Raw genomic sequence first — 57,671 nt, 5'->3', positions numbered from 1 at the left:
CGACCGTCGCGTCGTACTCCAGGCCCTTGGCCTCCAGGCTGCCGAGGGCCACCACCCGGTCGCCGAGTCCGGAGAGCCAGCGGGTGGCCTCCTCGCGGCGCTGCATGGCGACGACGACCCCGACGGTGCCGTCGACCCGGTCGAGCAGCCGGGCGGCCTCCTCGCGGACGGTCCGGCCGAGCGACTCGCGCACGACGGCGAACCGCGGCTCGACCCCCGTCGAGCGGACGGCGGACGGCGACTCGGAGCCGGGCATGGCGAGCGCCAGCACCTTCGCCGCCAGCTCGGCGATCTCCGCGGGGTTGCGGTAGTTCACGGTGAGCCGGAAGCGGCGGCGCGGACGGCTGCCGAGGGCCTCGTCGCGGGCCTCGGCGGCCTCGTCCGGGTCGGACCAGGAGGACTGGGCCGGGTCCCCGACGACCGTCCAGGTGGCGTGCCGGCCGCGGCGGCCGACCATGCGCCACTGCATCGGGGTGAGGTCCTGGGCCTCGTCGACGATGACATGGGCGTACTCGACGCGCTCCTGCGCGAGGCGCTCGGCGCGTTCGCGCTGGGTCTCCTCGCGGACCGGCATCAGCTCCTCCAGCCCGGTGAGCTGGTCGAGCGGGTCCAGTTCGCGCCGCTTCCTGGGGCGGGCCGGGGTGCCGAGGATCGCCTGCAGCTCGTCGAGCAGGGCGATGTCGTGCACGGACCAGCCGTCCCGGCGCAGGGAGCGGGCGACCCGGCGGATCTCGCCCGGGTTGAGGACGCGCCGGGCCCAGCGGCCGAGGCGCTTCTCGTCGGCCATCGCCTCGAGCACGGCCCTCGGGGTCAGCTCGGGCCACCAGGCGTCGAGGAACTCGATGAAGGAGTCCTCGCCGGTCACGTCCTCGTCGAAGGAGGAGCGCAGCTCGGCCGCGAGCTCGGGGTCGGTGTGCCGGCCGGCGCTCCCGGAGCGCGACCACAGGGCGTCCAGCAGGAGCTTGCGGGCGCGCGGGCGCAGCAGGTTCACCGGCGCGGTGCCGCTGAGGGCGGTGCGGCGGATCTCGGCCAGTTCCCCGGCTTCCAGCTCGATGCGGCGGCCGAAGGCGACCACGCGGAGCCGGTCCGGAGAATCGTTCAGCTCCAGCGCTCCGCGCGCGGCCTTCCGCACCACCTTGAGCATGCGGTACGAGCCCTTGGCGCGGGCCGTGGCCGGGGAGTCGTACAGCGTGGCCTCGGCGCCGTCGACCAGCGAGCCGATCGACCGGATCGCGACCTGGCCCTCCTCGCCCAGCGAGGGGAGCACACCCTCGGTGTACGCCACCAGCAGCGGGGTCGGCGAGACGATCAGGATGCCGCCCGCGTACCGGCGCCGGTCCTGGTAGAGCAGGTAGGCGGCGCGGTGCAGGGCGACGGCCGTCTTCCCGGTCCCCGGGCCGCCCTCGACGTAGGTGACGGAGGCGGCGGGGGCGCGGATGACCAGGTCCTGCTCGGCCTGGATGGAGGCGACGATGTCCCGCATGGTGTGGGTGCGGGCCTGTCCGAGGGCGGCCATCAGGGCGCCGTCGCCGATCACGGGCAGTGCGTCGCCGCCCAGGAACGCCGTGAGCTCGGGTCTCATCAGGTCGTCCTCGACGCCGAGGACCCGGCGGCCCTTGGAGCGGATGACCCGGCGCCTGACGACCCGGCCGGGGTCGACCGGCGTGGAGCGGTAGAAGGGGGCGGCGGCGGGCGCCCGCCAGTCGATGACCAGCGGGGCGTAGTCGGTGTCGAGGACCCCGATCCGCCCGATGTGCAGGGTCTCGGCGATGTCGGCGGTGTTGTCGGAGCGCACCGCGCCGTCGGCGGGCTCCACGGCGGTGTAGGCGCCGTCCGGGCCCTTCTTGCCGTCCTTGCCGAGCAGCAGGTCGATCCGGCCGAAGAGGAAGTCCTCGTACTCGTTGTTCAGCCGGTTGAGGTGGACGCCCGCCCGGAAGACCTGGGCGTCCCGCTCGGCGAGCGCTCCGGGGGTGCCGACCTGGCCGCGCCTGGCCGCGTCGTGCATGAGGAACTCGGCCTCATGGATCTTTTCCTCGAGGCGCCGGTACACCCGGTCCAGGTGTTCCTGTTCAACGCTGATCTCGCGGTCCCGGACCGAATCCGGGACCGCACCGACCGCGGTTTCCTGCTGAGCCTGTGCGGCCACCGGGCCCCCTTCTGACGTGCTGGGCAGCCGTCAACCGTACGCGAAGGGGGGCCCTGGAAGCTATGCGTCCGCCCGGAGCGGCCTCACGCGTCCACCTCGACCAGCCGCTTGCCGTCGAAGGTCAGCACCTCGAAGCGCTCGATCTCCTCGGGCGTGAAGGCCGCCCCGCCGTGCACGTACAGCGGCTGGCGGGCCTGCTCGGTGCGGGCGTTCGGGATGCCGTAGCCCCACTTCGGGACGGACCAGGAGGTGATCGTCTCGCGTTCGCCGTTCTTTCCCACGGCGATCAGGGAGCACTTCTCCGGACCGGTGACGTTCTTCAGCTCCAGCACGGCGTGGGTGCCCCAGGCCTTCGTCTCCATGGCGACGGTCGCGGAGACCTTGGTGGAGGCGTCCCGGCCGGAGACCCGGTCCGGCATGACGTCGAAGGCGGCCTTGGCGGGGCTGGTGGCGTGCGCCTCGGTGGACGTGCCGCCCTCGTCGCCGGTGGTGGCGATGGCGGCGACCGGGCCGCCGACGATCAGCGCGGCCGCGGCGGCCACCATGTAGAAGCTGCGGCGGCGGGTCAGCGCGCGGCGCTCGGCGACCTCGTCGACCAGGTTGTGCACCAGGCGCGGGCTGGGCTTGGCCGACAGCGACTCGCCGATGGCGGGTGTGCCGGCGCCGGGCAGATCCGCGAGCGCGGCCAGCATCGGCTCCATCCCGGCGAGCTCGTCGAGCTGCTGGGCGCACCACTCGCAGGTCGCGAGGTGCATCTCGAAAGCGGTTGCCTCGGCGTCGTCGAGGATCCCGAGGGCGTAGGCGCCGACGGTCTCGTGCTCGTTCGCGCCCGAAGATCCCTGCATGGGGCCAGTCATACCCGGACCCCCTGCTCCGTATCCCCCGTAGGTGTTCATCACGCCGTCACCCCCCGCTCCTCCAGTGCCAGCTTCATCGACCGCAGGGCGTAGAACACCCGGGAACGGACGGTGCCGCTGGGTATGCCGAGCGTCTCGGCCGCCTCGTTCACGGTACGTCCCTTGAAGTACGTCTCGACGAGCACCTCCCGGTGGGCGGGGGTCAGGTCGTCGAGCGCGTCCGACAGCGTCATCAACCACAGCGCCTTGTCGATCTCGTCCTCCGCGGGGATGACCTCCAGCGGCGACGGATCGACCTCCTGCGGCCGGGCCTGCCGGCTGCGGTGGCCGTCGATGACGATGCGCCGGGCGACCGTCACCAGCCAGGGGCGTACCGATCCGGTCGCTCGATTGAGCTGGCCGGCGTTCTTCCAGGCACGGATGAGCGTCTCCTGCACGACGTCCTCGGCGCGCTGCCGGTCGCCGGCGACCAGCCGGAGCACATACGCGAGCAGGGGTCCGGCGTGCTCTCTGTACAGAGCACGCATCAGCTCCTCGTCAGGTTCAACCGAGGGCTGGGACATGCGATGTCGGGCCCTCGATCCACGTTCTTTGGCCACGGCCGCATCCTTGCGCACGCCCACCTCCGGTGTCCCCGATTCATCTGGGCTCCCCCAGTCAGTCGCTCCACCACCGGTACGCAGCGAGGACGTTGGGTGTTCAAAGTGGGGTGACAGTTTTCTGCGGGGTGACATGACGGAGAGGACACCGGGGCACATTCCCCCCTCGATGTCTTCACCTTTCCGCCATCGGCGGACGGGGAGTCGCCGTCGCATGGCCCCGGCGAAGGCAAAAGATATGTAATCGACATCACTTCGACAGCCGCGTCACAGAAGGGACATAACACTTCGTCAGGCGCGGGCGAGCGCCGCCCGCCGCCGGTGCCGGGCGACCCGCTCCCGGTTCCCGCACACCTCGCTGCTGCACCAGCGCCTGCGCCGCCCGCGCGAGGTGTCGAGGTAGACGATCGGGCAGTTGTCCCCCTCGCACTGCCGCAGCCCCGCCCGCGCGAGCGGATCCGTCAGCAGCTCCACGGCATCCCGCGCCACCGCGGCGAGCAGCGCGTCCCGCTCCGGCGGCCCCTCCAACTCCCGTACCAGCGTGCCGTCCTGGGCACGGATCGCGCGCGGGGCGGGGGGCGGGGTGCGGGCGGTGTCGTTGACGCGGACGAGGGCATGGCCGTACGACGACCAGGACCTGGCCTCGGCGGACAGGGCTCCGCGCACCAACTGGTCGACTCCGTTGCGCAGTTCGCGGAAGTCGGCGAGCCAGGCGGGGTCGGCGTGCCCGAGCGGGGTGCCGGCCGGGACGAGCCCGGCCCCGGTGATCCACGCGCACAGCACCGGGACGGAGTCGAGCCGTTCCACCGGGTGGGTCGTGGCGAGGAGATCGAGGCAGATCCGTCCCGCGTCGAAGCGCAGCTCGTACGGGACCGTGGCCGTACCCAGTGCCATGTGCCTGTCACCGCCTAGGGGTCATCCCGGGTCCGGCCCCGGACGAACCGTTCCCTCTAACAGTGCCTTCCCGCTTCCGCGGCTGGAACCCCTAGTGGACGCGCGCTTATGCGGCCGGGCGTCGGGGCCATGTTCCGGGCGGCGAGCGGTGACTTGACTGAGGACATGACGACAAGGACAGCCACCCTCACGGCGGCCACGCTCACCACGGGACTGCTCGCCGGCACGTTCTACGCCTTCGGCTGCGCGGTGCTGCCGGGGCTGGCCCGAAGCGAGGACGAGGTGTACGTCGAGGTGATGCGGAACATCAACGAGGTGATCCAGAACCCGGTGTTCCTGCTGACCTTCTTCGGCGCACCGGCCCTGACGGGCTGGGCGGCATGGCACCTGCGGGGCGCCCCGGGCCACCGCTGGGTCTGGGCGGCCCTGGCCGCGAACGTGCTCGCGCTGGCGGTGACGGTCACGGCGAACATCCCCCTGAACGACGCCCTGGCGAGGCCGGGCGATCCGACGGCGCTACGGGCCGAGTTCGAGGACCGGTGGGCGGCCTGGAACGCGATACGAGCCGCACTACTGACAGCAGGCACAGCCTGCCTGACCACAGCCCTGGGGCGACGGAGCCCCAAATAGGGGGCGGCGGAGCCGCCTTCAGGGGCGCGGGGAACTGCGCGATCAGCCCCCACCGCGCCGCAGACGACCGACGACCGACGACCAACCCACCTACACGTCCGCGTACTTCGAATCCGCCGCCGGATCCAGCGCCAGCCGATACCCCCGCTTCACCACCGTCTGGATCAACTTCGGCGTGCCGAGAGCCGACCGGAGCCGAGCCATCGCCGTCTCCACGGCATGCTCATCCCGCCCCGTACCCGGCAGCGCCCGCAGCAGTTCCGCCCGCGCCACCACCCACCCCGGCCGCCGGGCCAGCGCCCGCAGCAGCGACATCCCGGCCGGCGGCACCGGCCGAAGCGCCCCGTCCACCAGCACCGCATGCCCCCGGATCTCCACGCGGTGACCCGCCACCGGCAACGCCCGCGCCCGGGAGGGCAGTTCCTGGCACAGCAGCTGGACCAGCGGCCCGAGCCGGAACCGCTCGGGCTGCACCGTGTCGATACCCCGGGCCTGCAACGGCAGCGCGGTCACCGGCCCCACGCACGCGGGCAGCACATCATGGTTCAACGCCGCCAGCACCTCCGCCAGCAGCCCCCGCTCCTCCGCCCGGGTCAGCAGCGACGCCGCCGCCGGCGCACTGGTGAAGGTCAGCGCGTCGACCCCGCGGGACACCGTGGCATCCAGCAACCGGTCCACCGGAGAGAGGTCCTCCGGCGGCATCCACCGGTACACCGGCACCCCGACCACCTCCCCGCCCGCGGCCCGCAGCGACTCGACGAACCCGGGCAACGGCTCCCCGTGCAGCTGTACGGCGATCCGCCGCCCGTCGACGCCCTCCTCCAGCAGCCGGTCGAGCACCTCCGCCATGGACTCGGACGACGGCGACCAGTCCTCGGTCAGCCCGGCGGCCCGGATCGCGCCCTTCACCTTTGGCCCGCGCGCCAGCAGTTCCACCCCCCGCAGCCGGTCCAGCAGGTCCTCGCCGAGCCCCCAGCCGTCGGCCGCCTCGACCCACCCCCGGAATCCGATCGCGGTCGTGGCGACGACGACATCCGGCGCCTGGTCCACGATCTCCTTGGTGGCGGCGAGGAGTTCACCGTCGTCGGAGAGCGGCACGATGCGCAGGGCAGGGGCGTGCAGGACGGCGGCGCCGCGGCGCTGGAGCAGCGCCCCGAGCTCGTCGGCCCGGCGCGCGGCGGTCACACCGACGGTGAACCCCGCGAGGGGCCCGTGTTGCCCGTGACCGGGCTTGTGCTGTTCGTCGTACATAACTCTCGTCCCGCACTCGAGTCGTCACATATCGGGTACACCCGCATGCCGATCGAGCCTGTCAATGGTGCGTGACAGGCTCGGTTCGGCTTGATGTCCACGGTGTTACGTCACACCCGTCTCACACCTCGGCATAGCTGAGCTGCGGCTTCGACTCGGATGCGGCGGTCGTGGCCCGCTCCTGCGCCGCCGGGCGGCGAAGGTATACGGCCCAGGTGACCACGAAGCACGCGCCGTAGAAGGCGAGGAAGGCGACGAAGGCGCCGGTGCCGGAGCCCACCGAGAGGAAGGACTGGCGGAAGGCGAGGTTGATGCCGAGTCCGCCGAGCGCGCCGACCGCACCGATCAGGCCCATGGAGGCGCCGGACAGGCGGCGGCCGTAGGCGGCGGCCTCCTCACCGGTGAGCCCCTTGGCGAGGGCCTTCGTGTGGAAGATGCCCGGGATCATCTTGAAGGTCGAGCCGTTGCCGAGGCCGCTCAGCACGAACAGGGCGATGAACGCGGTGGTGAACAGCGGCAGCGACTCCCGCATCGAGGCCACGATGATCACGGAGGTGGCGGCCGCCATGGCGACGTAGTTCCACAGCGTGATCTTCGCCCCGCCGAACCGGTCGGCCAGGGCGCCGCCGACGGGCCGGATCAGCGAGCCGAGCAGCGGGCCGATGAAGGTGACGTAGGCGGCCTGGAGCGGCGTACGGCCGAACTGCGTCTGCAGGACGAGGCCGAAGGCGAAGCTGTAGCCGATGAACGAGCCGAACGTCCCGATGTAGAGGAAGGCCATGATCCAGGTGTGCCCCTCCTTGACCGCGTCCTTGGCGGCGCCGGTGTCGTTCTTCACGGACGAGATGCTGTCCATGTAGAGCGCGGCGAGGACCGCGGCCACGACGATCAGCGGGATGTAGATACCGAGCAGCAGGCGCGGCCCGCCGCCGGCGCCGATCACCGCGAGGCCGACGAGCTGCACGACGGGCACGCCGATGTTGCCGCCGCCGGCGTTCAGGCCGAGCGCCCAGCCCTTCTTGCGCAGGGGGAAGAAGGCGTTGATGTTGGTCATGCTGGAGGCGAAGTTGCCACCGCCGACGCCGGCGAGCATCGCGCACACCAGGAACGTGGTGAAGGACGTCCCCGGCTCCATCACGCTGAACGCGGCGACCGTCGGCAGCAGCAGCAGGCCGGCCGAGATGATCGTCCAGTTCCGCCCGCCGAAGATCGCCACGGCGAAGGTGTACGGCACCCGGACGACGGCTCCGACCAGTGTCGCCATGGACACGATGGTGAACTTGTCCGCCGGAGTCAGCCCGTACTCCGGGCCCATGAAGAGGACCATGACGGACCACAGGGTCCAGATCGAGAAGCCGATGTGCTCGGAGAGGACGGAGAAGTACAGGTTCCGGCGGGCGATCTTCTCGCCCTTCTCGTTCCAGAAGGTCTCGTCCTCCGGATCCCAGTGATCGATCCAGCGGCCTCCCCTGCTCGCGGCGGGGGCAGTACTCGGGGCTGTCATGACGCCTCCACGGGGCTCCGGGCTCAGGTCGTACTCCAGTGGCTGATCCCGAAGGTAGGGAGGGCGCGTTTCCTGCCTGTGCCACCGGGTGACCGGAAAGGAACGTTGCTCTCACCTTTGACGGAGGTGGGATGAGAGGTTCCCGTGACGCCACCGGCCACCCAGGCGCCGCTATCCTCTAGCGGACCCCACAGGAAGGGGAGAGTCCATGTCCGCTGAGTCGCGGTCCTCGGGTGCGCGGGAACAGCGCGCAGGGCGCTCACTGGTCGGGAACATCGTGTTCGGAGCGGGGCTCGTCCTCGTCTTCGCAGCGATGGTCCTCGGAGGCTTCGCTGGTGTTGCGCTTCTCCTCGCGCTGGCCGACACCTCGCTGCTGTCCGCTGTCGTGCCCGATGACGGGCGTAGTGCCGTGGTGGTCGGGGGCATCGCCTTCGGCGCCATCACGGGAGCTTTCGTGCCCGCGCTGTTGATCGGCATGGCGCATGGCACCGAGGAGAAGCCGCGAGTCCGGCCCGACGCGGCAGCACGGAATGTGCTCGCCCTCGTGATCTTCGACGTGTTCGTGGTGCTGCTGGCCTTCGTCCTGTCCCAGCTGGGGTGGATCCTCCCGGAGCGCGCCGTCTCACTCGTCAGCGTCCTCGTCATCGGTCTGAGCTGGATTCCGCTGGCCCTGGCGCCCTGGGAGCGGCTGGGGCTTGGCAATGTGTTCGGGGGCCGTCTGTCACGCCAGTCGGACTGAGGCCGCCAACTCGTCAGCGATTTTGCACAGTTCCTCGCCGAGCCCCAGGGATGTCCACAGGAGGCGACATTCCAGCACTGTCAGGGATCGGCGCGGGAGAACATAGTGGGCCACTCCTTCCACGATCACACCGCTGTCGGAGTCGGGTGCCGTTGGCTCCTGGCGGTGGACCCGGAGCGCCGAGCCCAGAGGGAGCTCGACCTCCGAAAGCTTCGGGTTTCCGAAGAACGGCCCTTCCGCCTGGGCGGCCTCGGCCCGAAGGGCGGCCACGCTCAAGGACGCTGGGGGAATCCGCAGCTCTCGAACGGTGTAACTGGCGATGATCGCGCTATCGGCCGGTGCCAGCAATGCCGCACAGAGGGCTCGCTGCCTGGCCGCTGCCAGCCAGTACCACAGCAGGTCTTCGGCAAAGGCATCACGCCGCTCCCGCCCAGAGCCGGGGGCGAGGTGCTGCTCTGCAACCGCGTGCGCCCAGCCCTGCGGGTCCTGACTCCCCAGATCCAGGACCAACCAGTTCTCAGGAGTGGGCAGGGAGACCCGGCATTCGTGCCAGTCGTCCGTCGTCGGCGTCACGATGGGCCTCACCTTCCGGCCAGAGAGGCGTCGGCACCCGTGACATCGATCTCCGGATCGCCGCCGAACAGACCCGTGAGGCTGTTGGTGTCGGACAGGCCGCCAGTGGCCGTGCCGCTCAGTGCCCAGGAGTTGTAGGCCAGAGCCTGCTTGAAGGCGTCCGGCGTACCGATGAAGTTCAGATCCGTCGGGTCGATGTTCTTGATCCGGCCGAGTTCGTCGACCATGCCCGGACCAACGAACATGCTCGCCAAGCCTCGTGGACCGGCCGCATTCCACGCGTCCCGGACAGCATCGACGTTGTCCCGGGCCTTGAAGACATCCTTCCAATTGCTTCGGATGGTGCCCAGATCATCCACGAAGGAGCGCGGCAGTCCCCTGAAGACTGCCCCCAAAGACACATCGGGCACCGCACGACCGAGAGCTCCGGCGCGCGGGCCGACCATCTCCACCACGAGCGCTCGCCGCGCGGCCGAGTTCAGTCCCGGGTGCCAGCCACGAACGTACTGGGCCGCCGCGGTCCACACCCGGCTGCGCCCGGCGTTGGCTGCGAGTTTGGCTCCCGCGCCGAAGACCCGCCCGATACCGAAGGTGGCAAGCCCCAGGACGTCGATCGCGACATCGCCCCAGGAGCCGTCGCCGTTGACGGCGAGCAGGACATGGCAGACGAGGGAGGTCGCCGTCGCGATGAGGGCGATGGTGCCCAGCACCCCCGCCAGGGCCTGGCCGATGACGGGGATCCAGCCGACGCACAGCGCGAGCAGCCCGCACACCGCCGCGATGGCCCCCGTAATATCGCTGACGAGCTTCAACGTGTCCCGGAGGTCGTCCAGCCAGGAGTCGTTGAGTCCGTCGCCCTCGGTGGTGTCGTGGATCTTCTTGGCGGCCTTGTCGCCCGCCTCCTTGTGCCGGGTCTTCAGCCCGGCGAGCTGCTCGCGCAGGCCGTCCAGGTCGCCCTGGAGGTCGGCGGCCTTCTTGTCGAGCTTGTCCTGGCCGGCCTTGTCGGTGCCCTTGGGCGGGTTCGCGGCGGTGGACTTGGCGGTGGACAGATCACCGGCCTTGGTCTCCGCCTGCGTGAGCAGCTTGTCGGCGTCGCCCTGCACGCTCTCCAGCTCGGTGCAGTACTCCTTGAGCGCGGAAGCCGCGTCGGCGTACCGGTCGTGGGCCTTGCTCACCGTCTTCGCGGTCTCGTTGGCCTTCTCGGCGAAGGCGCGGCCCGCCTCCGAGTCCCAGCTCTCCAGGTTCCCGATCCGGCGCAGGGCGGCGGCGGTGTCGGTGATGGTCTTGGCGGTGGCCGCGAACCGCCGCGAGAGTGCCTTCATGTCGTGGAGGTCGCCGGGCACCGGGTCACCGGTCTCCCCGAGCACCTCCCACCGGTGGTCAGCAGGACGGGTCACTTCTTCTTCCCCTTGCCCACGAGGGCGTCGTAGAGCGCGGTGTCCAGCGCGGTGTACGCCTTGCCCGCCTCGTGGGCGAGCGTGCCGAGGCCCTTGATCTCCTCGATCATCTTCTTGCGGTTGTCGTCCCAGCCGTCGGAGAACTCCTGGAGCCGCTCGTGGAGGGTCTGGTGCCCGACGGTCCGGCGGTCGTAGGCGTCCATGAGCTTGTCGAGCCCTTCGAGCTCGGTCGCCACGGTCCGCAGGCCGGTACCGGCGGTGCGCAGGTCGTCGGTGGAGACCTTGAGTTTCTTGCTCACTCCGCCATCCCCTCTGTCCCCTCGGTGCCCTCTGCCTGATGCCAGCGCAGGGTTCCTGCCACGGCGTCGAAGAGCCCGACCATGGCCTCGGCGATCGGCTCCAGCGGCGTGCTGAAGGTCAGCAGCAGCACCTCGTCACGCTCGGGAACCGGCACGAAGTACTCCACGATCGTGTCCTCGAACTCGGTTCCCAGCTTCCGCGACTGCTTGGGCCGCTCACGGCGGAGCAGCCGGGCGGCGGGCCCCGCGGCGGGGAGCTCGACCGGCTCGACCTCCCCGGACCCGGCGAGCGCGACCACGGCATCGAGGCTGTCGAACTTCTCGAAGATCCGGCAGACGAGGAGGGAGGCGGACAGCGGGATGCCCCCCGCCTGAAGGAACGACAGGTAGAGCACCACCCCGCCCTGCTCGATCCCCGCGTCGGCGGCCCCGAGCAACTGCTCCTCGGCCTTCCGCCGCAGCACGGGCTGATCGTCGACCCCGGCGAACTGCCGCTTGACGAGGGCGGCCACGGACGCCTCCATCCGCTCCCGCGGCCGCAGCGGAATCCGGTACCAGTCCTCAGGCGTGACCAACCCGAACACGGGCGCACGCATGTCGTTCATGGAGGCTCCTGCTGACGCGAAATGATCGTCGTACGGCGTGGTTACGGTAGCGGCTGCCCGGCCGCCGAGAAAGCGGTCCGCCCCCACACCCGACGGTCATCCCGCGGCGGAGCGCCTGCGGGATCCCCCGCGGCGCACACCGTTCGGCCACAGCCGCGGCCGCCGCTTCGCGGCGATGTCCTCGATCCAGCCCACCGCCGCGATCGTCAGCCCGATCAGCGGCCAGACCAGGAAGAACATCCAGATCAGATACGTCGAGTCCAGGGCCGCCACCGCCCGCTCCCCCTGCATGAAGGGCAGGTCGTAGAGGTGGTCCAGGATCGGGACGGTGGCCATGATCAGCATGTTGTGCCAGAGGTAGATCGTGACCGCGCGGTTGTTGGAGAGGGTGACCAGCCTGTCCCACTTCGCCAGGCGTCCGGGCAACTCCTGCCAGGACGGGGAGTAGATCAGCAGGATCACCACGAAGCCGAAGGACCAGGTCGCCTGGGCGAGCGGGATGTCGTTCAGGTCCCAGCCGTCGGCGCCCAGGTGGCCCGAGGCCCACCACAGGCCGAAGGCCATCAGCAGCGAGGACCCGGACACGGCCACATAGCGCGGGATCTTCTTCAGCAGGCCCTCGTGATGGGCGAAACCCAGCACCCAGCAGCCGCCGTAGACCGCGAAGTCGGTGACCGCGTTGCCGGTCTCGCCGGGGATCGTCACCACTCCGGTGCCGACCACCGCCGTCAGTGCCAGCGGGGCCAGCAGCGTCGGCCAGGGGGCGCGACGGAAGGCCCACAGCAGCAGCGGGGAGGCGACGACGAACCACAGGTAGGCGCGCAGGTACCACAGCGGGCCCGCCGCCTGCACCGCCCAGGTGTCCTCCAGCAGGCCCGTCTTGGAGCCGATGTGCCAGGGGAACGGCGGGGCGCCGATCGGCACGATGTAGTTGATCAGCTCCAGGAGAGCCCAGGTGGGGCTGTCCTCCGTGTTCTTCGTCGGGTTCCAGCCGCCCGCGAACATCAGCGCCAGCACCACCGCGCTGAACGCCCACAGCGGGGGCAGCAGCCGGCGCACCCTGCCCTTGATCACACCCCACGCGGGGCGGTTCAGCGACCGTGCCATCAGCGAGCCCGCCAGCGCGAACATCACGCCCATGGAGGGGAACAGCACGGTCAGCCAGGCCCAGCCGAAGAGGTGGTACACCACGACCCGGACCAGCGCGATCGAGCGCAGCAGGTCCAGGTAACGGTCCCGGCCCGGCTTCTCCGGCACAGGCGCGGGTGCGGGTACGGGCTCGTGCTCGGGAGCGGCAGGCGCCTGCTGCTCCGGGATGCCGTACGGCTCGTAGCCGTACGACTGCTGCGGTATGCCCTGTGTCATCCGACCGGCCTCCGATCGCTCGCGTCGGCCGCCCGCCGACGCGGGACCGGGCCTCCCGGCGCCTCCACCACGCCCGTGCGGCGCAGCTTCTGCCAGCGCAGCCGGCCGCCGGTGAGGGCGGTGATCCAGGACTGGAGGAGGACCACGTACATGAGCTGGCGGTAGAGGATCTGTTGCAGGGGCAGCGAGATGAGGTGGGTCATGCGTTCCCGGTCGAGACGGAAGGCGTACGCGGCGCAGACGGCCTGGATGGCGAGGACGCCCAGCCAGGCGATGATCGTCTTCTGGGTGGGGCCGAAGATCAGGCCGTAGAGGAGGAAGACGTCGATCAGGGGGGCCAGCAGCGGGGCCAGCACCATGAACAGGGAGACCAGCGGCAGTCCGACGCGGCCGAAGCGGCCCGAGGGACCGCTCTCCACCAGCGCCCTGCGGTGCTTCCAGATCGCCTGCATGGTGCCGTAGGACCAGCGGTAGCGCTGGGACCACAGCTGCTGGACCGTCTCCGGTGCCTCGGTCCAGGCGCGGGCCTTCTCGGCGTAGACGACCCGCCAGCCGTCCCGGTGCATCGCCATGGTGATGTCGGTGTCCTCGGCGAGCGTGTCCTCGCTCATGCCGCCGACCCGTTCGAGCGCCGTCCGGCGGAAGGCTCCCACCGCGCCGGGGATCGTCGGCATGCAGCGCAGCATGTCGTACATCCGGCGGTCCAGGTTGAAGCCCATCACGTACTCGATGTGCTGCCAGGCGCCGATGAGGGAGTCCCGGTTGCCGACCTTGGCGTTGCCCGCGACGGCGCCGACGCGCGGGTCGCCGAAGGGCTGCACCAGTTCACGGACCGTGGCCGGTTCGAAGACGGTGTCGCCGTCCATCATCACGACGATGTCGTACCGGGCGTTGGCCAGCCCCCGGTTGAGCGCGGCGGGCTTGCCCGCGTTGAGCTGGCGGACCACCCGCACGTTCGGCAGGCCCATCGCCTCCACGATCCGCGCGGTGCCGTCGGTCGAGCCGTCGTCGATGACGAGGATCTCGATGGGATGCTCGCTCGCCATCAGGGACCGGACGGTGTTCTCGATGCACTTGGCCTCGTTGTACGCGGGCACCAGCACCGACACCGGTTCGGTCACCGGCGGGCCCCAGCTGAAGCCCTTCTTGCGCACTCGGCGGGCGTGGGCGGCGGACAGCACGAGCATCAGCACGAACCGGCTGATGACGAGGAACCCGATGATCGCGAGCCCGACCACCAGGACGGCGGTGATGTTGTCGGAGGCCTGGACCAGGAAGACCCACGCCTTGCCCTTCCACAGGTCGACGCCGGTGACCCGGCTGTGCGCGCTGGGGGCGTCGAGGGCCTCGGTGAGGTTGTCGAACTCGTAGCCCCGCTCCTGCATCTGCGGCAGGAAGCGGTCCAGCGCCTCGACGGTCTGGTGCCGGTCGCCGCCGGAGTCGTGCATCAGGACGATCGCACCCTCGCGGCCCTTGGGCGTGGCCTTGCGGATGATCTCCTCGACGCCGGGCTTGCGCCAGTCCTCGCTGTCGTTGTTGTTGACGACCGTGATGTAGCCGCGGGAGCCGATGTACTCGGTCACCGGCCAGGACTCGTTGTCCATGGCGGCGGCGAAGGAGGAGTACGGCGGGCGGAAGAGGGAGGTGCGGATGCCGGCGGCGCCGGAGATCGCCAGCTGGTTCTGCGACAGCTCCCAGTCGATGCGCTTCTTCGACTGGTAGGACAGGTCGGGGTGGTTGAAGGTGTGCAGGCCGACCTCGTGGCCCTCCTCGACCATGCGCCGGACCAGGTCCGGGTGGCGCGAGGTCATGGTGCCGGTGACGAAGAAGACGGCGTGCGCGTCGTACTTCTTCAGTACGTCCAGAACCTTGGGCGTCCACTCGGGGTCGGGGCCGTCGTCGAAGGTGAGGACGAGCCGCCGGTCCGGCAGGCCCAGGCTCTGGGTACGGCCGCTGCGGGCGTCGATGACCGGCCCGCCCTTGAGGATCTGCTCCGGGACCTGGTCGGAGGCGGCGGCGGGGCGGACGCGGTGGTCGGCCAGGATCTCGCTGTGCACGTACCCGCGCAGCATCAGCATCGCCATCAGCGCGGCGAGGACGAGCGTGGGAAGGAGCAGGCGCATGGGCAGGCGGCGGCGCCGGGGACCGTCGGGGGCCTGGGGCACGGCGCCCCGACGGTTGGTGCGGGAAGCCATCAGAGGGTGTACTCCGGGGACGGGTCGTGCGGGCTTGCGGGAGCGGCCGGTGCCGCGACGGGCCCCTGGGTGACCGGGCCGAGGTCGGCCGGCGGAGCGGCGACCGTGTCGGTTCCGGTGCCGGCGGTGTCGCCGGGGTCCTCGGTCGGAGTCGGGTCGGGCGTGGGTTCGCCGGTGTCCGTCTCGGTGGGCTCGGGGTCGGGCGTGGGAGCCGTGTCGGTGGGGTCCGGGTCCGGCGTCGGGTCGGCGCCCGGGCGCGTCGTCGGCTTGGTCGCCGTCGGCTCGGGATCGGTGCTGGCGCCCGGCTCCTCGGTGCTGCCGACGTCGTCCGGGGCGGTGGCGTCGGCGCCCGGGGAGGGCGTGACGCCGTCGCTGACGGAGGGGGAGGCGCCCGGGGTGACGCCTTCGGTGTCGGCGGGCGGCGCCGACTCGGCGGGCACCGGCGAGGTGTCGACCTGGCCGGCCGGGGTGTCCTTCTTCGGGTCCTGGACCGGCAGCCAGGGGGCGTTGGAGTTGCCGGACAGCACGGTGGCGACGATGACGACCGCGTAGACCGCGCAGGCGATGGCGACCAGCATGCCCAGGCGCCGGAAGCGGCGGCTGCGACGGCCGGATTCGTCGACGAAGACCGGGCCGTCGGAGCTCTCGGCACCGCCACCGCGGGGGGCGGCCTTGGCCGCGCGCAGCGAGCCGTCGAGCTGGAGGCCGATGCCGTCGAGCTGGATGGTGACCTCGTGCGGGTCATGGGTGTGGCCGGATTGCACCGGTTCGTCCCACGGGTCGTGCAGGGCACCGCCTCGCGGAGCCCCGGGAGTCGGGGCCGGAGCCGGTACCGACCCGGAGGCCTGCTGCGGAATCGAAGGGGAGGCCGAGGCCTGCTGCGGAATCGAAGCCGGAGCCTGTGCCGGAATCGAAGGGGAGGCCGACGCCTGCTGCGGAATCGAGCCCGAGGCCACCGGAGTCTCGCGGACCCCGCCGACCGCGCCGCCGACCGGCGGGAACGGATCCCGAGGCGCGGCGCCCGCGGCAGGCGTACGCACGCCCCCGCGCGGGGTGAACACCTCGCCCCCGCTCCGCGCCCGGCGCGGCGTCTCTGTCGCGCCGCCCGCTCCCGGAGCGGCATCCGGCCGGTCGAACCGGTCGAACGCCGAGAGCAGCTCGGTCAGATCCGCGCGGCCCTCCGCGCCGGAGCCGTCGGCGGGCGCGGCCTGCGGCAGCACCGTCGTCTCGTCGGCGCCCGTCGGGGCCACCCGCTGAGCGGCGGTCTCCGCGAACGCCTGGGTGTCACCGCCGGCAGCCGGAGTCGCTTTGGTCGCGGACGCCACCTCCGGCCACTCCGGTTGGGCGTCTTCTCGCCAGTTCTTCACGCGCACACATCCCCCCAGGGACAGTTCCGGGTGCGCGCACGACACCGAGCACTCGTCGATCGAAACCAGGCCCCCACCTGGTTCGAGCGCCCCCTTTATCACACTGTGCTCAGGCGAAGAATGTAGCGCACGAGTGACTCCGGTGTTTGCGCTGTCTCAGTTGTGGAGCCGCATCGTGACTTTGTCACTGGCCGGAATCCATCCATCGGGGGGTGACCGAAGCCACTCCTCCCGCCCCGCCAGCTCGGCCGCGGCCCGCCGCAGCGCGTCCAGTCCGGGGTGCACCAGCCCCCTGCGCCACACCAGCGACACCGGTGACAGGGGCACGGGATGGATCAAAGGGCGCAGCACCGAGCCGGGCATGGCGGGAAAGTCCACCACGACGAGCACCGGCGTCCGCGTCTTGCTCATGATCCGCTGGAACTCCTCGTGCCCGACAGCGAGCGGCGCGGGCGCGGCGACCTCGATGCCACGTCCCTCGAACAGCTGGTGCGCGAGGTCGGTCCACTCCGGTGTGCGCGGATTGCCCGCACCCGCGTACACGGTCTCTCCCGCCAGCGCGGCGAGGGGCACCTGATGCAGACCGGTCAGCGGATGGTCCTCGGGCAGCAGGACCGCCATCGGCTCCAACCGCACGGGCTGCTGCTCCAGACCCGCCCGCAGCGCCGGGTCGAGACCGGTGAACCGTCCGAAGGAGGCGTCGAGCCGCCCGGCGAGCAGCTCGGCCGCCGCTCCGGTCAGCCCGCTCTCGTAGCGGGCCATCAGCTCATGGTCGGGGGCGAGTTCGCGGGCCCGCCCCAGCACTCGCCGCCCGGTGCCGAGCCCGGGTGAGTTCACATCGACCAGCAGGGGCCTGGCCTGCCCGAACGCGGCGAGCAGGTCGTCCTGCGCGGCCAGCGCCCGCCGGGCGTGGGGCACCAGCCGCTCGCCGTCCGCGGTCAGCGTCACCTGCCGGGTGGTCCGTACGAACAGTTCGGCGCCCAGCTCCCGCTCCAGCCGCCGTACGTCCCGGCTGAGCGCCTGCTGGGCGACGTAGAGCCGGGCGGCGGCGCGGGTGAAGTGCAGTTCCTCGGCGACGGCGAGGAAGGCACGCAACAGACGGGGGTCGGGCATGACGGGAACTTACAACGCGGGTGCGTGAATCGGTACGGAGAAGGTGTTGGACCCCTTGATCGACTCCGGGCGAGGGTTGCCCCATGCCGCAACCGACCTCCGGATACCGCAGCCTGTTCGTCATACCCGGCGCCCGCGCCTTCACCGCCGGGAACCTCCTGGCCCGCCTCCCCATGGGCATGTTCAGCGTGAGCACGGTGATCATGATCGCCGGGACGCGGGACTCGTACGCCCTGGCCGGTGCCGTGGTCGCGACCGGCCTGGCCGCCACCGCGCTGGTCGCCCCCTGGATCGCGCGGCTGATCGACCGGTACGGCCAGGCCCGGGTCGCCCTGCCCGCCACCCTCGTCGCGGCCCTCGGAGGGCTCGCGCTGGTGCTGTGCGTCCGCACCGGCGCCCCCGACTGGACCCTCTTCGCCGCGTACGCCGCCACCGCGACCACTCCCAACACCGGCGGTATGGCACGGGCGCGCTGGGCGTATCTGCTCAAGGGCGACCAGGCGGCGCTGCACCGCGCGAACTCCTTCGAGCAGGCGGCGGACGAGCTCTGCTTCATGCTGGGTCCGGTCCTCGCGGCCGTCCTGTGCGGGAGTCTCTTCCGGGAGGCGGGCACCCTGGTGGGGGTGCTGCTCCTGGTGGCGGGCATGGCGCTGTTCACCGCCCAGCGCTCGACCGAACCGCCGGTCCGGCCTCCGGCGACCGCCACGCAACCGCCGTTCCGCGCCCCGGGCATGCCCTCCCTGCTCGCCGTCTGCCTGGCGATGGGGGCCGTGTTCGGCGCCCTGGAGGTCGTCACGATCGCCTTCGCGGACGAACAGGGACACGGCACGGCGGCCGGGGTGATCCTCGCGCTCCAGGCGGGCGGCTCGTGTGCGGCGGGACTGCTGTACGGGGCGTTGAAGCCGGGCGGTTCCGCCGAGCGCCGCTATCCGTGGTGCCTCGCCGCGATGGCGGCCCTGCTGACGCTGCCCCTGCTCGCCGCGTCCCTCACCGGCTCCCTCGTGGTCCTGGCGGGCGCCCTGCTGGTGTCCGGGATGGCCACCGCCCCCACGATGATCACCAACATGACGCTGGTCCAGCGGCGCACCCCCGAGGACCGCCTCAACGAGGGCATGACCCTCGCCGTGACCGGCCTGCTCGGCGGCATCGCCCTCGGCAGCGCGGCCGGCGGCTGGACCACGGAACACGTCTCGCCGACGGCGGGGTACGGCGTGCCGGTGGCGGCAGCCGTGCTGGCGCTGACGCTCGCGGTCTCCCGAGGGGCGGGAGCCGGAGCGGACGGGCGGGGGGTCGGCCGGGTGAACCCCGACCTCCAATCCCGTCCCACCCATTGACCCACCCGCGCCCCTCGCCTACCTTCCCCCGTCGAAGCGCTTCGACGTGTCGTCACGTGAGGGTGCCCGATGGTGAAGATCACTGATGTGGCCCGGCGCGCCGGGGTGTCCCCCAGTACGGTCAGCTACGCCCTCAGCGGCAAGCGCCCGATCTCCGTGGAGACCCGGCAACGCGTCGCCCGCGCCATCCGCGAACTCGGCTACCGCCCGCACGCCGGCGCCCGCGCCCTGGCGAGCGCCCGCTCGAAGGTCCTGGCGCTGGTGGTGCCCCTGCGGCCCGGCATGCACGTCCCGGTGGTGATGCAGTGCGCGGCGTCGGTGGTGACGGCGGCGCGACGGTACGACCATGACGTGCTGCTGCTGACCCAGGAGGAGGGCGTGCAGGGCCTGCGCCGCGTCGCCGACACAGCCCTGGCGGACGCGCTGATCGTGATGGACGTACAGCTGCACGACCCCCGCCTGCCGCTGCTCCGGGCCCTGGACCTGCCGTCGGTGATGATCGGCCTGCCCGCCGCCGCCCCGGGTCTGACCTGCATAGACCTGGACTTCCGGGCGGCGGGCGAGGCCTGCGTGGACCATCTGGCCGGGCGCGGCCACCGGGTGGTGGCCCTGATCGGCTCCCCGCCGGAGGTGTACGCGCGCGGGACGGCGTTCGCCGAGCGGGTGGCGGAGGGCTTCACCACCGCGGCGGACCGCTCCGGCCTCACCTCCTCGATCCACCCCTGCGAGCCGACCCCCGCGGCGGCCGGAGCGCTGGCGGAACGGCTGCTGCGGGAGCAGCCGGCCCTGACGGCCGTGGTGGTCCACAACGAACCCGTGCTGAATCCGCTGCTGGCGGCCTTCGAGCACCTCGGGCTGCGCGTCCCGGCCGACCTCTCGGTCACGGCCATCTGTCCGGCCGAAACGGCCACCGCGCTCCGGGTACCGATCACCTCCGTCGCCCTTCCCACCGCCGAACTGGGCGAGCGCGCGGTGCAGTTGCTGATGCGGAAGCTGACGGGCGCTGCCGTACCCGGGGCGACCCTGCTGCCGCCCCGGCTGACGGAACGGCAGAGCGTGGCGCCGCGCGGCTAACCGCCGAGCCCCCAGGTCTGCCCGAGCCGGTGCGCGGCACACAGGTCGACGTCGAGGAAGTAGGCACCGGCCGTCCCGCACTGCGTGCTCCCGGTGCCGGGGTCGACGGGCTGGCCGTGGCCCATGCCGGTGATGCTGTGGGTCTCGACGACGGGGTTGCCCGCGGGGCCCCGGAAGACCTGGTGGGGGTAGCCGGCGACGGTGTCCTGGACGTCGGCCGACTGGTCGGCGCCGTGCACGTCGGTCCACTGCTCCACCAGGTCGGTCATATTGACGGGCTTCACCGTGTAGTCGGCGGTGCCATGGAGGACGGTGAGGGTGGGCCAGGGCCCGGCGTACCCCGGCCGGGCGGCCCGCACCCGGTCGCCCCACTGGCGCGGGGTCTGGGTGGCACCGACGTACATGCACACGTACGGCGACCCGGCGGCCTGGGCGCACCCGTGCGGCAGCCCGGCGACGACACCGCCGGCCCGGAACTTCTCCGGGTACGCCGCCATCATCACGGCCGTCATCCCGCCCCCGGCGGACAGCCCCGTGACGTACACCCGGGAGGCGTCCCCGCCGACGTCGGCGAGCTGCCGGTCCACCATCTGCGCGAGGGAGGCGGCCTCGCCCTGGCCGCGCTGGATGTCGCCGCTCTGGAACCAGTTGAAGCAGCCGGAGGCGTTGTTGACGCTCTGCTGCTGCGGCAGGACGACGGAGAAGCCCCAGCGGTCGGCGAGCCGGAGCCAGCCGGTGCCGGTGGCGTACCCGGAGGCGTTCTGGGTGCATCCGTGGACCGCGAGGACCACGGGCCGCCCGGCGGGGAGGCCGTCGGGGACGTACCGGAACATCCGCAGGGCTCCGGGGTTGCTCCCGAACCCGGTGACCTCCTGGAGGGAGGCGGCGGACGCGGGCGCCGGGGTGATCAGGACGGCGAGGAGGGCCGTCAGGACGGTGAGAAGGGTCACGGCTCTGGTCTGCGTCATGGGGAGGGACCGTAGAACCGTGAACAACCCGCCGGTATGGCGCCGGACAACACAACGAGGGCCCGGCGGGTGTGTGGCCGCCAGGCCCTCGTGTACATGGGAATTGTGGAGATGGCGGGAATCGAACCCGCGTCCAACGGTGCAGAATCAGGGCTTCTCCGTGTGCAGTCTGGTACGAGTTTCTCAGCCCTCCGGATCACCCAGACAAGTCCGGAACGGGCTCAGTCACTGTTAGATTTCCCTCTTCACCCCGTGACCGGGATCAAGGTTTAGTTCCCTAGCTGATGCCAGGATCCGGGTCGGGAACAGCCCCGGGCTGACACTTCGCAAGTCGCTACTTAGGCAGCGAGGGCGAAGGAATCGCGCTTGGTGTTGGCGATTATTGTTTGCGACATATGGTTTACGAGATCATTGCCGCTTCCTCGACACGCTTCCCCTGCTTCGACATCCGCTGTCGAAACCGATCATCCCCATGTTGATTTTTCAAACCGCGCACCCTCGGTGAGGTGCAGGTGCCATCGTACGTGACCAACGCACCGGCGTGCCACCGTATTCCTACTGGCCCCGCTCCCTCCGCTTCGCCGCCGCGATCGCCCGGTCCGACTCCCGCCGGTCCTGCTTCTCCCGCAGGGTCTGGCGCTTGTCGTACTCCTTCTTGCCCCGCGCGAGCGCGATCTCGGCCTTCGCCCGGCCGTCCTTGAAGTACAGCGCGAGCGGCACGATCGTGTGGCCCGTCTCGTCGGCCTTGACCGCCAGCTTGTCGATCTCCTCGCGGTGCAGCAGCAGCTTGCGCTTGCGGCGCGCGGAGTGGTTGGTCCAGGTGCCCTGGGCGTACTCCGGGATGTGGGCGTTGTGCAGCCACGCCTCACCGCCGTCGATGTGGACGAACCCGTCGACCAGCGACGCCCGGCCCTGGCGCAGCGACTTCACCTCGGTACCGCTGAGCACCAGCCCGGCCTCGTAGGTGTCGATGATCGCGTAGTCGTGCCGGGCCTTCTTGTTCTGCGCGACGATCTTGCGCTTGCCGCCCTTCTCGCCGTCCCTGGCCTTGGCGGCCGCCCCGCCCTGCTTGGGCTGGGCCTCCTTCGGTACGTACATTCCCTTGCTCATAGTGCCGCCATTTTCGCACTAGAGAGGGGGCCCGGTACCAGTGCTTATCCGCGCGGGGCGCGGACTACCGGTCGCCGAGCCCGCCGAGCACGGTCCGCGCCTGCTCCAGGGCCTGATCCTCGGTCTCCAGGTCGGGCGTGATGCCCCGCCCGTCGACCTCCCGCCCGGACGGCGTCCGGTAATGCCCCACGGTCAGCTCGGCGACCGACCCGTCCGGCAGCCGGCTGGGCATCTGCACCGAGCCCTTGCCGAAGGTGCGGGAGCCCACCACGACCGCCCTGCCGCGGTCCTGGAGGGCGCCGGTGAGCAGCTCGGCCGCGCTCATCGTGCCGCCGTCGACCAGCGTGACCAGGGGGCGGGTGGTGTCGCCGCCGGGCTCGGCGTGCAGGGCGCGCTGCTCGCCGTCCACGTCGTAGGTGGCGACCAGGCCGCCGTCGAGGAAGGCGGAGGCGGCGGTGACGGCCTCGGTGACCAGGCCGCCGGAGTTCCCGCGCAGGTCGAGGATGATCCCGCCGCCGCCCGGGGCCTGCCGTGCCGCGGTGCGCACCGCGCTGCCGGAGCCCTTGGTGAAGGAGTCGATGCGGATGACCGTGACGCCGCCGGCGATCCGGCGGGCGGTGACGGAGTCCGTGGACAGCTCCGCGCGGCGCACGGTGAGGGTCCACGCGCGCGTGCCGCGCTCCATGCCGAGCCGGACCGTCGTACCGGCGGAGGCGTCGGTGGCGTCGCCGCGCAGTAAGGAGACGACCTCGGTGACGGGCCGCCCGTCGACCTTCTCGCCGTCGACACTGCGCAGCCGGTCACCGGCCCGGATCCCGGCGGTGGCGGCGGGCGACCCGGCGCGCACCTTGGTCACTTCGATACGGCCGTCCCGCTCGCGCCGCGCCCGCAGCCCGACACCGGTGTAGCGGCCGTCGAGGGCTTCCTCGAACTCCTCGTACTCGCCCGGGGAGTACACGGCGGCCCAGCGGTCCCCGCTGCGGCTGACGGCGCGCTCGGCGGCCTCCATGGGCGACTTGCCGTCGGCCATGGCCTCGGCGGCGGCCTCGGCGACCTGCTCGTGGCGGGCCGCGGTGGTCGAACGGACCGCTCCGGGGGCCGACTTCCGGTCGGGTCCGGGCAGCGATCCGGTGGCCGCTCCGGCGACCAGCACACTGGTGAACACCAATGTCAGGGCGGCCCCGCGGCGCATGCGGCGGGGCTGACAGAACAGGTCACGGCCTGACATGCCGGTGAGTCTAGGACAACGCAAGGGGCCGTACGGCCGGTTGACCGGACGGCCCCTCTTGGCAAGAGTCACACCTTCAGGTACTTGCGCAGCGCGAAGAACGCGGCCAACGCCGGCATCACGAAGCTCGTCGCGAGGATGAGCGGCAGGTACTTCAGCACCGCGTCCCAGCCGATGAAGTTGATCAGATTCAGCTTCTCGGACAGCGCGAGTCCGTGGTCGATGATGAAGTACCGCGCCACCACCAGGAATCCGCAGGCGACCGCGCCACCGATCAGCCCGGCGACCGCGGCCTCCATGATGAACGGCGCCTGGATGTAGAAGCCCGAGGCACCGACCAGGCGCATGATCCCGGTCTCGCGCCGCCGGCTGAACGCCGAGACGCGCACGGTGTTGACGATCAGCATCAGCGCGACCACCAGCATCAGCGCCATCACCGCGCGGGCGGCCCAGTTCATGCCGTTGAGCAGTTCGAAGAGGTTGTCGAGGATCCCCTTCTGGTCCTGCACCGACTGCACCCCGTCGCGCCCGTCGAAGGCGGTGGCGATGACCTGGTACTTCTCCGGGTCGGTGAGCTTGATCCGGTACGACTCCTGCATCTGGTCCGGCGTGAGGGAGCTGGCCAGCGGGGAGTCGCCGAACTGCTCCTTGTAGTGCTTGTACGCCTGGTCCTGGGACTCGTACGTCACCGTGTCGACGACCGTCATCTTCTTCAGGTCGGCGAGGATCTCCTTCTTCTGGTCCGAGGTCACCGCGCCCTTGGCGCAGTTGGGGTCGGACTCGGCGTCGCTCTTGTTGCAGAGGAAGACCGAGACGTTGACCTTGTCGTACCAGTAGCCCTTCATGGTGCTGACCTGGTCGCTCATCAGGAGCGACCCGCCGAACAGGGCGAGCGACAGGGCGACGGAGACGATGACGGCGAACGTCATCGTCAGATTGCGGCGGAGACCGACACCGATCTCGGACAGTACGAACTGGGCGCGCATGGCGTCTGCTTCAAGCCTTTCCGTGGAACTCGCTGCGGTCTCAGTGCTGGTAGCCGTAGACGCCGCGGGCCTGGTCGCGGACGAGGCGGCCCTTCTCCAGCTCGATGACGCGCTTGCGCATCTGGTCCACGATGTTCTGGTCGTGCGTCGCCATCACCACGGTCGTGCCGGTCCGGTTGATCCGGTCCAGCAGCTTCATGATGCCGACGGAGGTCTGCGGGTCGAGGTTGCCGGTGGGCTCGTCGGCGATCAGCAGCTTGGGCCGGTTGACGAAGGCCCGCGCGATGGCGACGCGCTGCTGCTCACCGCCGGACAGCTCGCCCGGCATGCGCTCCTCCTTGCCGCCGAGCCCGACGAGGTCGAGCACCTGCGGCACGGACTTGCGGATCTCCCCGCGTGACTTGCCGATCACCTCCTGCGCGAAGGCGACGTTCTCGGCGACCGTCTTGTTGGGCAGCAGCCGGAAGTCCTGGAAGACCGTGCCCAGCTGGCGCCGCATCTGCGGGACCTTCCAGTTGGACAGGCGCGCGAGGTCCTTGCCCAGAACGTGCACCTGGCCGTGGCTGCACCGCTCCTCGCGGAGGACCAGCCGCAGGAAGGTGGACTTTCCGGAGCCGGAGGACCCCACGAGGAACACGAACTCGCCCTTCTCCACTTCCAGGGAGACATCCCTGAGTGCGGGGCGGGTCTGCTTGGGGTAGACCTTGGATACGTTGTCGAATCGGATCACGGATGCACCACGGGTCGCCGGGGGTAGATGAGCGTGACCTTACGCGAGTCGGGTGCGGGGGCGCAGGCGCCGGTCAGGGTTGCACCACGGATGTGCGTATTTGTACCGGGCTCCGGCCGCCCCCTTTCCCGGCGCCCAGGCAGCCTCCGGAGGAACCTGGCACAGTAGGTGGGGGAACGTTCTGCGCTCCTGAGACGTTCTCCCCCTGGAACCACTCACAAGAAGGGCGAGGCGCATGACGTACGACCGGCTGGTGTGCGCGAACTGCGCGGCGCCCGTGAACGAGGGCCGCTGCCCGGTCTGCCGGGCGAACCGCGAACGGCTGCAGCAGGACAACCCGCTCGGGAACCTGACCCCGATGACGCTGATCGCACTGCTGGCGGTGCTGATCGCGGCGCTGGCGCTGCTGGCGCACCAGACCGCGTAGAGCGGCCTCGCACGACCTGCGCGAAGACATACGAGAAGACATACGAAGGGCCCGGAGCGTTGCTGCGCTCCGGGCCCTTCGTCACGCACTGTGAGCGCGGGCGGCTACCGTCAGGCAGCCGCACCGCCCCGGCCGCCCACCAGGCGCGGAAGCACCCGGAAGCCGACGCCACCGGCGATCATCGTGGCGGCGCCGATGATCAGGAAGGTGGTCTGCGCGGCACCGGTCTCGGCCAGCTCCTCACCACTGCCCTGGGCGGAGGTGTCGGAGGCGGTCTCCTCACCGGTGTCGGTCAGGGAGGAGGAACCCTCCTGCTGGGCGGAGTCACCGGAGCCGCCGTCGGGGTCGGTGTTGTCACCGCCGCCGGTGCCGTTGCCATTCCCATTCCCATTCCCGTTGCCCGGGTCCTCGGTCGGCTCGGCGGTGGGCTCCGGGTCCTCGGTCGGCTCCGTCGGCTCCACGGTGGGCTCCGGCGGGTCGGTCGGCTCCGGCTCCCCGGTGGGCTCGGTCGGGATGACGGTCGGCTCGGTGGTGGAGGGCTCCGGTTCCGGCTCCTCGGTGGTGGGCTCCGGGTCCGGCTCCGGCGTGACACAGATGCCGAGCAGGCCGCAGTCCTCGCCCGTGTCTGCGGCAGCGACGCCGGCGGCAGTGAGCGAAGCGCCGGCCGCGATCACGGCACCGGCCGCGATCCGCGCGACACGGATCCGCGTCTTCTTGGTCATGTGGTTGCTACCCCCAGTAGCTCATCGTCAGTGAGGCGGCGCTCGGGGGCGGTGATCGACGGAAGGAGCTGAACTCGAGCCCCCCGGTTCACATGCGCCCCGGAGATACGCATGCCACGCCGCACCCTTCCGATTTTTCAAAGCAACGTCAAGGCCGTTGCGTACGCGATGTCCTGGTACGGGTTCTTTGCCGGAGGAGAACGCCTGTGAGTGTGATGTAAAACCCAGACATCGGGCACAGAAAAGGCAACTGCCGCCCCGAAAGCGGCAGTTGCCTTGTCGACAAAACGCTTCGCTTACTTCTCCTGCTGCTTGCGCCAGCGAATTCCGGCCTCCAGGAAGCCGTCGATCTCACCGTCGAGCACGGCCTGCGGGTTGCCCACCTCGAACTCCGTCCGCAGGTCCTTGACCATCTGGTAGGGGTGCAGGACGTACGAACGCATCTGGTTGCCCCAGGAGTTGCCGCCGTCGCCCTTGAGGGCGTTCATCTTGGCCTGTTCCTCCTGGCGGCGCCGCTCCAGCAGCTTGGCCTGGAGGACGTTCATGGCGGTGGCCTTGTTCTGGATCTGCGACCGCTCGTTCTGGCAGGAGACGACGATGCCGGTGGGGAGGTGGGTGAGGCGCACCGCGGAGTCGGTGGTGTTCACGCCCTGGCCGCCGGGACCGGACGAGCGGTACACGTCGATGCGCAGCTCGGACTCGTCGATCTCGATGTGGTCGGTCTGCTCGACCACCGGAAGCACCTCGACGCCCGCGAAGGAGGTCTGGCGGCGGCCCTGGTTGTCGAAGGGCGAGATCCGCACGAGGCGGTGCGTGCCCTGCTCGACGGAGAGCGTGCCGTAGGCGTACGGCACCTGTACGGAGAAGGTGGTCGACTTGATGCCGGCCTCTTCCGCGTACGAGGTCTCGATCAGCTCGGTCCTGTAGCCGTGCCGCTCCGCCCAGCGCAGGTACATGCGCTGCAGCTGCTCGGCGAAGTCGGCGGCGTCGACGCCACCGGCCTCGGCGCGGATGTTCACCAGCGCCTCGCGGGAGTCGTACTCCCCGCTGAGCAGGGTCCGGACCTCCATCTCGGCCAGCGCCTTCTTGACGGAGGTGAGCTCGGAATCGGCCTCGGCGCGAGTGTCCGGGTCGTCCTCCTCCTCGGCCATCTCGAAGAGCACGGCGAGGTCGTCGATGCGACCGCGCAGGGTCTCGGCCTTCCGCACCTCGGCCTGGAGGTGGGAGAGCTTGCTGGTGATCTTCTGCGCCTCGTCCGGGTTGTCCCACAGGGACGGCGCGGCCGCCTGCTCCTCGAGCACGGCGATGTCTGCCCTCAGCTTGTCGAGGTCCAGAACGGCCTCGATCGACTCCATGGTCGAGGAGAGGGACTTGAGCTCTTCGGATACATCGACGACTGCCACGCTCCCAGCGTAACGGCTCCGTCGAGCACCGAGGGCCGGTGGCCGCCCGGCGCCCGTGCGACCGGCTCCGGCGGGCCGCCGAGGGCCGTCGCCTCGCGGTCAAGAAGTCCCGGGCGCCGAACTCCCGCGAGCCACCGCAGGCAGCCGCCTCGCGGTCAGGGAGTCTCCGGTGCCGAGTTCTCCATGTCGTCGCGCGGAGTGGCCCCCGGGTCGTCCCCCGACGTCGCCAGCCAGGTACCGGCGCCCGCCGCGGCCACCAGGGCCACCGCCGCCGCCCCCAGGGCCAGCCGGCGCCGCCGGGTCGCCGCGCGGTGCCGGGCCGAACCCGGGCGTGGGGCGCCCGAGGCGCGGGGCACCCGGGCCGTGCCGCGGGCGCCGCCCGCCAGCTCGTCCGGGCCCGGCACCCTCATCGACGTATGGGTGTCGCGGTTGGAGTCGGCCGGCTTCGCGCCCGGCACCAGGGGCACCGCGCCCCGGCGTACCGGACCCGAGGGCGCCGGGGCCTGCGGTGCCGTCTCCTCCTCGACCGGCTCGGTGTCGGGCTCGTCCACGTCCAGCGGCGGCATGCCCGTCAGCATCGGCAGCAGCTCGCGCAGCCGCGCCCCCAGCTCCGAGGCGCGCAGCCGGGAGGCCGGCGCCTTCGCCAGGCACTGCACGATCAGCTGCCACAGCTCGTCCGGGATGCCGGGCAGCGGGGCGACCGTCTCCGTCACATGGCGGCGCAGCACCGCCCCGGGGTGGCCGCCGCCGAACGGCGTGAAGCCCGCCAGCAGCTCGTACAGCACCGTGGCCAGGGCGTAGATGTCCACCGACGCCCGCGGCGGCAGCCCCTCCACGATCTCCGGCGCCAGGTAGTCCGGCGTGCCGATGATCTTCGTGGCCCGGGTCCGCTTCGGGGAGTCGATCAGCTTCGCGACGCCGAAGTCGGTCAGGAGCGCGGGGTGCGCGCCGCCGGGGCCCAGCGGGCCCTGCATGTCCAGCAGGACGTTCTCCGGCTTCACGTCGCGGTGCACGACCCCGGCGGCGTGCGCCGCCGCGAGACCGTCCGCCACGTCCGCCACGATCGCCACCGCGGCCTCCGGCGCGAGCCGCTTGTCCCGGTCGAGGCGGGTGCGCAGATCGGTGCCCCGGACCAGGTCCATGACCAGCGCGAGGTCGTTGCCGTCGACGACCAGGTCGCGCACGGAGACGACCCGCGGGTGCTCGAGGCCGAGCAGCGCCGTGCGCTCCTGCACGAAGCGTCCGACGAGTTCCTGGTCGGACGCGAGATCCTCGCGCAGCAGCTTGATGGCGACGGGACCCTCGGGTCCCTCGCCCAGCCACACCGTGCCGGCGCTGCCCCGGCCCAGGATCTGGTGGGCGGTGTACCGGCTGCCGATCTTGCGTGCCAAGACTGCTCCTACAGACGCGTGTTGCCGACAAAACTACGCGTCCGGAGAGCCGGCCTTCACCGCGGAGGCGGAAATCACCCGCCGGGTGTCGACAAATCCACAGAGTCGCTACCGACCTCGCTACTGACCGGAGGACCCGCCGCTCAGGTCGCCGATCCATCCCGTCACCGTGGTGAACCAGTCCGTGAGCTGCTCCCAGTACCCCTTGCCCGTACCGATCCAGTCCTGCAGCGGGCTCAGCTCCCACACCAGCCATCCGGCCACGAACAGGATGACGAGCGTGAACAGGCAACCCTTGAGGCAGCCGAGACCGGGGATCCGCATCGGGTTGGCGCTGCGCTGCCGCGGCTGACGCGGCTCCCGCTGTGGCCGCTGGGGCTCGGGGGCGGGCGGCGGCGCGTACCGCTGCGGCTGCTGGGGGCGGGGCTGCTGCTGGGGTCGCGGCTGCTGCTGCGGGGCGTACTGCTGCGGCTGCTGCCCCTGCTGCGGATAGCCGTAACCGGGCTGCTGCTGGGGCCGGCGCTGCGGCGGCTGCTGCGGGCGCGCGACCTGCCGCTGGGGGCGGCGGCGCAGCGGGTCCTGGCTGGGGTCGAGGTACTGGACCTGCGTCTGCTCGTTACGGTCGCGCGCGGCCCGCAGCTGGTTCTGCCAGGGATGCGGATCCTCGGGCGAGGGACCCCCTTGCCCGCCCTGCGGGACGGGCGGCAGGACGGCGGTGGGGTCGGCGGCGCCGGACGGTCCCCCGGTGTGCGGCAGGACGCTGGTGGCGGCGTTCGGGTCGTAGCCTCCGGCGCCGTGCGGCAGCACCTGCGTGGGGTCGGCCGAGCCCGGGACCGGGGCGGGCGCCGGGTCGGGCGCGAGCAGCGCGGCGACGCCGTCGGCGGCGGCGATCTGCGCGGAGTTCGCGTGCACCCCGATGCCCTCGGCGACGACGCGCAGGCCGCGGGCGAGGTTCTCGGCGCTGGGGCGCCGGTCGGGGTCCTTGGACAGACAGCGCTCGATCACCGTCCACAGCGGGTCGGGGACCGTGGAGGGGCGGCGCGGCTCGGCGCTCAGGTGCTGGTGCAGGACTTCCAGGGCCGAGCCGCCGGAGAACGGGGGCCGGCCGGTGACCAGCTCGTACAGCAGGATGCCGGCGCCGTAGATGTCGACGGCGGAGGTCTGCGGGCGGCCCTCGGCGGACTCGGGCGCGACGTACGCGGGCGTGCCGACGAACTCGTGGGTGCGGGTCAGGCCCGGGGAGTCGGCGAGGCGGGCGATGCCGAAGTCGGTGAGCATCGGGTGCATCCGGCCGCCGTCCTGCTTGAGCAGGACGTTCGCCGGCTTCAGGTCGCGGTGCACTACGCCGTCGGCGTGGCTCGCGGCGAGGGCGTCGGCGATCTGGGCGGTGAGCAGGGCGGCGGCAACCGGGCTGAAGGGGCCGTTCTCGCGCAGGTAGCGGTGCAGGTCGGGGCCGTCGACGAGGTCCATGACCAGCGCCAGCAGCTCGCCCTCGACGACCAGGTCACGGACCCGGACGATGTTCGGGTGGGTCAGCCGGAGCAGGACGGACCGCTCCCTGAGGAACCGCATGACGATGTCCGCGTCGCTGGCCAGCTCCTCCTTGAGGACCTTGATCGCGACGGTCTCCCCGGGCTGGCCCGGCACGGCCGCCTCGGCGCCCGCGGTCTCACGCTGGCGGGCTCGCCAGACGGTGCCCGTGGCGCCGCGTCCGAGCGGCTCCTCGAGCAGGTACTTGCTGCCGACTGGCCGCACGTCACGCGCTCCCTGCTGATTGCCTGAAAGTGTTGCGATGTTCCGACCCACTGTAGTGCCGGGCGGATCGAAGCAAAGGTTCGCAGGAAAGACGCTCGGGCCGTTCTGTTTGGTTGCCCGAGCCGTGCGTGACCGATCTCAAGTGATCGTGAGCGCGTCAGGTATCAGGCATTTTTGCGGGCAGAGCCGACCAATCAAGATCACTTGTCTGCGGGCGGCGGGCGTGTTGTCAGTGGCAGGTGCGAGGATGCCTTCCGTACTGGCCGATGTGCTCGTGTGGCGGTGGGGGAAGTCCGCGGTGGGGGGACCGCGGGGCGTCGTCCCCGTTCGCGGGTGCCCGCGCAGAAGGGACCGCTGACGGCGATGCAGATCCGGCTGACCGTCGTAGACCCGCTGGGCCCGCCCCCCGCCGCCGCGCGGGGCCGCGCCGCGAGCTGCGACGTGCTGGTCACGGCGCCCGCCGGCACCGCCCTGGCCGCGGTGGCGTCGGCGCTCGCCTCGGCGGTCTCGGCGGGCGAGGGCCCCGTGGTGGTGTACGCGGGCGCGGAGCGGCTCGACAGTGCGCGCAGCACCCTGGGCGAGCCCCCGCTGATCGACGGCGCGGTCCTCTCCCTGGGCGCCCCCGCCGAGCCCGAGGCCCATCCCGAGTTCGACGACGCCCCGACCCAGCTCCATGTGGTGGCGGGCCCCGACGCGGGCGGCGTCCACCTCCTGCACGGCGGCCGGATCGAGGTCGGCCGCTCCGCCGACGCCGACGTGCCCCTCGACGACCCGGACGTCTCCCGGCTGCACTGCGCGGTCACGGTCGCCGACGACGGCCACGTCTCGGTCGCCGACCTCGGCTCCACCAACGGCACCACTCTGGACGGCGCCCGCGTGGGCACCCGCCCGGTCCGCCTCGCGCCGGGCGCGCTGCTGCGCATCGGCGAGTCGGCCCTGCGGCTCGCCCCGGCCGGCGGACCGGGGGCCCGGGTGGCGACGGTGCCGGACGGCGAGGGCCACATCCGCCTGTCCGGCGCCCACCCGCGCGGGGAGTCGACGCCGGGCGCCTACGAACCCACCGGGGAGACCCGGCACGGCTACGGCTCGGCCGCCTGGGGGGCGTCCTCGGCCACGCCGGGGGCGCAGCAGCACGGTCCGGTCGTGCCCGGTCAGGGCGGCGCGCCGCGACAGGGCGGTGCGCCCGGGCAGGGCGGTGCGCCCGGGCAGGGCAACGCACCCCGGCAAGGCAGCGCGTCCCGCACCGAGGACCGCGGGTCACGTGTCCCGGCTCCGCGCGGGGGTGACACCCACGGTGCGGGCTTCCCGGCGGATGGGGCCTCTCGCGGGGGCACTCCGGCGGACAGGCACCCTCGTGGGGGCACTCCGGCGGGCGGGCAGCCTCGGGTAGGCGCTCCGTCGGACGGCCGCCCTCGTGGGGGCGCTCCGGCAGACAGGCACCCTCGCGGGGGTGCTCCGGCCCCGGGTGACCGTCCGGCGGGCGGGCCCGGGCTCGGGGGGACGTACGCGTCCGGCGGCCGTGCCTTTGGGGACGGTAACCGCGCGGGCCTCTCGGCCGACGCCCACACCCGCGAGGCGCCCCGGGACGCGCTCGGCGGAACGTACGACCCCGACGGCCGCACCTCCGCGGACAGCCACCGCGCGGGCCGCGAGGCCCCCGGCTCCGCGCACAGCGACCGCGCAGGCCTCCCAGCGGAGGGCCACACCCGCGAGGTCCCCGGGGACGCGCTCGGTAGGACCCACACGTCCGGCAGCCGTACCTCCGCGGACAGCCACCGTGCGGACCTTCCCGCGGACGGCCACCCCCGCGGGGGCGCTCCGGCTGACGCACGCGGCGAGACGTACGCGCCCGGCAGCCGCACCTCCGCGGACAGCCACCGCCCGGGCCGCGAGGCCCCCGGCTCCGCGTACAACGACCACGCAGGCCTCCCAGCCGACGGCCACCCGCGCGGGGGCGCTGCGGGCACGCCCGGGCTCGGCGGGACGTACACGCCCGATGGCCGTACCTCCGCAGACAGCCACCACGCGGGCCTCCCGGCCGACGCCCACACCCGCGAGGCCCCCCGGGACGCGCTCGGCGGGACGTACGCGCCCGGCAGCCGCACCTCCGCGGACAGCCACCGCCCGGGCCGCGAGGCCCCCGGCTCCGCGTACAACGACCGCGCAGGCCTCCCCACCGACGGCCACCCGCGCGGGGGCGCTCCGGCTGACGCACGCGGCGAGACGTATGCACCCGGCAGCCGCACCTCCCCGGACAGCCACCGGCCAGGCCTCCCGGCCGATACCGACGCGCTCGGCGGGACGTACGCGCCCGGCAGCCGCACCTCCCCGGACAGCCACCACGCGGGCCTCCCGGCCGACACCGACGCGCCCGGCAGCCGTACCTCCGCGGACGGTGACCACGCGGACCGCCGCGGCGGTGGCCGGAGAGGCGGGCCGGCGCGCGGCGCCGAGGGCCCGCAGGGCGGGCGCAGGCGTGGGGGGCTCGGCGCCTGGGCCCGGCGGCTGACCGGCGGCCGCGGCGAACCGGCCCCGCCCGAAGCGGAGTCCTACGACGATCAGGGCCCCGAAGCGACCGAGCACCCCTCCGTCGCCGCCGCCCGGCTCCCGGAGACCTGGCCGGACCCCGCCGCCCTGCTGCTCACCGCCCTGGGCCCCGGCCCCCGTCTGTGGGAGCGCGGGCCGGACCACCCCGAGGCGCTCACCGTCCGCCTCGGCACCGCCGACCGCCCGGCCCCCGACGGCGCCGGACTGCTGCCCGCCGTACCGGTGACCGCCGATCTGCGCGAGACCGGCGCCCTGGGCCTGGCCGGCCCGCGCGCCCGGCTCACCGGGCTGGCCCGCGCGGTGGTGGCCCAGCTCGCCGCGCTGCACTCGCCGGACGCCCTGGAGATCGTGCTGATCAGCGCGGACCGCTCCCGCCCGCTGGAGGAGCGCGCCGCCGACTGGTCCTGGCTGGGCTGGCTCCCGCATCTGCGCCCGTCCCACGGCCAGGACTGCCGCCTGCTGCTGGCCCACGACCGCGAACAGGCCACGGCCCGCACGGACGAGTTGCTGCGCCGGCTCGACGACCACCCGAACCACGGCGAGCAGCCCTCCGCGCGCCCTGCCCACCGCCCCTCCTGGGCCCAGGACGACCCGGCGGCCCCCTTCCCCGGCCCGTACACCGTGGTCGTGGTGGACGGAGACCCCGGCGCCGCCGACGTCCGGGACGCCGTCGCACGGCTGGCGTCGGACGGCCCGCGGGCCGGAATCCATGTGGTGTGCCTCGCCGAGACACCACCCGCCTCGCCCGCCTCTCCGGTCACCGAGACCTACCGGGCGGCCTGCGCGGCGGCACCGGTGTTCCGGGCGTGCGGCGCGGTCGCCCTGCTGAGCGGCGATGTGGCGACCGCGCTGCGGCTGATGCGGGTCGCCCGCGCCGCCGGGGCGGACGCCCACGCCGACCCGGCCCCCGTCGCCCCCGGCACCGTGGCGACCGTGGACGCCGTCTCGCTCGCCTGGGCCGAGCGGTTCGCCCGGGCCCTGGCACCGCTGCGGCCGGACGGCACCGTGGCGGAGCGGCAGCCGCGGGTCTCCGCCCCGCTGCCCCAAGCAGCGCGGCTGCTGGACGAGTTGGGCCTGGCCCGGGCCACCCCGGCCTCCCTGATGGCCCGTTGGGCGGACGCGGCCGACGACGCCGAGGCGCTCGGCGGACGCGCGTGCGTCGTGCTGGGCGCCGGTCCGCGCGGCCCGGTCTCCGCGGACCTCGCGGCCGACGGACCGCATCTGCTGATCGAGGGCCCCGCGGGCAGTGGCCGTACGGAGCTGCTGCGGGCGCTCATCGCCTCGCTCGCCGCCGCCGAGCGGCCCGACCGGCTGACCATGGTCCTGATGGACGGCCGGGACAGCGCGGGCGGCAGCGGCGGCGACGGACTGCGCGTGTGCACCGACGTCCCGCATGTCACCACCCACCTCACCGCCAACGACCCGGTCCGGATGCGGGAGTTCGCACAGTCCCTGAGCGCCGAGCTGAAACGGCGCGCCGAGCTGCTGGGCCGCTCCCACTTCACGGAGTGGCACGCGGGCCGGATGGTCTCGGGCCGCATGGTCGCCCAGCGCACGGGCACCGGCGCCGGCGGAGCCGCCGACCTGGACACCCCGCCCAGTTCCACGCTGCGGCTGCGCCCGGCGGCGGCCCGCCGGCAGACGGAGGCCGCACCGCCGCTGCCCCGCCTGGTCGTGGTCGTGGACGACCTCGACGCCCTGGTCTCCCCGGCCCTCGGCTCCCCCGGCCGGCCCGCCGCGGGCTCGGTCGTGCGCGCCCTGGAGGCGGTGGCCCGGGAGGGCGAGCGGCTCGGCGTCCACCTGGTGGCCGCGACGGGCGCGGACGGCCGTACCGCCGAGTCGGAGACGGCGCGCCGGGCCACCCTGCGGGTCACCCTCGACGCCCCGGCCACCGGTCCGGACGAACCGGCGCCCGGCCGCGGCCGGTTGGCCTGGGCGGACGGTCGAGTGACCGCCTTCCAGGGCGGCCGGGTCACCGGCCGCATCCCCCGCACCGCGACCCTGCGCCCCACGGTCGTCCCCCTGGAGTGGCACCGCATGGGCGACCCCCCGGCCCGCCGCCCGGTCCGCGAACTGGGCAACGGCCCGACCGACCTCGCCCTTCTGGCCAGCGCGCTGGAGCGAGCGGCGAAGGAGGTCTCGGCCGCCGAGGTGCCGTCGCTGCTCTAGGAGGAGTGGAGCCTCAGTCACGACGCGGTCACGATCGCCTACTTGACACCGCAGGCACTCTTGCCGACCTCCGGGACCCGGCGTAGACCAAACGAGAACAAGACAGCGCTCGAACGTTCGACGAGGCAACGAGGCAACGAGGCACGAAGAACGGGGCAGTGATGCGCACGAATCGCACCATCCGGATCGCCATGGCCACCGTCGGCGCGCTCGCGCTGGCCCTCACCGGCTGCGGCGGAGACGACGACAACAACGGCGACGGAGGAGGCGGCGGCGGAAAGGAGACCGGCGCCAATTCCACCGTCCAACTCCCCAAGCTCGACGGACAGACGCTCGAGGTCGCGGCCGTCTGGACCGGCCCCGAGCAGGAGAACTTCACCAAGGTGCTGGACGAGTTCGAGAAGCGCACCGGCGCCACGGTGAACTTCGTGCCCACCGGCAACAACACCTCCACCTTCCTCGGTACCAAGATCCAGGGCGGCCAGCCACCGGACGTGGCGTTCCTGCCGCAGGTCGGCGTGTTGCACCAGTTCGCCCAGAAGGGCTGGGCCAAGCCCCTCGGCAGCGAGACCCAGGCCCAGCTGGACAAGAACTTCTCCACGGGCTGGAAAGAACTCGGGGCCTACGAGGGCAAGCAGTACGGCGTCTACATGAAGGCCGCCAACAAGTCCCTCATCTGGTACAACACCGCCGCCTTCGAGGCCGCCGGCATCACCGAGGAGCCGAAGACCTGGAAGGACTTCCTGGCCACCGCCCAGACGCTCTCCGACGCCGGGTCCCCCGCCGTCTCCATCGGCGGCGCGGACGGCTGGACGCTGACCGACTGGTTCGAGAACATCTATCTCTCGCAGGCCGGCCCGGACAAGTACGACCAGCTGGCCAAGCACGAGATCAAGTGGACCGACCCCTCGGTCAAGGACGCCCTGACCACGCTCGCCGAGCTGTGGGGCAAGGACGAGCTGATCGCGGGCGGCCGCTCGGGCGCGCTGCAGACGGAGTTCCCGAAGTCGGTCACCCAGACGTTCTCCGGTGACACCCCGGCCGCGATGGTCTTCGAGGGTGACTTCGTCACCGCGACCATCAACGCCGACACCGACGCGAAGATCGGCACGGACGCCAAGGTGTTCCCGTTCCCGGCGGTCGGCGACGAGTCGCCGGTGGTCAGCGGCGGTGACGTGGCCGTGGCGCTGAAGGACGGCAAGGGCGCGCAGGCACTGATGACGTTCCTGGCCTCGACCGACGCGGCCGAGATCTGGGCGGCGCAGGGCGGCTTCATCTCGCCCAACAAGGAGATGGACCAGGGGGCGTACAAGGACGACGTCACCCGGGACATCGCCAAGGCGCTGACCGCGGCGGGCGACGACTTCCGCTTCGACATGTCCGACCAGGCGCCGGCGGCGTTCGGCGGCACCCAGGGCATCGGCGAGTGGAAGAGGCTGCAGGACTTCCTGAAGAATCCCGGCGATGTGGCGGGCGCCCAGCAAAAGCTGGAGGCGGACGCCGCCAAGGCGTACAAGACCGGCTGACGGATGTCGGCCGTCGTGAACGAGAGTGCCGGCACCGCGCCGGCACCGCGCAAGGGCGTGACGGGCACCAAGGTGTGGGTGGCGGTGCTGTTCCTGCTGCCCGCCCTGGTGCTGCTCGGCGCGCTCGTGGTCTACCCGATCGGGTACTCGGTCTGGCGCAGCCTGTACGACGCGGGCGGGGACGGCTTCGTCGGCCTGGACAACTACGTCGACGTCTTCACGGACGACGCGACCCTGACCGCCGTACGCAACACGGCGATCTGGATGGCGGTCGCGCCCGCCGTGGTCACCGTGCTGGGACTGATCTTCGCCGTGCTCACCGAACGGGTGCGCTGGGGCACGGCGTTCAAGCTGATCATCTTCATGCCGATGGCGATCTCCATGCTCGCGGCCGGCATCATCTTCCGGCTGGTGTACCAGGCGGACCCGGACCAGGGCGTGGCGAACGCGATCGTGACCTCGGTGCACGACACCTTCGCCGACTCCTCCGTCTATCCGAAGGCCCGCCCGAACGCCCAGGTGAGCGATCTGAAGCCGTCTGGCGGCGGTGCGTTCACCACGACGGGCACGGTCGAGGCGGGCACCCCGGCGCTGCTCCCCCTCGTCGGTATCGCGCCCGACAAGGTGCCGGGCTCCCCCGAGGACGCCAGGGCGGCGACCGGTGACGGCGTCACCGGCACGGTCTGGCTGGACTTCAAGCTGGGTGGCGGCGGCGAGAAGGGCCAGGTCGACGCGGGCGAGAAGGCGCTGGAGGGCGTGAAGGTCGAGGCTGTCAAGGACGGCGAGGTGGTGGCCTCGGCGACCAGCGGCGCGGACGGCACCTTCACCCTGCCCGACTCCGCCGACGGCGCCCAACTACGTCTGCCGGGCTCGAACTTCGCGGCTGCCTACAACGGCGTCGACTGGCTCGGCCCGACCCTGGTGACCCCGGCGATCATCGGGGCGTACGTCTGGATGTGGGCGGGCTTCGCGATGGTGCTCATCGCGGCCGGGCTCGCCGGAGTCGACCGCAACCTGCTGGAGGCGGCGCGGGTCGACGGCGCCAACGAGTGGCAGGTGTTCCGCAGAATCACGGTGCCGATGCTGGCACCGGTCCTGGTCGTCGTCCTGATCACGCTGATGATCAACGTGATGAAGATCTTCGACCTGGTCTACATCATCGCCCCGCAGCCCACCCAGGACGAGGCCAACGTGCTGGCGCTGCAGCTGTTCCTGTCGTCGTTCGGCGGCGGGGGCAATTACGGCATGGGCAGCGCGATCGGCATCATCCTGCTGCTGCTCGTGATCCCGGTGATGATCGTCAACATCCGCCGGCTCAGGAAGGAGCGCGAGCGGTGACCGCACTCGATTCCCCCGTGCGCGGCAAGCGGTCGTGGGCCTCCCGGGTGGCGAGCGGCGCCGCCGGCGGGGCGCTGCGCGCGTTCCTGCTGCTGGTGGCGCTGTTCTGGCTGGTGCCGACCTTCGGGCTGCTGGTGTCCTCGTTCCGGGAGCCGACCGACATCGCCTCCTCGGGCTGGTGGCGGGTCTTCACGGCACCGGCCGAGCTCACCGCCGAGAGCTACAGCACCCTGCTGGAGAACGACGACATCACCAACGCGCTGTTCAACACCGTGTGGATCACCGTCCCGGCGACCCTGCTCGTGGTGATCATCGGCGCGATGGCCGGGTACGCCTTCGCGTGGATGGACTTCAAGGGCCGCGACTGGTGGTTCATGGTGGTGATCGCGCTGCTGGTGGTGCCGGTGCAGGTGGCGCTGATCCCGCTGTCCGAACTCTTCGGCGAGCTGGGGATCTTCGGCTCGATCACCGGTGTGGTGCTGTTCCACGTGGCGTTCGGACTCCCGTTCGCGATCTTCCTGTTGCGCAACTTCTTCGCGGAGATCCCCAAGGAGCTGCTGGAGGCGGCGCGGCTGGACGGCGCCGGTGAGGCCCGGCTGTTCACGACGGTGGTGCTGCCGCTGGGCGCCCCGGCCATCGCGTCGCTGGGCATCTTCCAGTTCCTGTGGGTGTGGAACGACATGCTGGTGGCGCTGGTGTTCTCCGACTCCGGCTCCCAGCCGCTGACGGTCGCGCTCCAGCAGCAGGTACGGCAGTTCGGCAGCAATATCGAGGTGCTGGCGCCCGGCGCGTTCATCTCGATGGTGATCCCGCTGGCGGTGTTCTTCGCGTTCCAGCGGCAGTTCGTGTCCGGGGTCATGGCGGGCGCGGTGAAGTAGCCCGCGGTGCAGGCGGATCGAGGGGCCGGCCGGGATTCACCGGGCGGCCCCTTCCCGTGCGGCCGGGCGTCCCCCGTATGCCGCAACGCCGCGTAACCAACTCACTCCATCGGCCGTTCCCGGGCCAGGCGTCGCGGGGCAGGCGGGAATGGTCAGGCAGGCCCTGGGGCCCACCCCCTCACCACCCGCACCGACCGATGGATGTCCCCCTTGCCCAGGTTCAGTGTCATCGTCCCCGCGTACAAGGTTCAGGCGCATCTCCACGCGTGCCTGGAATCGGTGCTCTCCCAGTCGTGTGCCGATCTGGAGCTGATCGCGGTGGACGACGCCTCGCCGGACGCCTGCGGTGCGATCATCGGTGAGTTCGCCGCCCGCGACCCCCGGGTCCGGCCGGTGCGCCTGGCCCGCCGCCAGGGGCCGGGCCCCGCCCGCAACGCCGGGATGAGCGAGGCGACCGGCGACTGGCTGCTGTTCCTCGACGGCGGCGACACCCTGACCCCCGGCGCCCTCCAGGCCGTCGCCGACCGCCTGAAGGAGACCGGCGAACCGGAAGTCCTGGTCCACGACCACGCCCGCGTCCTGCGGACCGGCGAGACGGTCCGCGACGCGGCCTGGGTCCAGCTCACCGAGCAGGGCCCGGCGCCCTTCCGACTCGAGGACCGCCCGAGCCTGCTGCGCCTGCCGGCGGTCGCCTGGAACAAGGTGTGCCGCCGGGAGTTCGTCGAGCGCGAGGGCCTGTCCTTCCCGCCCGGCTCCCACGAGGGCGCCCCCTGGGCGTACCCGGTGCTGATGACGGCGGAGTCGATCGCGACCCTCGACCGGGTGTGCGTGCACCACCGCCGGCGCCGCGAGGACGGCACGAGCCGCCGCCCCTTCGACGTCTTCGAGCAGTACGACCGCCTCTTCGCGTTCCTCGACGGCAGGCCCCGGCTCGCCCGGTGGCGGCCGGTGCTGTTCCGCGGCATGGTCGACCACCTGGCCGCCGTGTCCGCCCGCGTCGGCCGCCTCCCGCGCGGCAGCCGCGCCGAGTTCCTGCGGCTGGCCCGCGCCCACTGCCGCCGCCACCGCGCCCCGGGCGCCCCCGTCCGGCTGCGCGACCGCCCACGGCACGCCCTGGTCCGGCTGGGCCTGCACCGCACCTTCCGCGTCCTGCGCCTGGCCGCCGCCGGGCACCACCGGGCGGTCAAGTTCACCGCGAAGACCGCGGGCGCCCTGCGCTCCGCCGCCCTGCGCCTGCACTACCGCGTCCAGCTCCGCCTGCCCCTGCGCCGGGACCGGGCCGTGTTCTGCGCGTACGGCGGCCTGGGCCACGGCTGCAACCCGGGGGCCCTGGAGCGGGCGTTCCGCACCCACGCCCCGCACATCCGCACGGCCTGGATCGCGGACCCCGCGCACCACCACACCGTCCCGGCCGCCACCCGCCGCATCACCCCCGGCACGGCCGCCTACTGGACGGCGCTGGCCCGCTCCGCGTACCTGATCGACAACGCCGGCCTCGACCACCGGCTGGTCAAACGCCCCGGCCAGACCGTCGTCCAGACCCAGCACGGCACCCCGCTCAAGCACCTGGGCCTGGACCTGCGCGAACGCCCCGCGGCCGGCGCCGGCACGGACTTCGGCGCCCTCCTCGACACCGTGGACACCTGGGACTACGTCGTCTCCGCCAACCGCCACTCCACCCTCGTCCAGGAACGCGTCCACCCCGGGACGTACAAGACGCTCGAATACGGCCAGCCGCGCAACGACGTGTTCCAGCAGGCCACTTCGGCGGACGTGACCCGGCTGCGCGAGACGCTCGGCATCCCCGAGAACGCGGTGGCGGTCCTGTACGCCCCGACCCACCGCGACTACCGCCGCACCCAGCGCGCCCCCTTGGACCTGGACCGGCTCGCGAGCCGCCTCGGCCCGCGCTTCGTGATCCTGGCCCGCGCACACCGCCGCCACGGCGGCCCGCTCGCCCCCGAGGCGACCTCCCCGCGGGTCATCGACGTCACCGCCCACCCGAGCGTGGAGTCCGTCTGCCTCGCCTCGGACGCGCTGCTCACCGACTACTCGTCGATCATGTTCGACTACGCCGGCCTGGACCGCCCGATCGTCCTGCACACCGAGGACCTGGAGGCGTACGAGGCCGCCCGCGGCACCTACTTCGACCTGCGCTCCTTCCCGCCGGGCGCACTCGCGCGCAGCGAGGACGAGCTGATCGACATCTTCACCACCGGCCACTGGCGCGGCTCCCGCTCCGCCCAGCTGCGCGCGGCGTTCCGCAGGCGCTTCTGTCCCTACGACGACGGCCGCGCCGCCGAGCGGGTCGTACGGCATGTGGTGTTCGGCGAGAAGGGCCTGCCGCCGGTCGTGCCGCTGGACGAGCGGCATCCGGTGCCGTCGGCGGCCGCGTCCCTCACCCGCTCCCCGCTCATCGCGTCACCGCGGCCCGAGTCACCCCTCACCCTCACCGACCGTCTCTGAACGCCGTTCTCATCCAGGGGAGTTCCCATGCCCTCCAGCCCGTCGCGGCCCACCCCGAGCCGGCCCCACACCTGGCGTCCGGCCGGGCGGCCCGGTGGCCGACGCGTCCCCGGCCGGCACGTGGCCTCATGAGGCCGCGCACCTGGGTCCTGCTCCTGGCCGCCCTGTTCGCCGCCCTGCAGCTGGCGAACGTGTCCGGGCGGGACACCCCCGACTCCAGGAACTACCTCTCCCACGCCCTCGGCCTGCGCGGCGACAGCAAGCGGGAGGCGGCCATGGCGACGATCGAGCACTACTGCGCGGGCAAGGCCGCGCTCGCACACCGCGACCAGAACGTGCACGTGGTCCGCTTCCACCGCCCCGACCCCGCCCCGGCCGTGCTGGCCAGGTGCCGGGCAACGGAGTGGTCCGAGGTCGAGCAGCGGCTGGCGGCAGGCCACACGGCGGGTCACACCGTCCCCTTCGCCTCGGAACGCTTCATGCGGATCTTCGAGGCGCGACCCGGCTACCCGGTCTTCCTGGTGCCGTTCGTGACGGTGCTCGGCGCGACCTGGGGGCTGTGGGCGGCCGGGGTCACGGTGGCGGCGGGGGGCGGGGTGCTGGTGTTCCTGATCCTGCGCACCCTGTCGGTACCGCTCCCGCTCGCGCTGACCGGTCAAGGGCTGTACTACGTGCTGCCGTGCGGGGCGATCGCCATGCGGCCCATGACGGAGGGCCTGCTGATGGCCCTGACGCTGGCGGCGGTGTGGGGCTGTGCGCTGGTGCTGCGGGGGCGGCGGGCGGGACTGGCGCTGATCGCGGGCGCGCTGGCCGCGCAGTTCACGGTGAAGCACTCGCAGGCGCTGTTCCTGGGAGTGTGTCTGGCGGGGGCGGGCGCGCTGGTCGCCGTGGCGCGCCGGCGGGCGGGGCGGGCGCCGGGCCGGGGCGTCGCGGCGATCGCGGGGCTCGGTCTGGGCGCGGCGGTGGGCTCGGTCGCCCTGGCGAAGCTGCTCGGCCACCCGTCGGCGTCCGAGAGCGTGCAGGATCTGCTGGCCGACCACTTCGCCCGCCCCGACCGGGCCGACCCCTGGCCGGAGTTCCTCCAGCTGTCGCTGAACTTCTGGGCGGAGTGGCTGCGCCGGCAGTTCTGGGAGCCGCTGTTCCTGGCGGCGCTGGGCGCGGGGCTGTGGGGCGCGCTGCGCAGGCCGACGTTCGGCGCCTTCCTGATCGCGGCGGCGGCCACCGGCGTCCTGACCCAGGCCGGGCACCCGGACATCAACATCTGGGGCGGCCGGCTGATCGCCCTGGCCTGGCTGCTCCCGGTGGTCGGCGTGCCGCTGCTGCTGGAGCACCTGCTGCGCGCCCAGGTGTCGCTGCCGGCCCAGGGGCACGCCGACCGGGCTCACTCCTTGCGGTGACGCGCCTACTCGATGACGAGGTCGACGTCTATGTTGCCGCGGGTGGCGTTGGAGTAGGGGCAGACCTGGTGGGCCTGCTCGACGAGCTTCCGGCCGGTCGCCTCGTCCACGGTGTCGGGCAGTTCGACGCGCAGGGTGACCTTCAGGCCGAACCCCTCGCCCAGCTTGCCGATGCCGACCTCGCCGGTGACGGCGGCGTCGGTGACGTCCACCTTGGCCCGGCGGCCGACCAGGCCGAGGGCGCTGGCGAAACAGGCGGCGTACCCGGCGGCGAAGAGCTGCTCGGGGTTGGTGCCCTGGCCGTTGCCCCCGAGCTCCACCGGCGGCGCCAGCTGGAGGTCGAGCGTGCCGTCGGAGCTGATGGCACGGCCCTCGCGGCCGTGAGTGGCGGTGGCGACGGCGGTGTAGATCGCGTCCATGGATGAACCATCCCTGTTCGAGAAGTCGGGGCTCGCTGACGGGCTCAAGTAGAGCACACAATTAAATTGTGCACAACTAAATGGCGGGCAGGAGCTACCCTGGACCCATGAACCGGACCGGGACACCCGCCAACGCGCCCCAGGAGGAATGGCTCCGCCTGGACCGCCAGATCTGCTTCTCCCTGCACGCGGCCGCACGCGCCTTCAACGGCGTCTACCGCGTGATCCTCAAGGACCTCGGGCTGACCTATCCGCAGTACCTGGTGCTGCTGGTGCTGTGGGAGCACGGCGATCTGCCCGTCAAGAAGCTGGGCGAGCACCTGCGGCTGGACTCCGGCACACTCTCCCCGCTGCTGAAGCGGCTGGAGAGCGCGGGCCTGGTCCGCCGGGAGCGCAGCGCGCGCGACGAGCGGTCGGTGCAGGTGCGGCTGACCGAGGAGGGCTCGGCCCTGCGCGAGCAGGCGCTCCAGGTGCCGCGCCGGATCGCCGCGGCCACCGGCTTCGACGTCGACGAGATCAACGCCCTGCGCTCCCGCCTGGACGACCTCACCAGCGCTCTCGACGAGGCGGCCCGGTCAGCGGCAGCACCGTAGCCGGGCGCCGCTCGTAGAGCCGCAGGGTCACGCCCCCGCGTACGTACTGCTCGCACGGGACGAAGTCCTCCCACATGGCCGCGATCTTGGCGCGCTCCCTGAGGTTGCGCGGGCGCCAGTCCGAGCGCAGCGTGTACGGCTCGGCCACCACCCACACCCGGTCCACCCCCGCGAGCCTGCGGCGCAGCTCATCGGCGTCGGTCTCCCGGCCGTACAGCGTCCCGGAGGCGGGTCCCGGCCGGCTGAGCGCGATGTCCCGGGCCTGCCGGAACCCCTCCGGGTAGGCCACCGCCGCCCGTCGGCCGATGGAGGGCACGAACAGCACCGCGTCGCCGCGGCGGATCTGGCCCGCGGCGAGGGCGGAGACGGCGGCGAGGTTGTCGGGCCGCCGCTCGGGGGCGCGTTCCTGGCGGTGCAGGGGCAGGTGGTGCACGAAGGCGACGAGGACGGCGAGGGCTCCGGCCAGCGGCACGTACGGCATCCGGCCCACGATCCAGGCGGCCAGCCGGTCGGCGCCGGCCGCGATCAGCAGCGGCGCCCCGGCCAGCGCGTACAGGACGTACCGGTCGTCGTACATCGGCCGGACCTGCGAGACCAGTATCAGCAGGGCCGGCGGCACCGCCATCAGCGGCACGGCCACGGCGGCCACCCGGCGGGCCGCGAGCCCCACGAGCATCAGCACCACGCCGGTCTCGAACACCACCCCCTTGGGCGCGAGGACGAAACCGCGCAGCACCCGCTCCACGCTGCCCCAGCCCGGCTCCGGCAGCCACTCCACCTGCCCCGACTGCGCCTGGGAGACCAGCACCAGCGGCAGCAGGACCAGTGCGGTGCCGGCCACCGCTCCGCCCCACCGGGCCCAGGTCCGCCGGTCCACTCCCGACACCGCCAGCGTCACCGCGTGCGCGCACAGCACCAGGACGGCGAACTCGTGCAGCAGGCAGGTCACGGCGACGACACCGGTGTACGCGAGCCAGGTCCGCCCGCCGTCCAGCGCCCGCACCAGCAGCAGCGTCGCGCCCGCCACTCCGGCGCCGACCAGGGCGTACGAGCGTCCCTCCTGCGCGTAGTGGCCGGTCAGGGGCGTGACGGCGTACATCAGACCCGCCCACAGCCCCACCCGCGGACCGGCCAGGCGCATCCCGAGCGCCGCGACCAGGCCCGCCGCGGCGGCGGCCCCGCAGACCGAGGGGAGCCGGAGGACGACCTCGTCGGGGCGCAGGGCGAGAACGGCGTGCATGAGGAGGTAGTACAGGCCGTGCACCGCGTCCACGCCGTGCACGAGCCGCCAAATCTCCGGCACCGACCTGCGCGCCACCTGGAAGGTGACCGCCTCGTCGCGCCATATGCCGCCGCGGTCGATGCCCCACAGTCCGAGGGCCAGCACCAGGGCGGCAGGCAGGCCTACCGCCAAGGCCCGGAATCGGCCGTCCGTTTCCGTCTCCCTACTCACCACATCTCAGATCTTGTGCTATTAACCGATGATTCCTGTTCATTGACGGCGAATCGGAGTGGTTATGCTCCACGCACGGGCCAACTGACGAGGGGACGGCCACCTATGACCTGGCTGATCACGGGCGGTGCCGGATACATCGGGGCGCATGTCGTACGGGCGATGTCCGAGGCGGGCGAGCGGACGGTGGTCTACGACGATCTGTCCACCGGGCTGTCCGAGCGCGTGCCCGACGGTGTCCCCCTGGTCGTGGGCTCCACCCTGGACGCCGAGCACGTGTCCCGCGCCCTGGCGGACCACCGGATCACCGGGGTCGTGCACCTGGCGGCGAAGAAGCAGGTCGGCGAGTCGGTGGAGCAGCCGCTGCGCTACTACCGGGAGAACGTGGAGGGCCTGCGCGTCCTGCTGGAGGCGGTGACGCGGGCCCGCGTTCCCTCGTTCGTGTTCTCCTCCTCGGCCGCGGTCTACGGCATGCCGGACGTGGACCTGGTCACCGAGGAGACGCCGTGTGCCCCGATGTCGCCGTACGGCGAGACCAAGCTGGCCGGCGAATGGCTGGTGCGGGCCACGGCGCGGGCGACGGGCCTGTCGACGGCCTGCCTGCGCTACTTCAACGTGGCGGGCGCGGCGTCCCCGGAACTGGCCGACGCCGGCGTTCACAACCTCATCCCGATGGTCTTCGAGAAGCTCACCGAGAACGAACCCCCGCGCATCTTCGGCGACGACTACCCGACCCCGGACGGCACCTGCGTCCGGGACTACATCCACGTCGTCGACCTGGCCGAGGCCCATGTGGCGGCGGCCCGGACGCTGCGGTCCTCCCCCGGCCGCGACCTCACCCTCAACATCGGCCGCGGCGAGGGCGTCTCGGTCCGCGAGATGATCGACCGCGTCAACGCCCTCACCGGCCACGACCGCCCCCCGACGATCACCCCCCGCCGCCCCGGCGACCCGGCCCGCGTGGTCGCCTCCGCCGACCGGGCAGCCACCGAACTGGGCTGGAAGGCCAAGCACGACGTCCAGGACATGATCACCTCGGCCTGGGAGGGCTGGGTACGCCTCCACCCGTCAGCAGCACGCGGTTAACGGGCGGGACCCGCAGCATCTGCCCCGCCAGCGGCACGCGGTGAGCGGGCGGGGCGGCGCACAGCATCTACCCCGCCAACGGCACGCAGTTAGCGGGCGGGACCCGCAGCACCTGCACCGCCAGCCGCACGCGACTGGCCCGCGGGGGCCGTGACGCCTCGACCCGTCAGCAGCACGCGGCTAGCTTGCCGGGGGCCGCAACACCCACAGCCGCACACCACCAGCCCGCCGGGGCCGCAGCGCCCGCACCACAGTGGCACGCGACTGGGCCGCAGGAGCCCCAGCACCTGCACCGCCACGCGACCAGCCCACACGGCCGCACCGCAGCAACACACGACTAACCCACCGCGGAGCCGCAACGCCCGCACCCGCCAGCCGCACGACCTCACCGTGCCAAAGCCTGGCCGCCACGCGCTGCGCTACCGGCTCCAGCCCTCCGGGGCCGCAACCTGTACCCGTCAATCCCACGCCACCAGCCTGCCGGGGCCGCAAACGCCCGCACCACAGCAGCACACGGCTAGCCCTCCGAGGGCCGCAGCACCCGCACCGCCAGCCGCACGCCACCGACCCGCGGGGCCGCAGGCCGTAGGGGCTGTGGGCCGGCACCTGCCCCCGTACGAGGTGCGGCACAGGTGCCGGGCCCGCCGTCGGCGGCGGGACGTCAGCCCCCGACCACACGCCCGCTCACAGCGCCCGCAGCGCCCCCGCCGTAGCCCGTGCCAGCGACGCCAGGTACCCCTTCGGCAGCTTCGGGCTCCGGATCACCACCGCGCGCCAGTACAGCGGCCCGGAGATCAGGTCCAGGGCCAGTTCGTGGTCGACCCCCTCGCGGAGCTCCCCGCGCCGCTCCGCCGCCGCCACGATTCCGCTGGCGACCCCGTCCTGCCCTTCCCGCAGCGCCTTCTGCATCGCCTCGGCGATCTCGGGATTGCGCGCGGCCTCCGCTTGGAGGTCCGGGATGATCTGGGAGGCGACCGGGTGGCGCAGCGCGCGTGAGGTGACCTCGTACAGGAGCCGGAGGTCACCCTCCAGCGAACCCGTGTCCGGCGCCGGCAGCCCCTGCACCGCCAGGGCCGACACCACGTCGAGCACGAGGTGCAGCTTCGACCGCCACCGCCGGTACACCGCCGTCTTGCCGACGCCCGCCCGCCGGGCGATCCCCTCGATCGACATCCGGGCGTAGCCGACCGCCGCGAGTTCCTCGAACACGGCCGCCCGGATGGCTTCCGTCACGTCCGCCCGCAGCACGGCCGCCCCCGCGGGGGCCCGGCGGCGCGGACGCGGCTGGGGTCCGTCGGCGTTCGTCGTCATGCGAACCAGCATAGGGCGTTACGACGAAACGGTTGCGTTCCGACGTCCGCTCGGCCTACGCTCGCGTTGCGACGATACGGTCCCGTCCCGACGTAAGGGAACAGGAAGAGTCCGGTGGGCGAACGCCGGGCGCCGGACCGCGCACCCCCACCCCCCGAGCGAAAGCAGCGGATGTGAGCCAGGTCCTCGACGCACCGCCCCCGACGACGGCCCCGACGACTCCCGCCGACGTCGACCTCGCGGCCCTCGCCGCCCGCCACGGCCTCTCGGTCAGCGGTGCCCGCCCCACCCTTCCCGAGTACGTCCGCCAGCTGTGGGACCGGCGTCACTTCATCGCCGCGTTCTCCACGGCCAAGCTGACCGCCCAGTACAGCCAGGCCAAGCTCGGGCAGCTCTGGCAGGTGATGAACCCGCTGCTGAACGCGGCCGTCTACTTCCTGATCTTCGGCGTGCTGCTCGGCACCAGGAACGGCGTGCCGGACTACGTCCCGTTCCTGGTCACCGGCGTGTTCATCTGGACCTTCACCCAGAGCTCGATCCTCGCGGGCACCCGCGCCATCTCCGGCAACCTCGGTCTCGTCCGCGCCCTGCACTTCCCGCGGGCCGCGCTGCCGATCTCCTTCTGCCTCCAGCAACTGCAGCAGCTGCTGTTCTCCATGGGCGCCCTGGTCGTCATCCTGCTGGCCTTCGGCGTGCCGGTCGCCGCCTCCTGGCTGCTCGCCCTGCCGGTCCTGGTACTCCAGTTCACCTTCAACGCCGGCGTCTCGCTGATCATGGCCCGGGTGGGCGCGAAGACCCCGGACATCGCCCAGCTGATGCCGTTCGTGCTGCGCACCTGGATGTACACCTCGGGCGTGATGTGGAGCATCGACCATCTGCTGGCCAAACACGGCGACTGGCCGGCCTGGGTCGGCCCGGTGCTCCAGGCCAACCCGCCCGCCGTCTACATCGACCTGATGCGCTTCGCCCTGATCGACAGCTTCCACGCGAGCCAGCTCCCGCCGCACGTGTGGGCGCTCGCCACCGGCTGGGCCCTGCTCGCCGGCATCGGCGGTTTCATCTACTTCTGGAAGGCTGAGGAGACGTACGGCCGTGGCTGAGAACCCGAACGAACCGACCCCCACCGTCATCGCGGACCGCGTCGACATCGTCTACCGCGTCAACGGCACCGGCGCGGGCCGCGGCTCCGCCACCGCCGCCCTCAACCGCATCGTGCGGCGGAAGCAGACCGAGAAGGCGTCCGGCGTGCGCACGGTGCACGCGGTGCGGAACGTGTCCTTCGTCGCCCGCAAGGGCGAGGCCATCGGCCTCATCGGCACCAACGGCTCCGGCAAGTCCACCCTGCTCAAGGCGGTCGCGGGCCTGCTGCCGGTGGAGAACGGCGCCATCTACACCGACGGCCAGCCCTCCCTGCTCGGCGTGAACGCGGCCCTGATGGGCGACCTGACCGGTGAGCGCAACGTCTACCTCGGCGGCCTCGCCATGGGCATGTCCCGCGAGCAGATCAAGGAGCGCTACCAGGAGATCGTCGACTTCTCCGGCATCAACGAGAAGGGCGACTTCATCACCCTGCCGATGCGCACCTACTCCTCCGGCATGGGCGCCCGGCTCCGCTTCTCCATCGCCGCCGCCAAGGACCACGACGTCCTGCTCATCGACGAGGCCCTCGCCACCGGCGACCGCTCCTTCCAGAAGCGCTCCGAGGCCCGGATCCGCGAACTGCGCAAGCACGCGGGCACGGTGTTCCTGGTCAGCCACAACAACAAGTCCATCCGTGACACCTGCGACCGGGTGCTGTGGCTGGAGCGCGGCGAACTGCGCATGGACGGCCCGACGGAGGACGTCCTCAAGGAGTACGAGGCCTTCACCGGCGACAAGAAGCCCAAGGCCAAGCCGAAGCCGAAGGTCGCCGTATAGCTGCCGCGACGCGCAGGGCGCCCCGTGCCTTCCCGGCCCGGGGCGCCCTGTCCGTCGTACCGCCTACGAACTCGTACAGCTACGAACTCATGCCGCTCATGTATGCGTCCGCAGGAGCGTGCGCATCGTCCGCATGGCCACCGACAGGTTGGCGAGGTCGAACGTCTCCGAGCCCTGGATCTCCTCCAGGGTGGTGCGCGCCCGGCCCAGGATCGCCGCGTTCTTCTCCTCCCACCGCTCGAAGCGCTGCTCCGGAGTGGAGGAGCCGTTGCCGACCGCGAGGACGTCCGAGGTCAGCGCCGCGTGGGCCGCGTAGAGGTCCTCGCGGATGGAGGCGCGGGCCATGGACTGCCAGCGGTCGTTGCGGGGCAGCTCGATGATGCGGTCCATGAGCTGGGTGATCCGCAGCCGGTCGGCGAGGTCGTAGTAGACCTCGGCGACGTCCAGCGGCTCCTTGCCCATGCGGTCGGCCACCGAGACGATGTCGAGCGCCGGGAAGGCGGACGAGAAACCGGCCACGCGCGTGGCGAGTTCGCCGGTGACACCGGCGGCGGTCAGCTCGTCGTGGATCTGCTGGTACCACTCCAGGTCCGCGCCGCGCAGCAGCTTCGGCAGCTGCTGCCACACCTGCTCGACCCGCTCGCCGAAGAACTCGACGTTCTCGGTGAGCTGGATCGGCTGCGGGCGGTTGTTGAGCAGCCAGCGCGTGCCGCGCTCGACCAGTCGGCGCGAGTGCAGCCGGATCCGGGTGAGCACGGCGGCCTCGACCTGGTTGTCCAGGGCCTCGACCGCGTCCCACACCGGCGCCGAGCGGAAGATCGCGCGGGCCGCGGTCTGCGCCCGGACGATCTCCTCCAGCGAGGCACCGGTCTCCTCGCGCAGCCGGTGCAGATAGGTCGTACCGCCGGTGTTGACCGTGTCGTTGACCAGGACGGTCGTGGTGATCTCCCGGCGCAGCGGGTGGCTGTCGATGTGCTCGGAGAACCGCTCGCGCACCGCGCTCGGGAAGTACGTGTACAGCAGCCCGCGCAGATAGGGGTCGTCGGGGAGCGAGGTGTGCAGCAGCTCCTCGGCGACCGTGATCTTCGTGTACGCCATCAGCACGGCCGTCTCCGGGCCGGTCAAGCCGTCTCCGGCGCCGAGCCGCTCACGGATCTGGCGGTCGGTGGGCAGGAACTCCAGGGCGCGGTCCAGATGGCCCTCGCGGACCAGGTGGCGCAGGTACCGGTGCTGGGCGTGGAGCATGTCCTTGGACTGGGCCAGCGCGTTGGCGATCGCCGTGTTCTGCGCGTAGTTGTTGCGCAGGACCAGTCGGCCGACCTCGTCGGTCATCTCCGCGAGCAGCTTGTTGCGCTGCTTCACGGTCATGTCGCCGTCCCGCACCAGGCCGTTGAGCAGGATCTTGAGGTTCACCTCGTGGTCGGAGGTGTCCACGCCCGCGCTGTTGTCGATGGCATCAGTGTTGATCTTGCCGCCCTGCCGGGCGAACTCGATCCGGCCGAGCTGGGTCAGACCCAGGTTGCCGCCCTCGCCGACGACCTTGACCCGCAGGTCGGCGCCGTCCACCCGGATCGGATCGTTGGCCTTGTCGCCGGCGTCGGCGTTCGACTCGGTGGAGGCCTTGACGTACGTCCCGATGCCGCCGTTCCACAGCAGGTCCACCGGCGCCAGGAGGATCGCCTTCATCAGGTCGGCCGGCGTCATCTTCGACACCTTGCCCTCGATGCCGAGCGCCTCGCGGATGTGCGCGTTGACCGGGATCGCCTTGGCGGTACGCGGGAAGACGCCGCCACCGGCCGAGATCAGCCCGGTGTCGTAGTCGGCCCAGCTGGAGCGCGGCAGTTCGAACAGGCGGCGGCGCTCGGCGTAGGAGGTCGCCGCGTCCGGGGTCGGGTCGATGAAGATGTGCCGGTGGTCGAAGGCGGCCACCAGCCGGATGTGCTCGCTGAGCAGCATGCCGTTGCCGAACACGTCCCCGGACATGTCACCGATGCCGACGACCGTGAAGTCCTCGCTCTGGGTGTCCAGGTCCAGCTCCCGGAAGTGCCGCTTGACGGACTCCCAGGCGCCGCGGGCGGTGATGCCCATGCCCTTGTGGTCGTAACCGGCCGAGCCACCGGAGGCGAAGGCGTCACCGAGCCAGAAGTTGTACTGCTCGGCGACCTCGTTGGCGATGTCGGAGAAGGTCGCGGTGCCCTTGTCGGCGGCGACCACGAGGTAGGTGTCGTCCTCGTCGTGGCGGACCACGTCGGCGGGCGGCACGACCTCACCGGCCACCATGTTGTCGGTGATGTCGAGCAGCGCCGAGATGAACGTCTTGTAGCTGGCGATGCCCTCGGCCAGCCACGCGTCCCGGTCCACCGACGGGTCCGGCAGCTGCTTGGCGACGAACCCGCCCTTCGCGCCGACCGGCACGATGACGGTGTTCTTCACCATCTGCGCCTTCACCAGACCGAGGATCTCGGTCCGGAAGTCCTCCCGCCGGTCGGACCAGCGCAGACCACCGCGCGCGACCTTGCCGAAGCGCAGGTGCACACCCTCGACCCGCGGCGAGTACACCCAGATCTCGTACGCCGGACGCGGCGCCGGCAGATCCGGGATGGCCTGCGGATCGAACTTCATGGAGACGTAGTCGTGCGGGCGCCCGCCCGCGGCCTCCTGGAAGAAGTTGGTGCGCAGCGTCGCCTTGATGACCGTGAGGAAGGACCGCAGGATGCGGTCCTCGTCCAGGCTGGCCACCTGGTCGAGGGCCGCGTCGAGCTCTTCCAGCAGGGCGTCCACGATCTCGTGTCCGGCGCGCTGGCGGTCCGGGGACATCCGCGCCTCGAACAGGGAGACCAGCAGCCGGGTGGTGTGGACGTTGTTGCGGAGGGTGTCCTCCATGTAGTCCTGGCTGAAGGTGGACCCGGCCTGGCGCAGGTACTTGGCGTACGCGCGCAGCACCATCGCCTGCCGCCAGGTCAGCCCGGCGCTCAGCACCAGGGCGTTGAAGCCGTCGTTCTCGGCCTGTCCGGTCCAGGTGGCGGCGAAGGCCTCCTGGACCCGCTCCCGGGCGTCGTCGCCGAGGTAGTCGGTGCCGCCACCGGCGAACTGCGGCATGCGCAGGCCGAAGTCGTAGATCCAGGCGACCGAGCGGTCCGAGGAGCGCAGCTCGTAGGGGCGCTCGTCGACGACCTCGACGCCGAGCCGGCTGAGCACCGGCAGGACGGCGGACAGGGAGATGGCCGCGCCCTTGCGGTAGATCTTGAAGCGGCGCTCCTCGGGGGCGGCGCCGACCGGCTCGTAGAGGCTGAGCTCGAAGTTCTTCTGCTCGCCGAGCTCTTCGAGGTTGACGAGGTCGGCGACCGCGGCACGCGGGGTGTGGTCGGCCTTGTAGCCCTCGGGGAAGGCGTTGCCGTAGCGGCGCAGCAGCTCCGCGGCCCGCTCCTCGCCGAGTTCGGCGTTGAGCGCCTCGGCGAAGCCGTCGGCCCAGGACCGCGCGGCCTCGACCAGACGGCCCTCGATGCGCTCCTTGTCGGCGTCGCTGAGCTGCGCCAGCTCGGTGCCCTGCGGGACCCGGACCACGAAGTGCAGCCGGGACAGGATCGACTCGGTGTTCCAGGCGGTGAAGTCGACGCTGGTGCCGCCGAGTTCCTCCTTCAGGATGTCGATGATCCGCAGCCGGACGCCGGTGGTGTAGCGGTCGCGGGGCAGGTAGACGAGGGCGGAGTAGTAGCGGCCGTACTCGTCCTGGCGCAGGTAGAGGCGCAGGCGCCGGCGCTCCTGGAGGTACAGGACGCTGGTGACGATCGACTGCAGCTCGGCGACGGGCGTCTGGAAGAGCTCGTCGCGCGGGTAGGTCTCCAGGATCTGGAGCAGGTCGCGGCCGTCGTGGCTGTTGGGCGAGAACCCGGCGCGCTTGAGCACGTCGGCGACCTTGCGGCGGATGACGGGGACGCGGCGGACGGACTCGGTGTAGGCGGCGGAGGAGAACAGTCCGAGGAAGCGGCGCTCGCCGACGACATTGCCCTCGGCGTCGAACTTCTTGACGCCGATGTAGTCCAGGTACGACGGCCGGTGCACGGTGGCGCGGCTGTTGGCCTTGGTCAGCACCAGCAGCTTGTGCTCGCGGGCCTTGGCGCGGGCGTCGGCGGGCAGCCGCTCGAAGGAGGGGCTGACGGGGTGGGCTTCCTCACCGGCGTGGTGCGGGTCGGAGCGCAGGATGCCCAGGCCGGTGCCGGGGACGGCGGCGAGCGAGTCGTCGGCGCGCAGTTCGTACTCGCGGTAGCCGAGGAAGGTGAAGTGATCGGCGGCGAGCCACTGGAGCAGCTCGCGGGCCTCCTCGACCTCCGGTCCGGGCAGATCGCCGGGGACGTGCTCCTCGGCCAGGCTCTCGGAGAGCCGGATCGAGGCGTCCCGCATCTTCTCCCAGTCCTCGACGGCCTCGCGGACGTCGGACAGGACGCGCAGCAGGTCGGCGGTGATCTGCTTCAGGTCGGCGCGGTCGGTCTCGCGGTCGATCTCCACGTGGATCCAGGACTCGGTGTGCGCGTCGTGCGGGCGCTCGCCGGGGGCCGGGGGAACGGTGAGTACCTCGACGAGCTTGCCGGTGACATCGCGCCGGACGACGACCTGGGGGTGGATGACGACGTGGATGCCCCGTCCCTGACGGGTCAGCTCATTGGTGACGGAGTCGACGAGGAAGGGCATGTCGTCGGTGACGACCTCGACCACGGAGTGGCTGCATGTCCACCCGTTCTCTTCCACCGTCGGTGTGTGGACCCGCACATTGGCCGTACCCTGCGGTCGGGTCTCGGCCAGCCGGTAGTGCGAGAAGGCGGCTCCGAAGACATCGACCGGGTCGCGGTCGGTGAGGTCCTCCGGGGCGGTGTGCAGGTAGTAACGCTGGAGGTACGAGAGCACGGTGTCCCGGTCCGGGGTGGTCTCGCCCGTGGTCCCAGTCGGTAGGTGCCCCCCGGCCGGGCTGTTCTCAGCTACCCGGGCGGCCCTCTCGAGCAGCTCGGCCTTTGCTTCGTCCAGCTTGGTCTGCATTGTCCTCTGGCTCCTGTCGCGCGCCGTTGCGTGACGTAGAAGGAAGTACGGTCTCGTGCCCTCCGGCGTAACGTCGCGACGCGGGGTGTCCGGTCTGCTTCGACGCTATGCCGCGAGGTGAGATGAGCGGGGGGATATCAGCCAAAATCGGCCCGGCCGTCGGGTGTGACACTGCTCTCCGCACTGCCGTCACCGAGGGATTGCGCGCCGTCGTCCGCCCGCGAGGATCAGCGACCGCCGCCCGGCCACGGATGTCATCCGTGCTCACCGGGCGCAGGGCAGGGGCGGCTTTGCCCCCGCGAGCTATCGCGCTGATCACGCCACCAGGCTATCGCTGATTACCGGGGGCCCGTCATGAGCCGTATGTGTACAAAACCGGGGGTGGAAGTTTGACGTTCTGCACAGTGCGGGCGCCCGCCGGATCCGGTGTGTGACACGACGGGCCGACCCGGTCCCGCCGTGGTCACGGCCCGGCTCACGACGCCAGGCGCTCCGCCTCGGCGACCGCCTCCTCCAGGGTGTCCACCACCGGCACGCCGACCCCCTCCAGGCTGGCCCGGCTGTGCGACCCCCCGGTGTACAGCACCGCCCGCGCCCCCACGTGCAGGGCCGCCACGGCGTCGTCGGCCGCGTCCCCGATCACCACGGTCCGCGCCGGGTCCACCCCGGCCAGCGCCCCCAGGTGCCGCACCATGTGCTCGGCCTTGCTCCCGCCGGACGGCCCGGTGCGCCCGTCCACCCGTATGAAGTACGCGTCGATGCCGAACCCCCGCACCAAGGGCAGCAGGTCGTCATGCCCGTACATGCTGAGGATCGACTGGCTGCGCCCGCCCGCCCCCCAGCCGGCGAGCAGCTCGGTCACCCCCGGGGTCAGCCCGCACCCCACCCGGTGCTCGGTGTAGTACCGGTGGAAGGTCTCGTCCATGACCTCCCACTCGGCGTCGGTCGGCAGCCTTCCCAGCAGCCGCTCGTAGAACTTCGGCACCGGCACGCAGTACAGCGACCGGTACTGCTCGATCGTGATCGGCTCGAGCCCCAGCTCGCCGAAGGCCGCGTTCGTGGCCCCGATGATCGCGTCGTTGTCGTGGAACAGCGTCCCGTTCCAGTCCCAGACGATGTGCGCCCCTGTTCGCATCCCCATGCCCAAAAACGTACCCGCCCGCACTGACAATCAAGAGAACCGCAGGTCAAGACAGAGGAAGCCGCAAGCGGCGGTCCTGCTTCATCCCGCGAGCCCGACCAGGTTCGGGATCTCCTGCGTCGCGAACCACAGCAGCTCGTGGTCCTCGGCCCCGTCCACCACGAACTGGGCGTCGTCGTCCCCGCCGTCCGCCGCCTCCAGCGCCTGGACCGCGGCGGCCACGTCCGCCTCCGCGTCGCCGCCGTCGACATGCACGGCGGCCGCCTTCTTCAGCGGCACCGCTCCCGCGACCCGCACCTCGCCGAGCGCCGCCGGGTCGAGGCCCCGGTCGGGATCGGCCGTCGCCGTGCCGTCGGGCACGTCGACCGCGACCACCACGCGCCGCCGCACCGCCCCGGCATCCGCCGCCAGCAGCCGCAGCGAGGCGACCGCGGCCCGGTTCAGCGCCGCGTACTCCAGCTCCTCGATGTCGTCCGAGAGGTACCACTCGCGCAGCGCGGGCGTGACGGCGTAGGCGAGCAGCGGCCCGCTGCCCAGTTCGCCCGTCTTGTACGCCTCGGCGAGACCGGGGAGGGTCAGGGGGACGTAGACGCGCATGGCTGGCCGCTTTCGTGGTCGGAGGCTTCCGCAACAGTCCCGGAGAGGGCGCTCCCGCACCTCCGGATGGGCCTTCAGGATACGTGCGGCCGTCCCCTTTCGAGCCCCCGCCCGCGCCTGAGGAGCCGTCCACCCGCGTCCGGCAACTCACCCGGCACACCCCCGCGCCTACGGGGCCGGGCACCCCCGACGTAATCCGGATAGGTGAACATTCCGGACCCCCCGACAGACCCCCGCCGCAGCTTGATGCCCCGCCCGACACCCCGTACAAGATCCCCAACCACAAAGTTACCGCTCGGTAATCCCGGGCCGACCCAACGGGGGCACCCATGAACAAGGTCATGACGCGGGCGAGGAACCACCCCGGCGCCCGCCCGCCGGTCCGCCGTGACTCCCGCCGCCCCGGCGGCACCCCGGTCCACCGTTCCCCTGCCGGCGCGCGCGGCACCGAGCAGGCGGTTCACGTCGTACCGCCCCAGACTCCGCGCCGCCCCGTCACCCAGCCCCGGCCCACCGATGTCTTCGCCGACCGCCTGCTCGCCGTCCTGAGCGGCCAGCGCCCGGTCCACTGCATGCTCCGCCACACCGCCGGCCGCGCCTACGACGATCTGGCCTGGCTCGCCGAGTTCGGCCCCCTGCGCGCCTCTCGCGGTACGCCCGGCAGCCGCCCGGTGATCCGCGACATCGGCTACTACGTGCCCTCCCCGGGCGCCATCGAGGCCTTCGCCCGCATCGGCGCCGGCGACCGCCTGCGCGCCATGGCCTTCCGCCTGGAACAGGGCCGCGACCTGCGCTGGCGCTGCACGGCAGTAGAACTCGGCGGCCCGTCCCGCCCCCGCACGGACGACGACTGAACCCACCACAACGAACGGCGCCCCCACCATGCCGCAAACCAGACCACCACCACACGACACCGCCGACCCACGCCCCCGAAGGCACGGGCCTCACAGACCACAAGGCCCACAAGGCCCACAAGGCCAGCAGGCCCCAGGCCCCCAGGCCCCCAGGCCCCCAGGCCGGTGGGCCGCAGGGACCGCAGGGCCACCAGGCCGGTGGGCCGCAGGGACCGCAGGGCCACCAGGCCGGTGGGCCGCAGGGACCGCAGGGCCACCAGGCCGGTGGGCCGCAGGGACCGCAGGG

At 72.0% G+C, this 57,671-nt stretch carries 45 protein-coding genes and 1 other RNA gene (1 of these 46 cut by a window edge); 16 read left to right on the top strand and 30 right to left on the bottom strand.

The genetic code is table 11. The annotated features are described in order from the left end of the window. From ACFYW5_RS05945 to ACFYW5_RS05930, 4 genes are all read right to left on the bottom strand, one after another. On the bottom strand, positions 1–2,146 hold the 5' portion of the coding sequence (locus tag ACFYW5_RS05945; RefSeq protein ID WP_389415709.1) for a HelD family protein. 152 nt of this gene lie to the left of the window's left edge; only the first 2,146 of its 2,298 coding nucleotides appear in the window; the start codon lies at positions 2,144–2,146; its stop codon lies off the left edge, out of view. Between the two features lie 83 nt (positions 2,147–2,229). After that, positions 2,230–2,991 carry a zf-HC2 domain-containing protein gene (locus ACFYW5_RS05940; RefSeq protein WP_389415708.1) on the bottom strand — a complete coding sequence of 254 codons (762 nt, stop codon included), beginning with the start codon at positions 2,989–2,991 and terminating at the stop codon, positions 2,230–2,232. Between the two features lie 50 nt (positions 2,992–3,041). Then, entirely contained in the window at positions 3,042–3,626 is a 585-nt protein-coding gene (locus ACFYW5_RS05935) for a sigma-70 family RNA polymerase sigma factor (protein WP_186287205.1), read from the bottom strand. A 267-nt stretch (positions 3,627–3,893) separates the two neighbouring features. Beyond that, positions 3,894–4,496 carry a CGNR zinc finger domain-containing protein gene (locus ACFYW5_RS05930; RefSeq protein ID WP_389415707.1) on the bottom strand — a complete coding sequence of 201 codons (603 nt, stop codon included), beginning with the start codon at positions 4,494–4,496 and terminating at the stop codon, positions 3,894–3,896. Between the two features lie 165 nt (positions 4,497–4,661). On the opposite strand from ACFYW5_RS05930, the gene ACFYW5_RS05925 reads away from it, so the two are divergent. After that, entirely contained in the window at positions 4,662–5,126 is a 465-nt protein-coding gene (locus tag ACFYW5_RS05925; RefSeq protein ID WP_389415706.1) for a DUF1772 domain-containing protein, read from the top strand. A gap of 90 nt (positions 5,127–5,216) precedes the next feature. Here ACFYW5_RS05925 and ACFYW5_RS05920 read toward each other — a convergent pair whose 3' ends face one another. Both ACFYW5_RS05920 and ACFYW5_RS05915 read right to left on the bottom strand, forming a co-directional pair. Continuing rightward, positions 5,217–6,377: a uroporphyrinogen-III synthase gene (locus ACFYW5_RS05920; protein ID WP_389415705.1), complete on the bottom strand. Its 1,161-nt coding sequence runs from the start codon at positions 6,375–6,377 to the stop codon at positions 5,217–5,219. A gap of 121 nt (positions 6,378–6,498) precedes the next feature. After that, positions 6,499–7,881: a nitrate/nitrite transporter gene (locus ACFYW5_RS05915; protein WP_389415704.1), complete on the bottom strand. Its 1,383-nt coding sequence runs from the start codon at positions 7,879–7,881 to the stop codon at positions 6,499–6,501. A 208-nt stretch (positions 7,882–8,089) separates the two neighbouring features. Between ACFYW5_RS05915 and ACFYW5_RS05910 the strand changes: the two genes are divergently transcribed. After that, a complete protein-coding gene (locus tag ACFYW5_RS05910; protein WP_389415703.1) occupies positions 8,090–8,620 on the top strand; it encodes a hypothetical protein in 531 nt (176 codons plus the stop codon). Here ACFYW5_RS05910 and ACFYW5_RS05905 read toward each other — a convergent pair. The 8 genes from ACFYW5_RS05905 to ACFYW5_RS05870 all read right to left on the bottom strand — a co-directional run bounded on the left by ACFYW5_RS05905 (position 8,603) and on the right by ACFYW5_RS05870 (position 17,534). Then, complete coding sequence (locus ACFYW5_RS05905; RefSeq protein WP_389415702.1) at positions 8,603–9,193, bottom strand: hypothetical protein; 591 nt, start codon at positions 9,191–9,193, stop codon at positions 8,603–8,605. The two genes, ACFYW5_RS05910 and ACFYW5_RS05905, sit on opposite strands and share 18 nt — an antisense overlap. Before the next feature lie 8 nt (positions 9,194–9,201). Next, a complete protein-coding gene (locus ACFYW5_RS05900) occupies positions 9,202–10,590 on the bottom strand; it encodes a hypothetical protein (protein WP_389415701.1) in 1,389 nt (462 codons plus the stop codon). Continuing rightward, on the bottom strand, positions 10,587–10,889 hold the full coding sequence (locus ACFYW5_RS05895) for a hypothetical protein (RefSeq protein WP_250076385.1): 303 nt from the start codon (positions 10,887–10,889) through the stop codon (positions 10,587–10,589). Before ACFYW5_RS05895 ends, ACFYW5_RS05900 begins: the two co-directional genes overlap by 4 nt. Beyond that, positions 10,886–11,494, bottom strand: a complete 609-nt coding sequence (locus ACFYW5_RS05890) for a hypothetical protein (protein ID WP_389415700.1) — start codon at positions 11,492–11,494, stop codon at positions 10,886–10,888. The genes ACFYW5_RS05895 and ACFYW5_RS05890 overlap by 4 nt, the downstream gene beginning before the upstream one ends. A gap of 96 nt (positions 11,495–11,590) precedes the next feature. Then, on the bottom strand, positions 11,591–12,859 hold the full coding sequence (locus tag ACFYW5_RS05885; protein WP_389415699.1) for an acyltransferase: 1,269 nt from the start codon (positions 12,857–12,859) through the stop codon (positions 11,591–11,593). Further along, positions 12,856–15,054 carry a glycosyltransferase gene (locus ACFYW5_RS05880; RefSeq protein ID WP_389415698.1) on the bottom strand — a complete coding sequence of 733 codons (2,199 nt, stop codon included), beginning with the start codon at positions 15,052–15,054 and terminating at the stop codon, positions 12,856–12,858. The genes ACFYW5_RS05885 and ACFYW5_RS05880 overlap by 4 nt, the downstream gene beginning before the upstream one ends. Next, positions 15,054–16,421, bottom strand: coding sequence for a hypothetical protein (locus ACFYW5_RS05875; protein ID WP_389415697.1), 1,368 nt, complete (start codon positions 16,419–16,421; stop codon positions 15,054–15,056). Before ACFYW5_RS05875 ends, ACFYW5_RS05880 begins: the two co-directional genes overlap by 1 nt. 156 nt (positions 16,422–16,577) lie before the next feature. After that, positions 16,578–17,534 (bottom strand): LysR family transcriptional regulator, encoded by a 957-nt coding sequence (locus ACFYW5_RS05870; protein WP_389415696.1) that lies wholly within the window; start codon positions 17,532–17,534, stop codon positions 16,578–16,580. An 83-nt stretch (positions 17,535–17,617) separates the two neighbouring features. Between ACFYW5_RS05870 and ACFYW5_RS05865 the strand changes: the two genes are divergently transcribed. Then, positions 17,618–18,868 (top strand): MFS transporter, encoded by a 1,251-nt coding sequence (locus tag ACFYW5_RS05865; RefSeq protein ID WP_389415695.1) that lies wholly within the window; start codon positions 17,618–17,620, stop codon positions 18,866–18,868. 69 nt (positions 18,869–18,937) lie between these two features. Then, a complete protein-coding gene (locus ACFYW5_RS05860; RefSeq protein WP_389415694.1) occupies positions 18,938–19,942 on the top strand; it encodes a LacI family DNA-binding transcriptional regulator in 1,005 nt (334 codons plus the stop codon). On the opposite strand, the gene ACFYW5_RS05855 is transcribed toward ACFYW5_RS05860, so the two are convergent. From ACFYW5_RS05855 to ftsE, 6 genes are all read right to left on the bottom strand, one after another. Further along, on the bottom strand, positions 19,939–20,910 hold the full coding sequence (locus ACFYW5_RS05855; protein WP_389415693.1) for an alpha/beta hydrolase family esterase: 972 nt from the start codon (positions 20,908–20,910) through the stop codon (positions 19,939–19,941). The genes ACFYW5_RS05860 and ACFYW5_RS05855 overlap by 4 nt on opposite strands. A gap of 103 nt (positions 20,911–21,013) precedes the next feature. After that, positions 21,014–21,382, bottom strand: a transfer-messenger RNA (tmRNA) gene (ssrA, locus tag ACFYW5_RS05850). A gap of 83 nt (positions 21,383–21,465) precedes the next feature. Next, entirely contained in the window at positions 21,466–22,008 is a 543-nt protein-coding gene (gene smpB, locus ACFYW5_RS05845; protein WP_389416418.1) for an SsrA-binding protein SmpB, read from the bottom strand. Positions 22,009–22,084: 76 nt separating this feature from the next. Further along, entirely contained in the window at positions 22,085–23,248 is a 1,164-nt protein-coding gene (locus tag ACFYW5_RS05840) for a S41 family peptidase (protein ID WP_389415692.1), read from the bottom strand. Between the two features lie 68 nt (positions 23,249–23,316). Beyond that, complete coding sequence (ftsX, locus tag ACFYW5_RS05835) at positions 23,317–24,234, bottom strand: permease-like cell division protein FtsX (RefSeq protein ID WP_389415691.1); 918 nt, start codon at positions 24,232–24,234, stop codon at positions 23,317–23,319. Positions 24,235–24,274: 40 nt separating this feature from the next. After that, positions 24,275–24,964, bottom strand: coding sequence for a cell division ATP-binding protein FtsE (ftsE, locus tag ACFYW5_RS05830; RefSeq protein WP_130436517.1), 690 nt, complete (start codon positions 24,962–24,964; stop codon positions 24,275–24,277). A 235-nt stretch (positions 24,965–25,199) separates the two neighbouring features. Here ftsE and ACFYW5_RS05825 point away from each other — a divergent pair, with 235 nt between their 5' ends. Then, entirely contained in the window at positions 25,200–25,391 is a 192-nt protein-coding gene (locus ACFYW5_RS05825) for a hypothetical protein (protein ID WP_389415690.1), read from the top strand. 110 nt (positions 25,392–25,501) lie between these two features. On the opposite strand, the gene ACFYW5_RS05820 is transcribed toward ACFYW5_RS05825, so the two are convergent. The 4 genes from ACFYW5_RS05820 to ACFYW5_RS05805 form a co-directional block, all read right to left on the bottom strand. Further along, positions 25,502–26,113: a hypothetical protein gene (locus ACFYW5_RS05820; RefSeq protein WP_389415689.1), complete on the bottom strand. Its 612-nt coding sequence runs from the start codon at positions 26,111–26,113 to the stop codon at positions 25,502–25,504. A gap of 296 nt (positions 26,114–26,409) precedes the next feature. Beyond that, positions 26,410–27,516: a peptide chain release factor 2 gene (gene prfB, locus ACFYW5_RS05815; RefSeq protein WP_389415688.1), complete on the bottom strand. Its 1,107-nt coding sequence runs from the start codon at positions 27,514–27,516 to the stop codon at positions 26,410–26,412. A gap of 155 nt (positions 27,517–27,671) precedes the next feature. Beyond that, on the bottom strand, positions 27,672–28,907 hold the full coding sequence (locus ACFYW5_RS05810) for a serine/threonine-protein kinase (protein WP_389415687.1): 1,236 nt from the start codon (positions 28,905–28,907) through the stop codon (positions 27,672–27,674). Between the two features lie 120 nt (positions 28,908–29,027). Beyond that, positions 29,028–30,662: a serine/threonine-protein kinase gene (locus ACFYW5_RS05805; RefSeq protein ID WP_389415686.1), complete on the bottom strand. Its 1,635-nt coding sequence runs from the start codon at positions 30,660–30,662 to the stop codon at positions 29,028–29,030. Positions 30,663–31,025: 363 nt separating this feature from the next. Here ACFYW5_RS05805 and ACFYW5_RS05800 point away from each other — a divergent pair, with 363 nt between their 5' ends. The 6 genes from ACFYW5_RS05800 to ACFYW5_RS05775 all read left to right on the top strand — a co-directional run bounded on the left by ACFYW5_RS05800 (position 31,026) and on the right by ACFYW5_RS05775 (position 42,983). Beyond that, positions 31,026–35,378 carry an FtsK/SpoIIIE domain-containing protein gene (locus ACFYW5_RS05800; RefSeq protein ID WP_389416417.1) on the top strand — a complete coding sequence of 1,451 codons (4,353 nt, stop codon included), beginning with the start codon at positions 31,026–31,028 and terminating at the stop codon, positions 35,376–35,378. 161 nt (positions 35,379–35,539) lie between these two features. Then, positions 35,540–36,904 (top strand): ABC transporter substrate-binding protein, encoded by a 1,365-nt coding sequence (locus tag ACFYW5_RS05795; protein WP_389415685.1) that lies wholly within the window; start codon positions 35,540–35,542, stop codon positions 36,902–36,904. A gap of 57 nt (positions 36,905–36,961) precedes the next feature. Next, positions 36,962–38,242, top strand: a complete 1,281-nt coding sequence (locus ACFYW5_RS05790) for an ABC transporter permease subunit (RefSeq protein ID WP_389416416.1) — start codon at positions 36,962–36,964, stop codon at positions 38,240–38,242. Next, positions 38,239–39,120 carry a carbohydrate ABC transporter permease gene (locus ACFYW5_RS05785; RefSeq protein ID WP_389415684.1) on the top strand — a complete coding sequence of 294 codons (882 nt, stop codon included), beginning with the start codon at positions 38,239–38,241 and terminating at the stop codon, positions 39,118–39,120. The genes ACFYW5_RS05790 and ACFYW5_RS05785 overlap by 4 nt, the downstream gene beginning before the upstream one ends. A 210-nt stretch (positions 39,121–39,330) precedes the next feature. After that, on the top strand, positions 39,331–41,586 hold the full coding sequence (locus tag ACFYW5_RS05780) for a CDP-glycerol glycerophosphotransferase family protein (protein WP_389415683.1): 2,256 nt from the start codon (positions 39,331–39,333) through the stop codon (positions 41,584–41,586). A gap of 128 nt (positions 41,587–41,714) precedes the next feature. Then, positions 41,715–42,983 carry a hypothetical protein gene (locus ACFYW5_RS05775; RefSeq protein ID WP_389415682.1) on the top strand — a complete coding sequence of 423 codons (1,269 nt, stop codon included), beginning with the start codon at positions 41,715–41,717 and terminating at the stop codon, positions 42,981–42,983. Positions 42,984–42,988: 5 nt separating this feature from the next. Here the strand turns inward: ACFYW5_RS05775 and ACFYW5_RS05770 are convergent, their stop codons facing one another. Beyond that, a complete protein-coding gene (locus ACFYW5_RS05770) occupies positions 42,989–43,402 on the bottom strand; it encodes an organic hydroperoxide resistance protein (protein WP_389415681.1) in 414 nt (137 codons plus the stop codon). Positions 43,403–43,509: 107 nt separating this feature from the next. Between ACFYW5_RS05770 and ACFYW5_RS05765 the strand changes: the two genes are divergently transcribed. Further along, positions 43,510–43,995, top strand: a complete 486-nt coding sequence (locus ACFYW5_RS05765) for a MarR family winged helix-turn-helix transcriptional regulator (RefSeq protein ID WP_389415680.1) — start codon at positions 43,510–43,512, stop codon at positions 43,993–43,995. On the opposite strand, the gene ACFYW5_RS05760 is transcribed toward ACFYW5_RS05765, so the two are convergent. Continuing rightward, a complete protein-coding gene (locus ACFYW5_RS05760; protein ID WP_389415679.1) occupies positions 43,949–45,409 on the bottom strand; it encodes a glycosyltransferase family 39 protein in 1,461 nt (486 codons plus the stop codon). The genes ACFYW5_RS05765 and ACFYW5_RS05760 overlap by 47 nt on opposite strands. 144 nt (positions 45,410–45,553) lie before the next feature. Here ACFYW5_RS05760 and galE point away from each other — a divergent pair, with 144 nt between their 5' ends. Next, the gene (gene galE, locus ACFYW5_RS05755) at positions 45,554–46,534 is read left to right on the top strand and encodes a UDP-glucose 4-epimerase GalE (protein WP_389415678.1); all 981 of its coding nucleotides are present in this window, start codon (positions 45,554–45,556) and stop codon (positions 46,532–46,534) included. A 684-nt stretch (positions 46,535–47,218) separates the two neighbouring features. Here the strand turns inward: galE and ACFYW5_RS05750 are convergent. Continuing rightward, complete coding sequence (locus tag ACFYW5_RS05750; protein WP_389415677.1) at positions 47,219–47,845, bottom strand: TetR/AcrR family transcriptional regulator; 627 nt, start codon at positions 47,843–47,845, stop codon at positions 47,219–47,221. 173 nt (positions 47,846–48,018) lie between these two features. Here ACFYW5_RS05750 and ACFYW5_RS05745 point away from each other — a divergent pair, with 173 nt between their 5' ends. Continuing rightward, positions 48,019–48,945 carry an ABC transporter permease gene (locus tag ACFYW5_RS05745; protein WP_389415676.1) on the top strand — a complete coding sequence of 309 codons (927 nt, stop codon included), beginning with the start codon at positions 48,019–48,021 and terminating at the stop codon, positions 48,943–48,945. Then, on the top strand, positions 48,938–49,762 hold the full coding sequence (locus ACFYW5_RS05740; RefSeq protein ID WP_389415675.1) for an ABC transporter ATP-binding protein: 825 nt from the start codon (positions 48,938–48,940) through the stop codon (positions 49,760–49,762). The genes ACFYW5_RS05745 and ACFYW5_RS05740 overlap by 8 nt, the downstream gene beginning before the upstream one ends. A 96-nt stretch (positions 49,763–49,858) precedes the next feature. Here the strand turns inward: ACFYW5_RS05740 and ACFYW5_RS05735 are convergent, their stop codons facing one another. The 3 genes from ACFYW5_RS05735 to ACFYW5_RS05725 form a co-directional block, all read right to left on the bottom strand. Next, positions 49,859–54,793: an NAD-glutamate dehydrogenase gene (locus tag ACFYW5_RS05735; protein WP_389415674.1), complete on the bottom strand. Its 4,935-nt coding sequence runs from the start codon at positions 54,791–54,793 to the stop codon at positions 49,859–49,861. Positions 54,794–55,268: 475 nt separating this feature from the next. Then, entirely contained in the window at positions 55,269–55,934 is a 666-nt protein-coding gene (locus ACFYW5_RS05730) for an HAD family hydrolase (RefSeq protein ID WP_389415673.1), read from the bottom strand. 81 nt (positions 55,935–56,015) lie between these two features. Beyond that, positions 56,016–56,531 (bottom strand): DUF6912 family protein, encoded by a 516-nt coding sequence (locus ACFYW5_RS05725; RefSeq protein WP_389415672.1) that lies wholly within the window; start codon positions 56,529–56,531, stop codon positions 56,016–56,018. A 329-nt stretch (positions 56,532–56,860) separates the two neighbouring features. On the opposite strand from ACFYW5_RS05725, the gene ACFYW5_RS05720 reads away from it, so the two are divergent. Continuing rightward, complete coding sequence (locus tag ACFYW5_RS05720; RefSeq protein WP_389415671.1) at positions 56,861–57,385, top strand: Rv3235 family protein; 525 nt, start codon at positions 56,861–56,863, stop codon at positions 57,383–57,385. The last annotated feature ends 286 nt before the right edge of the window (positions 57,386–57,671 follow it).

It is taken from the genome of Streptomyces sp. NPDC002779 (genome assembly GCF_042888685.1).
GTDB lineage: Bacteria > Actinomycetota > Actinomycetes > Streptomycetales > Streptomycetaceae > Streptomyces.
This window is presented reverse-complemented; position numbering and strand designations above follow the sequence as displayed.

Coding starts and splice junctions, on each gene's coding strand:
- ACFYW5_RS05750 (WP_389415677.1), bottom strand. CDS start 47,845: ATGACGACGAACGCCGACGGACCCCAGCCGCGTCCGCGCCGCCGGGCC.
- ACFYW5_RS05855 (WP_389415693.1), bottom strand. CDS start 20,910: ATGACGCAGACCAGAGCCGTGACCCTTCTCACCGTCCTGACGGCCCTC.
- ACFYW5_RS05870 (WP_389415696.1), bottom strand. CDS start 17,534: ATGCCCGACCCCCGTCTGTTGCGTGCCTTCCTCGCCGTCGCCGAGGAA.
- ACFYW5_RS05840 (WP_389415692.1), bottom strand. CDS start 23,248: ATGTCAGGCCGTGACCTGTTCTGTCAGCCCCGCCGCATGCGCCGCGGG.
- ACFYW5_RS05720 (WP_389415671.1), top strand. CDS start 56,861: ATGAACAAGGTCATGACGCGGGCGAGGAACCACCCCGGCGCCCGCCCG.
- ACFYW5_RS05915 (WP_389415704.1), bottom strand. CDS start 7,881: ATGACAGCCCCGAGTACTGCCCCCGCCGCGAGCAGGGGAGGCCGCTGG.
- ACFYW5_RS05865 (WP_389415695.1), top strand. CDS start 17,618: ATGCCGCAACCGACCTCCGGATACCGCAGCCTGTTCGTCATACCCGGC.
- smpB (WP_389416418.1), bottom strand. CDS start 22,008: ATGTACGTACCGAAGGAGGCCCAGCCCAAGCAGGGCGGGGCGGCCGCC.
- ACFYW5_RS05940 (WP_389415708.1), bottom strand. CDS start 2,991: ATGCAGGGATCTTCGGGCGCGAACGAGCACGAGACCGTCGGCGCCTAC.
- ACFYW5_RS05880 (WP_389415698.1), bottom strand. CDS start 15,054: ATGGCTTCCCGCACCAACCGTCGGGGCGCCGTGCCCCAGGCCCCCGAC.
- ACFYW5_RS05920 (WP_389415705.1), bottom strand. CDS start 6,377: ATGTACGACGAACAGCACAAGCCCGGTCACGGGCAACACGGGCCCCTC.
- ACFYW5_RS05820 (WP_389415689.1), bottom strand. CDS start 26,113: ATGACCAAGAAGACGCGGATCCGTGTCGCGCGGATCGCGGCCGGTGCC.
- ACFYW5_RS05800 (WP_389416417.1), top strand. CDS start 31,026: ATGCAGATCCGGCTGACCGTCGTAGACCCGCTGGGCCCGCCCCCCGCC.
- ACFYW5_RS05795 (WP_389415685.1), top strand. CDS start 35,540: ATGCGCACGAATCGCACCATCCGGATCGCCATGGCCACCGTCGGCGCG.
- ACFYW5_RS05885 (WP_389415699.1), bottom strand. CDS start 12,859: ATGACACAGGGCATACCGCAGCAGTCGTACGGCTACGAGCCGTACGGC.
- ACFYW5_RS05735 (WP_389415674.1), bottom strand. CDS start 54,793: ATGCAGACCAAGCTGGACGAAGCAAAGGCCGAGCTGCTCGAGAGGGCC.
- ACFYW5_RS05825 (WP_389415690.1), top strand. CDS start 25,200: ATGACGTACGACCGGCTGGTGTGCGCGAACTGCGCGGCGCCCGTGAAC.
- ACFYW5_RS05930 (WP_389415707.1), bottom strand. CDS start 4,496: ATGGCACTGGGTACGGCCACGGTCCCGTACGAGCTGCGCTTCGACGCG.
- ACFYW5_RS05925 (WP_389415706.1), top strand. CDS start 4,662: ATGACGACAAGGACAGCCACCCTCACGGCGGCCACGCTCACCACGGGA.
- ACFYW5_RS05890 (WP_389415700.1), bottom strand. CDS start 11,494: ATGAACGACATGCGTGCGCCCGTGTTCGGGTTGGTCACGCCTGAGGAC.
- ACFYW5_RS05730 (WP_389415673.1), bottom strand. CDS start 55,934: ATGGGGATGCGAACAGGGGCGCACATCGTCTGGGACTGGAACGGGACG.
- ACFYW5_RS05770 (WP_389415681.1), bottom strand. CDS start 43,402: ATGGACGCGATCTACACCGCCGTCGCCACCGCCACTCACGGCCGCGAG.
- ACFYW5_RS05910 (WP_389415703.1), top strand. CDS start 8,090: ATGTCCGCTGAGTCGCGGTCCTCGGGTGCGCGGGAACAGCGCGCAGGG.
- galE (WP_389415678.1), top strand. CDS start 45,554: ATGACCTGGCTGATCACGGGCGGTGCCGGATACATCGGGGCGCATGTC.
- ACFYW5_RS05725 (WP_389415672.1), bottom strand. CDS start 56,531: ATGCGCGTCTACGTCCCCCTGACCCTCCCCGGTCTCGCCGAGGCGTAC.
- ACFYW5_RS05775 (WP_389415682.1), top strand. CDS start 41,715: ATGAGGCCGCGCACCTGGGTCCTGCTCCTGGCCGCCCTGTTCGCCGCC.
- ACFYW5_RS05860 (WP_389415694.1), top strand. CDS start 18,938: ATGGTGAAGATCACTGATGTGGCCCGGCGCGCCGGGGTGTCCCCCAGT.
- ftsX (WP_389415691.1), bottom strand. CDS start 24,234: ATGCGCGCCCAGTTCGTACTGTCCGAGATCGGTGTCGGTCTCCGCCGC.
- ACFYW5_RS05765 (WP_389415680.1), top strand. CDS start 43,510: ATGAACCGGACCGGGACACCCGCCAACGCGCCCCAGGAGGAATGGCTC.